The organism is Vibrio sp. FE10 (assembly GCF_030297155.1).
Taxonomy (GTDB): Bacteria; Pseudomonadota; Gammaproteobacteria; order Enterobacterales; family Vibrionaceae; genus Vibrio; species Vibrio apostichopi.
The window spans coordinates 980,415-1,038,085 of the sequence record NZ_AP028067.1; the positions used below are offsets into that span (position 1 = coordinate 980,415).

Here is a 57,671-nt window from a genome sequence, read left to right on the forward strand (position 1 = left end):
GAGTAGCAAGCTCAATAAAGTCGAATCAGTTCGGGTAGATTTTTCACGCCCTGAACACCTTCGTTTGCTTAAAAATGACATCTACTTAAGTGATCTCCCACGATCGTGGGCGCATCACACGCTAACGTTAGAACCTCTTAATCCGCCAATTCTGGTTGTTCAAATAGAATTAACCAGTCATGAATGGGTGTACATTGCCGCGTTGTTACCAGCGCCATATGTGAAACTCGACGATACGATTCTTGGCAGAGAACAGGTGATCTTCTTAGTTTCTTCAACGCTCATTCTACTGGTGCTGACTTACTTGATGATTCGTCGCCAAGTTAGACCTCTTAAAAAGCTGGCAAGAGCGGCTAATGAAATGAGCATGGATATTCAGCAGCCTCAATTGAAAGAAGAGGGGGCAACTGAACTGGTCACCGCAACCCGAGCCTTTAATCGCATGCAACAGCGCATCCGTCGTTATGTTGCTGACCGAGAGCATTTGTTCTCTGCGATCTCTCATGACTTGAAGACACCGATCACACGTCTTAGGTTACGAGCTGAGTTGTTGGAAAGTGAAGTCAAGAAAGACAAATTCAACAAAGATCTTGATGAGCTTGAGATGATGGTGAAGGGCGCATTACAAGCAGTAAGAGACACCGACCTTCATGAGAACAATGCCATTATCGATCTCAACGAGATGATGCTCTCTGTGATTGAACTGCACAACCAATACCAAACTCAGGTCGAGTTTGAACCTGCTGTGATTGAGCCTTTGGTTGCCAAACCGCTAGCTATTAAACGCGTGCTTACTAACCTTATCGACAATGCTGTGAAATATGGACAATCCGCCGAGGTAGATATCAGCAGTGATTCAGTGTGGGTCATTGTGACGATTCAGGATCACGGCAAAGGTATCCCTGAAGACAAGTTAGAGTTGGTTTTCGAACCCTACTTTAGGCTTGCAACCGACGACCAAGGACACGGTTTAGGGCTCGGGATCTGTCGAAACATTCTGCATGGACATGGCGGAGATCTCATTATTCGCAACTCCTCTCAAGGTGGCCTAGAAGCCAAAGTCTATATACCAAGAGGCTTAGAAGTGTAATGTAACAATTGTGTTACATAAGTCTTACCTTTTGTTTCAATCCTAAAAATCAAAATAAGTAGACTCTTTATTGAACCGGACGTCGAGTCCGCTAAACATGGAAGATTATAATGAAAATCAATAAAACCCTACTTACTCTATCTCTTCTTGCTGCCTCAACATTTTCTCAAGCTGGTGAAGTGGAAGTGCTTCACTGGTGGACTGCCGGTGGCGAAGCGAAATCCGCTGCGGTATTGAAAGAGATGATTGAAGAACAAGGCCATACGTGGAAAGACTTTGCAGTGGCTGGTGGTGGCGGTGAAAGTGCGATGACCGTTTTAAAAACGCGAGCAGTATCAGGCAACCCACCATCTGCAGCGCAGATCAAAGGTCATGATATTCAGGAGTGGGGTGGTTTAGGTTTTCTAACGTCTCTCGATGCAACTGCGAAACAAGAACAGTGGGATGAACTATTACCAGAAGTAGTGACTAAAGTGATGAAGTGGGATGGCGAATATGTGGCAGTTCCTGTCAATGTTCACCGTGTTAACTGGCTTTGGGCTAACCCTGTTGTTTTAGAAAAGTCAGGCGTTACGGTTCCAACTACATTAGATGAGTTCTTTGTTGCTGCCGACAAGATTAAAGCGGCTGGCTTTATTCCATTGGCTCATGGTGGGCAACCTTGGCAAGACGCGACGGTATTCGAAGCCGTGGCTCTCGACGTACTAGGCAGTGAAGATTACAACAAAGCGTTCGTAGAACTTGATATGGACGTGTTATCTGGCGACAAAATGGTGGAAGTGTTCACCAAGTTCAAAAAGATGCGTGACTACATCGACAGTAACTCTCCAGGTCGTGATTGGAACGTCGCAACGTCAATGGTTATCAATGGCGAAGCAGCGATGCAGATCATGGGTGACTGGGCGAAAGGTGAATTTACGGCGGCAGGCAAAGTGCCGGGTAAAGATTACATCTGTGCACCAGCTCCGGGCACTGACGGCCAATTTACCTTCAATATCGATAGCTTTGCGTTCTTTGAGTTAAGCGACAAAGAGAACCAAAAAGCGCAGCAAGATCTAGCGAAAACCATTCTTACCAAAGATTTCCAAGAAGTCTTCAACCTTAACAAGGGTTCTATCCCTGTACGTCTAGATATGGATATGTCTAAGTTCGACCAATGTGCGTTGGATTCAATGGCAACCTTCAAAGCGAGTGCTGAATCTGGCGATCTTGTTCCGAGTATGGCTCACGGCCTAGCGACGACAAGCTACGCTCAAGGTGCTATCTATGACGTAGTGACTAACTTCTTCAATGAGAAAGATGCCGATCCAAAACAAGCGGCAGCTAAGTTAGCAAAAGCAGTGAAAGCGGCTATCTAATCTAACTTGGTCTAACACCAAACCCCCAGGGTGGGTAGGCTCGTAGGGAGCCTATCTACTCTTCATTCCCAATTCTGATATGCGTGATGCTGATGTGGTGCCGAAAGGTAAGCCATCGGCTCGATTGTGCAACAAGGATAAGTTATGGAGCATGTTTTGACTGAGTCGACTCCAAAATCCACAAGGAGCCAGCCTGCGCCAAAACCGAGTTTTGCTGACAGGTTGCAACATTGGTTACCTAAAATTGTATTGGCGCCCACCGCGTTAGTGACCGTGGTGTGTATCTACGGCTATATATTTTGGACGGCAGCGCTGTCGTTCACCAACTCTCGATTTCTGCCGAGCTTTAACTTCGTTGGTTTAACCCAATATGAAAAGCTGATGGATAACGATCGCTGGATCACCTCAATCACCAACCTCGGTGTGTTTGGTTTTCTATTTATGGCGATTGCTATCTTGCTAGGTGTTGGTTTAGCGGTATTGCTTGACCAGAATATCCGTCAAGAAGGCGCGATTCGTACTATCTATTTATACCCAATGGCGTTGTCGTTCATCGTGACGGGTACCGCTTGGAAATGGATTCTTAATCCAGGTCTTGGCATTGAAAAGCTGATGCAAGACTGGGGCTTTACTGACTTCAAATTTGATTGGCTAGTCGACTCCGAAATGTCGGTGTATACCTTGGTTATCGCGGCACTTTGGCAGTCTTCTGGATTCGTGATGGCGATGTTCTTAGCAGGTCTGCGTGGCATCGATTCTTCAATCATCAAAGCGGCTCAAATCGATGGGGCAAGCTTACCCACTATCTATCTCAAAATCATTTTACCTTGCTTGCGCCCTGTGGTTTTCAGTGCAGTGATCATCACCTCACACATTGCGATTAAGAGCTTTGATCTTGTGACCGCAATGACGGCAGGTGGCCCGGGTTATTCATCGGATCTTCCTGCGCTATTCATGTACGCACACTCCTTTACTCGTGGGCAAATCGGCCTTGGTGCTGCCAGTGCCATGATGATGCTTGCCGGTATCTTAGCGATTCTTGTGCCTTATCTTTACTCTGAACTTAGGGAGAAAAAGTCATGATGAATAACATCAATTTTGCTCGAATCTTTATTTATTCAGCACTGCTTTTCTTCTGCTTGGTGTATTTAATGCCACTGTTCGTAATGGCGCTCACTTCATTTAAAACTCTGCCAGACATCAAGGCGGGTAATTTAATGAGCTTGCCTAAAGAGTGGGTGTTCGATGCTTGGTATAAAGCGTGGGATACCGCCTGTACGGGCGTGAAATGTGAAGGCATCAAAGGCTATTTCTGGAACTCGTTCCAAATGGTTATTCCTGCGGTTGCGATTTCAACATTGTTGGGTGCATTCAATGGCTATGTCGTGACGAAATGGCAATTCAGAGGTTCAAACTTGTTCTTTAGCTTGTTGTTATTCGGCTGCTTCATCCCATTCCAAGTGGTGTTGTTACCAATGGCGACCATGCTCGGCAAGATGGGTTTAGCGAATACAACCATCGGTTTGGTGATTGTGCACGTTATCTACGGCATGGCATTTACCACTCTGTTTTTCCGTAACTTCTACATCTCGATTCCCGATGAACTGATCAAAGCGGCTAAGTTGGATGGTGCTGGCTTCTTTACGATTTTCTTCAAGATTTTATTACCGATCTCAACGCCAATCATCATGGTGACGGTGATCTGGCAGTTCACCGCGATTTGGAATGACTTCTTGTTCGGAGTGGTCTACTCCGGCTCAGATACTCAGCCGATTACCGTGGCATTAAACAACCTAGTCAACACCAGCACTGGCGTTAAAGAATATAACGTCGACATGGCTGCCGCGATCATCGCCGCACTGCCAACGTTGTTGGTGTATGTCTTCGCAGGAAAATATTTTGTTCGTGGCCTAACGGCAGGATCAGTAAAAGGATAATTACCCATGGCAACATTAGATTTAAAACAGATCCGTAAAACCTATCGCAACGCGGACAACGAAACGTTAAAGGGCATCGACATCAGTATCGATTCGGGGGAATTTTTGATACTTGTCGGCCCTTCGGGGTGTGGAAAATCCACCCTAATGAACACCATAGCTGGGCTAGAAAATATTAGCTCGGGTGAAATCGTGATTGATGGTGTAGATGTAGCGCAGGTTGAACCTAAAGATCGCGACATTGCGATGGTATTCCAGTCGTACGCGCTTTACCCAAACATGACGGTACGCGGCAATATCGCTTTCGGTTTGAAGATTCGCAAGATGCCGCAACAAGAGATTGATGCTGAGGTTAATCGAGTGGCAGAAATGCTGCAAATCGAACAGTTACTGGATCGTAAACCGTCGCAACTTTCTGGAGGCCAGCGTCAACGTGTCGCGATGGGCCGTGCTTTGGCTCGTCGTCCGAAGCTTTATCTATTTGATGAGCCGCTTTCTAACTTGGATGCCAAGCTGCGTGTTGAGATGCGCCATCAGATTAAACGTCTGCACCAAAAGCTGAATACTACGATTGTTTATGTAACCCATGATCAAATTGAAGCAATGACACTCGCTGACCGTATAGCAGTAATGAAAGATGGTGAACTGCAGCAGTTAGGCACACCACAAGAGATCTACACCAAGCCAAATAATATGTTCGTGGCGGGCTTTATGGGGTCACCATCCATGAACTTCATTAAGACCATGGTGGATTTGGATGAGGAACAGAATCCGATCATCAAAGTAACTGGCACGGCGGAGCAAGAACACCACATTCGATTGCCACAGAGTATGCGTGACCAAGATGGCAAGGAATTGGTCATTGGATTGCGTCCTGAGCATATTACCGAGCAAGAAGGTGATGATGTGTCGGCAACCACAAAGCTAGATCTGCAATTAGAAGTGTTGGAGCCAACAGGGCCAGATACGATTGCGATGGTTAAAGTGAACGATCAAGAAGTCGCGTGTCGTTTATCGCCAGAATTTGAAGTGTCCGTTGGACAAATGGCACCGCTTCATTTTGACTTATCGAAAGCTGTATTCTTCGATGCTCAAACCGAAGCGAGAATCGACTTCTAACTTCTAGTTGCTGAGTTAGTTTAACAATCAAAGTTCATGTCTAAATCAAAGGCAGTATCACCAACTAGTAATAAGTAATGTGATGCTGTCTTTTTCGTTGTCTATACTTGCTTTTTATTCCTTATAAAAACAGAGGGATAAAGGATATATATGCTTCTACAGCAATAATATCGTGATTTAGTCTCCCTTAGCTCTATAAAGCTGACGTAGAAACGCGTAGGATCACAATACTTTGGATCAAATACTAGGTTGCACTTTGGTGCATAAACAGAATAAAACATGAAACTAACAGCAAAACCAGCGGCGAATAACGCTTTACTTATTTCTATTACGACACCTGATTTTAAAGGTGACGAAGCAAAAGAGTCTCTTGCCGAACTTGCTCGCTTAGTGTCAACCCTAGGGTTTAAAGTCGTCGGTACTCAATCGCAGCACCATAACTCATCTCAAAGACAGAATGTGTTGGGTGCAGGTAAGCTTGCCGAAATTGCACACCTAACCGGTTACCAAGGCTCTATTGAAGAAGCTGAAGATGAAGATTTTATTGATGAGTCGTTTGATTTTAGTTCTGAAATCGATGAGCTAGATTTTGATGATCTTCCAACGGGAAACTTCCAATACGGTGCCGCTGATGTTGTGGTATTTGACTGTGATTTAAGTCCATCTCAAATGCGTACTGTTGAGGCGAGTTTGGGTGTGGAAGTATTTGACCGCACTGGAATAATCATCGAAATTTTCAGCCGTCACGCTCGTACTCGTACTGCTCGTCTGCAAGTTGATATCGCTCGTCTAAACTACTTAGTGCCACGACTTCGTGAAACGGCTGAGGGTGATAAAGAGCGTCAAATGGGTCAGGGCGCAGGTGAAACTTCATTAGAGCTAGACCGTCGTAATGTACGTGACCAAATTGCTGCGCTTAAGCGTGAGCTAGTAAGCGTACAAGATGAAATGAAGACCCGACGCACAAGGCGTGCGGAGCTTTTCACTGTTGCTTTAGTTGGCTACACCAATGCCGGTAAGTCTTCGATGATGCGTGCAATGACCGCAACCGAAGTGGTCGGTGAAGATAAACTATTCGCAACCCTAGATACTACGGTTCGTGCACTTCAGCCGATTACTCAGCCGCGTATCTTGGTTTCAGATACCGTTGGTTTCATCAAGAAACTGCCACACGATCTGGTTGCTTCATTCCACTCAACGCTAGCAGAAGCGCACGATGCTTCATTGTTACTTTATGTGGTTGATGCTTCAGACGTTTCATTCCGAGCTCAGCTTGATGTGGTACACGACGTATTAGCACAAGTGGGCGTTGAAGGTAGCGAAAAACTATTAGTGCTGAACAAGTGCGATAGACTGAGTGAAGAAGATCAGTTAGCGCTGATTGAAGAATTCCCAGACGCGATGCTAACGTCGACTCGTGATCCGTTAGATATCACGAAACTGCATAAATACATCGTTGGTGTTGCAGAAGAAGGCATGATCGAAGAAGAGATCACCATCCCTTATTCTGGACAAGGCATCATCGGTGAGATTCGCTCAAACATGAGTGTGGTTAAAGAAGAGTACGATTACGAGTGTATTAAGTTGACCGTTCGCTCTAGTGAAATTGACTTAGCACGTTTGAAAAAGCGTATGCAGAACTCTTAATCGTCTATCTAATTTAGATAAGAACGTCCAAAGAAAAAGCGACCTAAGTGGTCGCTTTTTTTATTGGTTGAGCTTAGCAAATCTAAGTTTAGCTAAGTCATGAGTTAATTACGCCATTCTTTGAGTTGGCTTCCAACGTGCTAGTTCTGGGTCAAGCTTGATACCTTGCGAAGTCAGCAGGTTAACACGTGCTAAGTAAGCCGCACCGTGCATCAGGTGCTTAGCAAGATCAACGGCATTACGCTGCTGGTAATCATCTAGATAGCTGTCTTTTGCCCATGCGTTGAATGCGCCAAGTGCAGGGCCAGCCCATACTTGGTAATCCATTTCACGACCTTGTTCACCTGTGTTTGACCAACGACTAGAAAGCCCCAAGTACCAACGGAAGATCAACGCCATCTTACGCTTCGGGTTGCCTTCAGCACGTTCGATCTGTTTAGGATCTCGCTCGTTAAAGTGCGCCACAGTACCCGCCCAAATGTCATCCAGTGTTGAACGGAATACCTGCTTCTCAAGCTTCAGGCGTTCTTCTACTGGAATTGCTTCAATCGAGTCGTAACGTGTGTATAGCTCATACAGTTTGTTGGCACGCATTGGGAATAAAGTGCCGCGTTTAACCACTTGCAGTTTCACACCCATTTCGAACATGTCTGCCGCCGGGGCCATTGTCACGTCAGCCATTTCGGTTGTCGAAAGCAGCTTACGTGTGTGTTCGCTCGCGCCAGACTCGACACACGCTTGGTTGATTGAACCGGTAACAATGTAAGCAGCGCCCATGTTAAACGTCGCTAGAGCAGCGTCAGGCGTACCTACGCCGCCGCCACAACCGACACGTAGCGGAGTTTTGAATTGGTACTGAGCTTGGATTTGCTCTTTCAGTGCAAGAATCGTTGGTAACAGTGTGACAAGTGGGCGGTTATCGGTGTGACCACCAGAATCGGCTTCTGCGGTAATGTCATCAGCCATAGGAACCAGCTGTGCCAGTTCCATCTGTTCTGCTGTGATTCGGCCTTCTTCAACCAAAGCTTGCAGCATTTTCACAGGAGCAGGCTGCATGAACTTACTTGCAACTTCAGTACGGCTTACCTTAGCAATAACCTTGTTGCCAATCTGAATCTCACCTTGTGCATCACGGCTAAGGCCAGCGGCACGGTAGTGAACGATTTGCGGTGTTAAACCTAAGAATGCTGAAGCCTCAACGGTTTTTACTTTGTGCTTCAAAAACAGTTCAACACTGCCGCGTTCTAGAGCGGGTTCGCTTGGGCTGTGAATCAGGTTAAATGCGTAAGGACCGTTTGGCAGTGCTGCTTGAATACGGTTGATCGCTTGTTCAACGCGAGACGGGATTAAGCCCGCTGCGCCAAATGAACAAAGAATGCCGGCTTGACCAAGCGCAATCACCAACTCTTCAGATGAGATGCCGTTTGCCATTGCGCCCGCGTAGTAAGCGTATTTCACGCCGTGGCAGCGACGAAAATCTTCGTCGCCTAAGCTTTGTGTACCAAGAGCCGGAGCAAATGCGCTAACCGGTTGGCTGTTCGCCGAGCTTGCTGAATCGCCTGATGCAATCTCAGCTTGTTGGCTTACGCCTAAGCCTTTTTCTGGGTGGTTCACTACGTAACAAGCAAGGCTTAAATCTTTCAAGATTGTCGACATTGCTGCGTTATCGAAATGGGTAGTGCTCCCTTCAATCTGCCAAGGCCACGGAGATAGCTTTTCGTTATTAATTGTAGTTTGAGTTGTCATAATTAATTCTTTCCTAGTTCTCTGTCTCTGTCACTAATGGCGGCTTATGCTTTATCGATAGAAGGAGCTTCTTCTATACAAATCGCAATGTCTTTCACTTCGTAAATACGCAGACCATCTTTGCTCAGGTTTGCATCGCCAACGATGATACGTTTGCCGTCTTCGTCTTTAATCGCAGTGATGTGTACATCAAGAGACATTTGCTTGTTCAGAGGGTTAATCTGACCACGGTATTTCCATTTTACTTCAGATTGGATTTGACCAAACTTCGGATTGCGGAAGCCAGCGCCAAGGTCTTTGTTTAGCGCATAGGTTTGCATCAGTTCGATGATCGCTTCGACACCTAGAGAACCTGGCATTACCGGATCTTGATGGAAGTGGAACTGGAAGAACCAATCGCTCGGGTCAATCGTACGCTCTGCGTATAGGTAACCTAGGCCATCTTTACCACCATCGCTGGTGATCTGCACAGTATCGATAAAGTTCAAGCGGCCGCCAGCCAGTTGGTAGTGCTCTTGCACTTCACCAGTAGCAGAAATAGGTGCATTGAAGTAACGCGTCGTTTTGTCTAGCAGGTTGATGTTTACATCCGGCGTGCGGTTGTTATCAACGTGCCAAGGGTGAGTCACTTTACCGTTGTCCAAACCAAGTTGGTCTTTCAGTGCTGCGCCTTTGAAGTAACCAAATACCGCTGTACCTTGGTAGAAAGGCACGCCGTCAGTACTCAGTTCGAAGCTGAAGCTCTGTACGATGTTGGTGCCCATCATTACGGTTGAAAGCAGGCGAGAATCGTTGGTGATCGTTTTGCCACGCAAGTCGACGTTACGCAGAATTTTGCCGCTACCATCTAGGTTACGGAAAAACAGTTCTTCACCTGGGAAGCCCAGTGTTGTACCCATGTAGCCTGAGATGAAGCCGTTTGGCTGCAGTGAAATCTCCATCAATACCGAGTAAGGCATTAGGGTCTGGTGGCTGTTTTCATCAAAGTACCATGCGTTTTCTGGCACTTCGTATTCTGCAATACACGATGAAGGCTTCTTGAAGTCGCCACGCTTACCGTCGATCTCAACCACACGAGTGGTTAGCTGTAAGTCGCCACACGGAGTACGTGGTGGAATCATGCCACGGTAGATAGAGAAATCAGGACCGAAACATTTCTCGATATCGCCGGTTGCGAATTCGAACATGTGGTAAGGCGTGAATGGAACTGTATCGGGTGTGCGGTTCGGGTAATCAGGCGTTACCGGAGCTTCAACGTGTTGAAGAGGAACCACACCTTTGTTTGGTGCTGTTGCTAGGTCTTCAATTTGCGCCATGAGTGGTGCATTCGCTGAAGCTTGCTGATTAACGGCTGGTGTATGGTCCAAGTTTTCGATAACAGGGGTCGCGACAGCTGTTTCTAAAGAAGGTAGGTAACGAGTACATTCGTCATCTTCTTTGATCATTACACCCAAGTTTTGGAAATCAACAATCACTTTGCCGTTCAGCAAAATATCGATGTTGGCTTTCGCGTATGGACGAGGGCTTAGACCAATCTCGGTCACTTCCATGCGGTAAGTTAGTTCTGCCGATTGCGGGAGAACTTGGCCACGACAACGTACTTGTTGAGGGGCATTTTCAAGCGGTTGGAAACGACCATTTTGAACAAGCGTGTGCATGCCAAGGTGCATCATGAAGAACTGAAGCAGTTGACCACAACCTTCTGCCATCAAAGATCCAGCCATTACTGAGTCATCTTTGAAGTGACAAGGGAAGTACCAGTGCTCAGGCTCTAGCTGCTTGTGACCTTCAATTAAGCCAAGTCCCCATGTGCCGCCTTGCGGTTCAACACGGCTAACCTTTTCGATCATCATGAACTTCTCTGAGCTGAAGCACAAAGAAGGCTGGTGGCGATTAGATTGGTGAGTCGGGCCAAAACACTCTGCGATGTTTGCAGTCAGCAGGTGGCGCAGTTCTTGGTGGTTAAACTGAGTTTTAGGGCAGTGCAACATAGGGTCGAAGCGCTGCTTAGTCGCCAGCTTACGCGCCTTGATTTCATCTTCAGTGTGAATCACACCTTTGCCGTCTGCTAGCTCTTCGTCGGTGAAGAAGCCTGCACAACCGTTATCCATTTTCAGGATCATCTTGTCGCCAACGAAACACTCGTACGAGAAGAAGAACAGCAGCGTGTCGCCATTGCGAGCAAAGTTGTTGATTGAGATATCGTAACGCAGCGTATCGCCACCACGAGGCAAGTCGCCAAGGAAAGTCAGCGTACAATCAAGTAAGCGATAAACACGCTCGCCTTTGTTTTCAAAATCGATACCTAAATAGCTGATTAGCATTAGGTCACATTGACCAGATTCAACCGCCACTGCCCAAGGGATCTGACCATCAACAAGATACGGCGCATCAACAGGGATGTCGTATTCGGTGGTCATGGTGCTTGGTTTGTACTCGTTCACTGTCGCGTTGAGCTTGGTTACACGAGATACCAATAGGTAGTCAGTGGTTGGTAAGCGAACGCGGCGCGAGTAGCTATCGATGATCGCGTAATCAGGGCCAAATACGTTGGCGATGTCGCCTTCAGCGTATTCAACCAGATCATCGTAATCCCAGATACATGGTTTACGGATAGGTTTTACTGGTGCAGGCGTCGCAAGTACGTTTACTGGCACTGACTGAACCTGAGCCGGTTGAGCTTGAACAGGCTGAGCTGGCGTTTGTTGACCATTCGTTTGTTGAGAAATGGCATTGCTATCTAAACCAGATGTCACTGCGTTTAGCTGTGCTTTTAATAGCGCATCAGCCATTTGCATGCCTTGGGCGCGAGTGTGCAGGAATGCTTTGTGTACTTGCTGAGCTGCTTGCTGATTTTGAGCAAAAGCTTGGTTGTATGGTGTTACAGACGGCTGTGATGCTGCATCCGTATTAGCGTCGATATTCGATACGCCATTTTTAGCGGATAGGACATGAGTCATATTGCTGTGGTTACCTGTTAGCTGACTGTGGCGAGTTGGCGCCAGAGTAGGGGATACTGATGTAGGAGTTTCGATTATTGGCTCTATCGCGTTCTGCGTTAGTGCTTTCTTCTCTAACTCTTTTTGCGCAAGGGTTGCTTGAATGCTTGCTGTCGTTGGAACCGACGCCACTCTTGCTGCTTGTTTACCAGAAGCTTTCTGTTGAATCGTTGCTAAGTTAGTCACTGGGGTTTGGGCAATATGTTGATAGATATCACGACCACCAAGAGTCACTTGCTTAACCAATTGACGTTTAGCATCGCTCGCCAGTTCATTGCTTAAACGAACGGAAAGTGATTGAGATTCAACACTCGATTGGCTTAGTAGTAGCTGTGAACATTGTCCTTCGCTGATGTTGGCAACAATCACGCTCTTAGAACTGACATTCGGATTCAGAGGTGCAAGGTTCAGGTTGAGCAGGCCGTGTAGCAGGCTTGCCATGCCAGAGGCTGCAGAGCAGTGACCAACACGTTGACTCGCTTGAATTGTCTTAGTGCTGCTTCCTAGATTGATAGGTGTTTGCTCTTGTGACAAAGACTCTGATGCATGGTTAAGCTCAAGCAGAGAAACATCGTTCGAGCTCATACCGACTTGAGTCAGTAACTCATCAGCAACGGCGTTGTTATTCTCGCTTGAACCAAAGGCCAATGCGTTGATGCTGCCGTAAGCCGTATCTTGGTTGCTCGCTATTCGACTCTCTTCAACAAGAACAATCGCACCTGCGCCTTCGCCGACATTCCAACTGCCGTCTTGCTGTTGTCCGAATTTTGGAGCAAGCGACACTGGGCTCACGCTGTTCTTCAGAATCACATGTTCTGCACTGCCACTAAGGTCAACGGCTGCAATCACGACTGCATCCATGGATTCTTGCGACATTAGGTTTTGCGCCACGTCGATACAACGAGCAACCGACTGTTCAGCGGCTGAAATCGTAAAGGCAGGGCCGTTAAAGTCCCACAATGAAGAGATACGCGAAGCCATGATGTTACCGATGAAACTGGTGTATTGGTTCAGCTTGGCTGCGTCCATCACACTGTCCATCGCGATGGTTTCTAGCGATTGGTATTCATCTTGTGTTAGCTCAATACCCATGTTGGCAAAGCTGTCGGCCAATTGGCTATGCAGGTTTACGCGTCCACGGAATTGGTGCATCTCAAGCTCTGTTTCCATCGCAACGAGTACTGCAACTTTTTGGCCTGCTACAAGCTTGGCGTCTTTGATCGCTTCGTCTGCAACTTTCATCAGTAGCAACTGCTGAGAGATCAAACGGTCATCTTCATTAGGCGGCACTTTGAAGCGTAGGAAATCGAGATCGAATTGATCGATGTACGCTCCATTTGGAATACCGTGTAAACCAAACTGATTCAGTAGTTCTGGATGTTGGTCTAAGCCTTTCCAGCGTTTCTTAGGCAAAGCAATGAAAGCATCGTTGTTGGTCTCAATCGCAGTGCTTAGCGCATTGATGCTTTGCAGAGAACCGAAGTGAGACGCTAGACCAGTAATGTTTAAATTAGACGGCTGTAGGCTTGGAGAAACCGATTCTTGAGTCTGGTTTAGATGACTGGTGTCTGAATACGCTTCAAGCAGTAAGTGAGCATTACAACCACCGAAACCAAATACAGAAACACCCGCACAGCGCTCTTGATTGCCCGCTTTACTTGGCCAAGGTTGAACCTGCGTTGGCAGAGTCTGTGATCCAAATAAACCTTCAGGCGATGATAGTGGCTTGTTCAAATTAATACTTGGCGGAAGCACGCCTTCTTTCATCGCAAAGATCATCTTCATGATCCCCGGCATACCCGCCGCAGTCAGTAAGTGACCGAGGTTTGACTTCGCAGAGCCAATCAATGGTGGGTTAGAGCCATTCAATTTGTCAGCAAAGAAACGCTCCATTGAGGTTAACTCGACCTTGTCACCTAATGGCGTGCCGGTTGCGTGACACTCAATCACTTCAATGCTGTCTGGTGTTAGGTTTGATGCCTCGTAAGCGCGTTCAAAGGCTTGTACTTGTCCTTTGCTATTTGGGCTTAATACGAACTGGCCACGGCCATCGTTCGACAAGCCAATACCGCTGACAACTGCGTAAATATTATCGCCATCACGCTCTGCATCAGCTAAACGTTTTAGCACTAAAACACCGGCACCTTCGCCAGCAAACAGACCTTTACTGTTGCTATCAAACGGAACCGACACACCGTGGTCTGGGTAAGCGTGGAAGATTGAGAAACCCATGTTGATGAAGAATGGGTCAGCACCGGATACCGCGCCCGCCAACATCATGTCGGCTTTGCCCGTGTTCAAGTAATCACACGCTAACTTCAATGAATACACTGAGCTTGCACATGCCGCGTCTAGGCTAAGTTGCACGTTGCCTAGACCCAATGCATCAGCCACTAACTTAGAGGCATTATGTGCTGCAGCACCATTGATAGGGTTGAGGTCTTGAGCGGTTTCATTGGTTGGTAGCAGTGAAAACTGGTCATTAGCCAATTTATCTTTAAGTGCTTTCTCGACCACTGAATGATACATCGGTAGAAACAGGTCGTTTGAACGTGTGGTTGGGAACGAAAGGGCACCCATGATCACGCCTGTACGCTCTAAAATATCGGCATTTAAATGAATGCCTGCGTCGACTAACGCCTTACGACTGGTATCCAAAGCCCATAGGAAACTCTGGTCAACACCGTTGAACGATTCTGCTGTTAAGCGGTAGCCATTGCTATCGAAATTGAAGTTTTCGATGTAGCCGCCTTTGTCACAGTAAAAGCGGTCTGATTCGCCTTGCACGCCCTGATAGCTTTCAGGTTTAGCACCTAATTTTTCAGCGCTTAATGTGGTTCGAGAATCTTTTTTGTTTAGCAAGTTTTGCCAAAAATCTTTTGGCGTATCCGCTTCTGGGTATTGATTAGCAATACCGACAATCGCGATCTTATTGCACTTCACTTGCTGCTTGTTTTGAGCCTGATATTTATATCGAGATGGTTTCGATTGAGAACTCATACTAGCTCTCCTTGATGATTCACTGCGCTGCCTTGAGATACACCACTTAATTGCTTAGCGGCGGTGATCTGTTGTTCTAGCCCTTGAATTAGTGGCTCGACAGACAATGGAATTTGATGAGTAATGAGCTGACCAATGCACTTGATGAACGTGACAACATCGTCACCGCCTTTGGCATTGGAAGCGATTGTGCAGTACTGGTCGGCTACGTTGTCGCTACGATTGATCTTGTCGATCAATGTGCTGGTTTGACGATCGGCACCTACTTCGACAAACAGGCGAGCACCTTGCTGACGCGCACTTTGGATCAACGCGGTGAAATCCAGCGTTGAACAGAAAGTGTCGGCAATCGAAAGGGCGATGCTGTCGCTGTCGATATTGATTGGTGTGCCAGTCGGTAGACCTGCTGCGCTGATAAAGCGGATATGCTTTGGCAATTCGTCGAACAGTGGTTGAGTGTAAAACTCACGCACTTGGCTATGTTGACTCAATGCTGGTGTGGTGTGCATTGCGGTAACACGGTTCGCGGCAATGCCACGTTTACCTAGTTTTTTGAGTAGTGCACGACATGTGCTTTCACAACCAGCCAGTACGCAGGTGTCACCTTGGATGATGGCGAGATAAGCGCGTGGGAATTCTGGTAACAGAGCCTCAATCGCTTGTGCATCACTGCGAACCACAAAGCTATTCCATTGGATGCTTTCGTTGCTGTTTAGCTGCCAATCTTGACGCACCGCTGTCAGTTCACCAGAAATAGCCGTGGTGAAAATCGGGCTGGTTTGAGTCATCTCAATCAGCGCATGTGGGTTTTTCCAAACATTCAAGCTGGCCCACATGGAAGCTTCACCTTTGGAGTAACCCAAAGCGAAGTCTGGCTGTACTTTGAATTCATCACATAGCAGTTGTGTTAACAGATAACTACTGCCGACACCTGCTATGGCCAATTCACTGAGCGACATTTCTTGCGAGTCTTCAGCGTAGGTTTTGTCAGCCTGCAGCATCTCTTTCAAGTTACCTTCACGTTCTAAACGAGCAAATAACTGTGGGAAATGGTGGTGAAAATCGCGCAACATGCCGGGATAAACCGTGCCAACACCAGGGTAAACAAATGCAACGCCACCTTTGCTTTGAGGCTTTGGAGAGAAACAACTGCCCGCTGGCGTTTTGTATTGGCTGTTATCAGACATTACTTTTGGCAACGCATTTTCTAGCGCTGTGATCTCTTGTATTACTGCCTCAATTGAAGCCGCTTGAATCACGATGTTCGCGCCAAGGTCAACATTGTGTTGAGCGCTTTGGAAGTGGCTTAGGTTTGAATGCATCAAGGTGGCGATAGCAAGCTCGCTGTCCGCCGAATCGCTAACGCATTTAAGCTCTGCTCTTAGTGAGACTAGCTTAGAAACTAATTCAGCTTGGTTATTGCCAGAAACCACAAACATCAAACGCTCGCTCGATAGCAATGGCTTTGGTTCTTGCAAACCGGTCGCTTGAGTCAAGATCACGCTGGTGGCTTTTTGGCTATCGTCACTGAAAGTTAACGCAGCAACACGAGCTTTGTTCGGTTCAGTGAACCAGTAATGGTTAGGTAATGAATAGCTCGGCAATGAACGGCTCGATATCGCATTAACCATATTCAACAACTCATTAAACTGCTGCGAAGCAGATAGGGTTGAGTATTGTTGTTGATGGCTTAAATCTGAAGCGGGGCGGCGTGACATCTTTAGAGCAAGCTGAACGCTATCTCCATTATCTAGATCGAGAGTTTCGACAAAACCCGCTAAATTCGCGTGTGGGTGAATCTTATTCTGAGCAGCATTCAGCGCACTTAACATCAACAATGATGGTGAGTGAGGATCCAAACAGAGTTTAACAGCAGTGCCTTGATTTACAGTCTCAATCGCACGGCTAAGTGCTTGATTAAAATTGCCATCAACCACAACAGTTATCATACCTGGGAACGAGGGGAATAAGTCGGCAGAAAGCTCAGCCGCGTTTGCTGGCTGAGTTAAAAGAGCGATGCGCAATGGCATCGCTTTATTAGTAGGAACAGTCACTATGACAATTGCTCCTTTTCTGGGTTCTTAGTCGTCTCTTTCTTCGATACTGCTGAGCTAGACTTCGGCAAAAATGCGTCATTTAAGCTCTTGCTGATGGTGACTTTTGCACCTTTCATTACCGCGCTTAAACGACCATCTTGGTGGTAAAGCGAGATATCAGCTTGCAGTGAACGAGCCGTGCTTTTTATCACGCTCAGCTCTAGCCAACCTTGGTCACCATCGTGCATCGGTGCGTAACAAATAAACTCACCGATTGCAGACGGTAGGCTTGCCGCGCCGTATTTCAATCGAGCCCATACCAACATGGCTTGCAACAGATAATCTTCAGCAAATGGCTGGCTATCGCCAAAGCCTTGCTTAGGAATAAATGCTCCGCAGTCGCTGTTTTCAATCTGAGGCAACTGGCATTGAGCCAATAAACCTAAGTCGTCAAAGCGTTCGACTGAGGTAATACCTTGCAATCTTGGTCCGTGAAACAGAGTGCCGTCACTGTATAGAGCTTGTGCCGTTGTTACAGGTGCTGAAGTGTTGGCCTCAAAGCGTTTTACTGACGCTTGTTGAACATCTTCAGACACTTGCACAGAGGCAACTTGCAACTGAGCTTGATACTGTGGTCGCCCTTGGCAACTGATCACCGCTTTTAGCTGATCTTTTGATTTAGCATCAGAAGAAAGAACCAGTTTCAGCTCTTGCACTTCATCGGTATCAAAAATCACACCTTTCAGCAGTTTGTAGTTGTGAACGCTAACGTTCACCCCTAATAGTTGCTCAGCGACTTCACGCATCCATTGGATGGCACACACTGTCGGTAACACTGGGTTACCGGCAATGCAGTGATCTTGAATGAAAGGCAATGCCTTTGGATCAAGATGACGTGTCACAGTAATGCTTGTATTCAGCGGACTCTCTGCAAGATGCACAGACTCCGCATTAAGCTTTTTTACAGCAGCTTCCTTGTTGTCAGAACCTTGCATGCTCGTACCAACCAGCAGTTGAATGCCAGTTTCGTTTAGCAGTTGAGAACTAAACAGCTCTGCACCTGCCTGAAGAGGAATCACGTACACACCGCGCTCTGTGAACATACGTTTCAATGCTGCGTTGACCATACCACCGTCCCACGGTCCCCAGTTGAAGCTCATCACTTTCGCTTGAGGGTTACGAGCAGACAATTGCAGAGCCGCTTTGTTTAGGATTTCGTTAGACATCGAGTAGTCACTTTGGCCTGTGTTTCCGTAGAAACCCGCCGCCGAAGAGAACATCGCAATCAGTTTTAGTTTGCTGCTATCAAGACCACCAAGAACCGCTTCTAGTCCGCCCACTTTCGTGCCGTAAACCATGTTCAGTTCATCAAGTGTTTTATCTTGAATGTGCTTGTCAGCCAGTACGCCTGCACCGTGGATAAGACCTGTGATGCCTTCGAAATTCGCCAGCGTTTTCGCTACTGACTCATGGTTCGATACATCTAGGCTTAGGTATTCAGCGCTCGCGCCAATCTCGTTGAAAGCGGCAAGTGCTGCGTTGATTTCAAGGCTGCTCAATACCGGTTTTAGCAAGGCATCAACTTTTTTCGGCGTTGGCTTATCACCCGTCGCTTGTAGGTGCGCAATTGCAGCAGGTTTTAGCTCTTTCTCTTGCTTGCCTTGTGCCCACTGAGGTAGCTCAGCTGAAGTAATATGTTTACTACGACCTGCAAGAATGAAATGAGATTTACATTGCTTAGCAAGCGTCAGTGCACATTCAAACGTCACGCCTTTAGCGCCACCCGTCACCAGAACTTTGTCGTTCTTGGTTAGTTGAGCGCCTGCGTTTTTAGTTTGTGCAGCACCTGGTGTTGCAGCAATCAATGTTGCACGACCAGATTCACCGTTTTCCGCATGGCTAAGGCCGATTTCAACCGTGTTGGTATCGATATCGAACAGTTCGCCTGTAATAGCTTCAGCTAGGTGACGAGCATCAACAGAAGCGTCAACATCCAATGCACGGCAGAACACGTTTGACCATTCATGGCTCAGTGTCTTAGTGAGACCAGACAACGCGGCTTGGTTAAGTTCTGCATTCGCTAATTGCTTAGTATCTAGGTAACCAAAGCCACCATCGATACGGCTTAGCGTGAAGAACACGCTGCGACCTGAAACGGCATTCAGCTGACCATTTAGGTGCTTAGCGAATAAGAACGCTGTCGTCAGTGAAGCTCTTGAGTCTGCATTCAAGTTAACCGCTTGCTCGTTGCTTTGTTTAGCATCAACGATAGCTTGTAGGTGAATGAAGCCAGCAATCACTTTGTTCGACGTTTTAAGGTCTGCTTCGATGTCGTTAATAACCGCAGTCACACCCGCATCATCGACGCTGTTGAGTGTGTAGCTTGCGATTTCACTGTTTAAAGGTGACGCGGCAGAAAGAGCACTACGCACTACAGCAACTTGAATGCCGTTAGCGGTCAACTTTTCTGCTAGAACACCGGCGTTGTGACCATCATCTGTGATCACGACACAAGCGTCTTTTGAGAAACAATCGACGAGTTTATCTGCCGCTGGTAGCTTTTTTAGCGCTACCTCATTGTGTGGAGGAAGTTCCGCTGTCGCTGTTTCTGCGATAGGCGTTACTGATTCAGCTTTTGGAGTCACTACAGGTGCAGCAGCGGATAGCTTGCTTTGCATGTAGGTAACAATTTCACCAAGCGTACGACATTCAGCTAAGTCTTCAGGGTTTAGCTCTGGCAGCGTTGGTAGCTGGTCTTGAACCGTACCTAGAATCTCAACACGTTTGATTGAGTCGATACCAAGGTCTGCTTCCATGTCCATTGCTAAGTCGAGCATTTCTGCTGGGTAACCTGTTTTGTCGGCAACCACTTCCATCATTGTTGATTGAACGTGAGCAGGGTTTAGGTCGTTGCTCGTGCTTTCTACTGCGGCGGTAGCTGCTTCTGGAGCTACTGTCGCAGCTTCTGAAATAGGAGCTAACTTGCTGTTCATGCTTTTAGTATTCATGTAAGCAACGATTTCACCCAGAGTACGACACTCAGCCAAGTCTTCAGGGTTCAGCTCTGGCAATGTTGGTAGCTGGTCTTGAACCGTACCAAGGATCTCAACACGTTTGATTGAGTCGATGCCAAGGTCAGCTTCCATGTCCATTGCTAGGTCTAGCATTTCTGTTGGGTAGCCCGTTTTATCCGCTACTACGCTCAACATTGTGCTTTGAACTTGTTCTGCGTTTAAACCGTTTGATACTGTTGGCGCAGATGCTTGAGCTGCTACTGGAGCAGAAGCTGGAAGCTTGCTGTTCATGTAGGCTACGATTTCGCCTAGAGTGCGACATTCAGCTAAGTCTTCAGGGTTCAGTTCTGGAAGAGTCGGTAGTTCATCTTGAACCGTACCAAGAATCTCAACACGCTTGATTGAATCGATACCAAGGTCAGCTTCCATATCCATTGCTAGATCTAGCATTTCAGTCGGGTAGCCCGTCTTCTCTGCTACCACTTCTAACATCGTCTTCTGAACAACAGCTGCATCTAGTCCGTTGTTAGCTGCTGCTGGCGCCACTACTTCCGTTTGTGCTGCAACTGGTGCAGAAGTCGGAAGTTTACTGTTCATGTAGTCAACGATTTCGCCAAGAGTGCGACACTCAGCTAAATCTTCAGGGTTTAGCTCTGGAAGAGTAGGTAGTTCATCTTGAACTGTACCAAGAATCTCAACACGCTTGATTGAGTCGATACCAAGGTCTGCTTCCATATCCATTTCTAGATCAAGCATTTCCGTTGGGTAACCTGTCTTCTCAGCAACTACTTCTAGCATGGTTTGTTGAACGACTTTTGCATCAAGACCATTAACTACAGCAGCTGCTTGAACTGGTGCTGCTTCATTAGTTGAAACTCCAGAAGGCATCTTGCTGTTCATGTAAGTAACGATTTCACCAAGAGTACGACACTCAGCTAAATCTTCAGGGTTCAGCTCAGGTAGGTTTGGCATTTCGTCTTGAACGGTACCAAGGATCTCTACGCGCTTGATTGAGTCGATACCAAGGTCTGCTTCCATGTCCATTTCTAGATCAAGCATTTCCGTTGGGTAACCCGTTTTCTCAGCGACCACTTCTAGCATCACTTTTTCAGCATCAGCTGATTGTACTGCTACTGGTGCAGCCACAGGAGCCGGTTGTGCTTTAACTGGCACAGGCTGAGCTGCAACAGGCGCTGCCGCTTGAGCCGCTACTTGTGGTGCAGGAGCTGCTTTCTGTACTGGCGTAACTTGAACAGACTGAGCTTGAACTGGCGCGGCTTGTACAGGAGTCGCTTGTACTTGAGCTACAGGCTGTTGAACGATAGCTGCTGGAGTAGTTGGAGCTTGAATCGCTGGCTGAGCATTTACAGAAGTAACGAAGGTTGGTTGTGCTGTTTCGACTGAACCTTGCGTCAGCATGTTCAGTGCTGAGTTGTTGCTGTGCGCTTGCATTTCTAGGTAATGAGCGTGCGCTTTTAGCGTCTCAGCTTGGTGCTGGTGGAACATCTCCATAGAACGCTGTAGGTTCTCAGGAATTGCTACGCCTGCTGTTGCCATTTTCGCTTGCTCAGACATTAGGGTGTTGAACGTGTCACCGTATTGCTGAGGAATCGCAAGGAACTGCTGATGTACTTCTGCTGCTTGTTGTTGAGCATTGAAGAACGATTGCAGTGAAGACTCATCAACCGTTACTGAAGCTGTTGGCTGAATAGTCGCTGGTGCAGGTTGTGCTACTTGAGGCTGCTGAGTTGCTGTTGCTACTTGTACACTTGGTGCTGCAACTGATTGTTGTACATTTGAAGCTTGAGGAGCAGCCACAGGTACTTCAACGATTTCTGTTTTAATCACTTCTTTTTCCACGATTTTCTCGACTTCAACTTTCACTTCAACAATCTCAGTCTTTTCGGTGACGTTGCCCGAAGCCAATGATTGATCCATTTTCTTACGAGTAGCAGGGCTGATGTAGTTGGTTGCATTCAGTTTGATGTTCATTGGTGATGCCTTTGCAGGTTCAGCAATGTCAGCTTGGTAAGGGTCAATGTTGTCTAATGAAATACCTGCCACGCACAGTTGAACCGCAGCTAAACGAAGCTGTTGGTCACTGTCGCCTTTAGGGCTTGGGTTGATGCTGATTGCGTAAAGCTCTTCGTTCTTATCAGCCAATGTTTTCTCAACCAGCTTTTGAAGAATGTTTTTCGGACCGAACTCTACGAATACGCGTGCACCGGCTTCATACATCGCTTCAATTTGCTCGCTAAAACGAACCGATTGCAGCATGTGTTGCTTGAACGCTTTCTTGATCGCTTTAGCGTCTTTGCTGTGCAGCTTGCCTGTTGCATTTGAGTAAAGCGGCAGTGTTGGAGCGCTGAATGAAGCTTTATCAATTGCAGCAGCAAATGGTTTTTGAGCGTGAGCAACAAGCGGTGTATGGAAAGCACCAGATACTGGCAGAGCAATTGCTTTGAAGCCTTGTTCAGTTAGCGCTTGTGCTGCTTGTTGAACCGTCGCTGTTGGACCTGCAATAACCAGTTGAGTCGGAGCGTTGTAGTTAGCAATACTCACGCCTTCAAATTGGCTGATGCAGCTTTCAACTGCTGGAAGTTTGTCTGCGTCTAGGATGACCGCAAACATAGTACCGCTGTCGCCTTGTTCAGGTGTCGCAGCCATTGCATCGCCACGAGCGAAAGCTAGCTGGTAGTAATCGTCTTGCGAGATAACACCCGATGCACATAATGCGCTTAGCTCACCAAAGCTATGACCTGCAACCATGTCTGCTTTGAAGCCCGCTTGAGTCATGATGTCGAACTGACCCATGGACACAGTACCAATCGCACTTTGCGCATTGGCCGTGTTGGTTAACACCGCTTCTTGAGCTTTGGTTGCTTTCGGTGTGAAGGTTGGAATTGGGAACAGAATTTGCGACAGAGCCGTTTTCTTGTGCTGACCAAATACTTGATCCGCTTGAGCAAGCTGTTGGCGCATCTCAGGGTAATGACAAGCAAGCTCGCGACCCATGTTTAGGTATTGCGAACCTTGACCTGCAAATAGCGCTGCCACTTTACCTGCACCATTTTCAGCAATCAGCGCCGACTCACGGTAGCTAGTACCGTTTGGCATCTGCCAATGTGTTTTGGTTTGGCTCTCAAGCATAGAAACCGCTTGAGTCAGTTGCGCTTGAAGGTCTGCTTGGTCAGTCACGACTAGACCAATACGAGCATGCTTAGCGTCAACTTCGCGTAGAGCGTGGTGCTCAGCAAGCGCTTCTAGTTTGAACGCAGCATCTGCAGTTTGAGTTGAAACCTGTTTAAGTTCATTGATCAGTGCTTGACGAGATTCTGCGCTGAATAACAGAGTTTGCGGCACTTGGCGCTGACGGTATTTGTCACCGCGAGCGTGCTCTGGCGTGTACTCTTCTAATACAACGTGGAAGTTAGTGCCACCAAAACCAAATGAGCTGATACCTGCACGGCGTGGTGTGCCGTCGACACGTTTCATCCAAGGACGCGTTTGTGTGTTTAGGTAGAACGGTGAGTTCTCGATATCCAACTTAGGATTCGGAGCCGATACGTTGATCGTTGGCGGCAGTACTTTGTGGTGCAGTGCTAATGCAGCTTTAATTAGACCTGCAGTACCCGCAGTTGATTTAGTGTGACCAATTTGAGATTTCACAGAGCCTAACGCAATGTGTTGCTTCTCTTCGTTGTTCTCACTAAATACCGAATTTAGACCACCGAATTCAGCAACATCACCTGCTGCTGTACCTGTGCCGTGCGCTTCTAAAAGGCCAAGTGTGTGCGGTGCGAAACCAGCATCATCGTAAGCACGTTTTAGTGCTTTTGCTTGTCCTTCAGGGCGAGGGGCGTAAATACTCTTGAACTTACCATCCGAAGAAGAACCGACACCTTTAATCACTGAGTAGATTCTGTCGCCGTCGCGCTCTGCATCTTCAAGACGCTTAAGAGCAACCATGCCGATACCTTCACCAATCATCATGCCTTTTGAGTCGATGTCGAAAGGTTGAATGGTTTCATTGGTGGTAAATGCAGGCGTTTTAGAGAAGCTCATGTACATGGTTGGCGAGTTATCAGTACACACACCACCTGTGATCATCATTTCACTGCGGCCTTCAACCAGCTCACTTAGAGCCATGCGCATTGCGGCTAGAGAACCTGCACAAGCAGCGTCTACTACACAGTTGATGCCACCAAGGTCAAAGCGGTTAGCGATACGACCTGAAATTACGTTACCCAATGAACCAGGGAATGAGTTCTCTTCCCAGTGGATATATTGGTCTTGGAATTTTTTGATCAGCATTTCGCTGTCTTCGTCGTTGATGCCACTGCTCTTGAAGACTTTTTTCAAAACAGGGTATTGCAGACGAGCATTCAGACTTTGAGCGATCTTCTGACCACCACCAACACCTAGCGTGATACCGATCTTATCGCGATCGTAGCCTTCAGGCAGCTTGGCATCTTCAAGTACTTCTTTTGCCACGATCAGAGAAAGTAGCTGTGACGTATCTGTCAGTTCTAGGATGTTTGGCGGAAGACCGAACTCCATAGGGTTGAAGTCCACTTCAGGGATGAAACCACCGCGTTTACAGTAAGACTTGTCTGGCGTAGTACGATCTGAATCGTAGTAATCTTCTGGACGCCAGTGCGTATCGGGTACTTCAGTAATCGCATCGATCTTTTCGCTGATAAGGTCCCAAAATTTATTCAGGTAACGAGAGTTTGCAAACATGCTCGCCATACCAACGATAGCGACAGGCATATCTTTAAGGCGTTTATTCAGTCGAGAATCGTCGACTGATTCCGGTGTATTTGTCTCGGGTTGGCTCATTATGAGTCTCCACTAGAAATCACAGAAAGTGATGTCGTGTTTTGAGGCTGCGCTTTTAAAGCTATAGAAAGAAAATCTGAAACAGATTTAGGGAAGCGCAGCTGAAAATTCAGGTTGCTGAGTGGCGGCAACCAGATAGAAATTAGGCTTTCGAAGTGCGTTGACTTACGAGAGTAGGGGAGGTGTTTCATGCGCGACGGTGGCATTCAAATGTTGAGGCGATGTCCATTAAAATCCTGTTCAAAGTCTGACTAAATGACAAATCGGTATCCGCAAAGAAAACGTGTGAATTTGTTTAATGGTTGAGCAGGCTACCCGAGGTGAGTTGTCGATACAATGCTCCCAGAGGCCACTATGATCTGTTCAGACCAGATGAATTTGGCATGGTTTTGATTTTTGTATTTTTAATTTAATTAACTTATTGATAATTAATGGGTATGAGTTGTTTTTTAGTGTTTTTACTCTATATTTTGACTTGGTGAGATCTATGTCATATTTTTGTAAGTAACATTTAATGGGTGCCTCTTATGTAAGGCTAAGTGTGATCTGTGTTTTAATTTGTTATTATTTGAAAAATTAGTTTTAAGTACGTATATGAAGGGTGTTTCCCTCCCGTATTCTCTAGGTTTCGCTTAAATCATAGATGAGTTAAATTTGTTCGATTTGGTTGTTCCAATCGTGTTTTGAAGAGCGGTTTATAGAAGTGAGTTCGAGTTAAATGAAAACTCCTGTTGTTGATTTGTGGCTATGTTCTCTGAGTAACTTGAATGACCAGCCAGACATTGTATCTCAGCTCAAAAAGAGACTGACAACCGACGAGATAGTCAAAGTTGAGCGTTATCGAATGCCTTCAGCTCAGACTCAAGCTTTGTATGTGCGAAGTTATCTGAGAGCGATCTTATCTCGCTACTCTTGTTTGTCGGCTGAAGAGTGGCGTTTTGAATATGGTGAGAAAGGAAAGCCAAGCTTAATTGAGAAACAACAAATAGAAACTGGCCTGAATTTCAATATCAGTCATAGCAAAGAACATTTGTTAATCGCGGTTTACCAGAGAGAAGGGAAGCAAGTTCAACTGGGTGTTGATATTGAACATGCAAGAAGCTCGACCAATATCGACTCGATCATGAAGCACTATTTTTCAGAGACAGAATTGACGGATTTACTTGAGCTCAACAAAGAAGAACAGAGAGAGCGTTTTTTCGATCTGTGGGCATTGAAAGAGTCGTACATCAAAGCGACGGGCAAGGGGCTAGCGACATCGTTGCGAAGCTTTTCGTTTGATTTCTCTAACCTGACTGAACAAACACTGTCACTTCACGCCTCGGACTTTCAACCAAACTTGCAAGATGAAATTAGATTGTATGGCGGAATCAGTGTATATGCCGAAGTTGAGTTGAGTGATGCTGAACAAGTCGATGTTTCTACAAATTGGCAATGTAGCTTGGGTAGATTGGATGACCAGTACCGATTTGCGGTTACGCTTGGTGGGGCGAACCTTCCAATGCAATTAGAGATGAGAACCTTTTCGTCGTCTCATCTCTTTTAAGCTGGTTTGGTGAGACGAAGTTAGCTCGTTTCGCCAAGCATCGCTTTTAATACTTCAGCAGGCACAGGCTGCAGTTGTTTGTCTTTATCTAAACAGACCATTTCGATATCCCCAATCACAGCAGGCTTAGTCGCATCTTTGCGCCACACTTCTTGTCGCCATAGCGTTTTGTATTTGCCATCGAGTTCAAAAGAGGTTCGGATGTCACAGATCTCAGCGAACTCAACACCATCTTGAAAAGTCATGTTGGCTTTATAGACCGCAAAACCTAATCCGTGTTCATTCCACAATGTTGCCAGTTTATCGCTACCCAACACATGTTCGCGTGCACGTTCAAAGTACTTTAGAAAATTAGGGTGATAAACCACACCTGAGTGATCGGTATCTTCATAATAAATTTGTACTGGGTGATGGTAGATCTGACTCATTGATATCAACTCTTATTAAGTAGTGGGGGTGTAAATCTGGCTAAGTTGTGCAGCACTCTACAGGATAGGTTGAAATTACTTCAAGGCATCATCGACTATCGAGCTTTTGGTCAGACCTCATTCGGCCTTATTCATTACTAATACGTTGGTCAACTCCCACCCATTTACAAATATTCTATGTGTCATTTTCCACCCATTAATATTTGCATCAGTTAGTCGATTAGAGCTTATCGATCTTAAGAAGCCTTACGGTTAAAGGCTTGTTAATGTTTTGTTTCAATGTGGCGCGCTAATTGCCTTAGTGAAAGCACGCAGTTCCCATTGATGGGCTGCTTTGTTTACTAAGGAGAATAATAATGTTTAAGCCTCTTACCCTGCTGTCTGTATCTGCTCTGGCACTCACTAGCTTCAATGCTGCCGCTAACTGTGATCCAGGTGAAATTGTGATTAAGTTCAGTCACGTAACCAATACTGATAAGCACCCGAAAGGCATTGCTGCTTCTTTACTAGAAGAGCGAGTAAACACGGAAATGAACGGCAAAGCTTGTATGCAAGTTTTCCCTAACTCAACGCTTTACGATGATAATAAGGTACTGGAAGCCCTGTTAAATGGTGATGTTCAAATGGCGGCGCCATCGCTGTCTAAATTTGAGAAGTTCACTAAGAAATACCGCATTTTTGACCTTCCTTTCCTATTTGAAGATGTAGAAGCTGTTGACCGTTTCCAAAACTCAGAGTCTGGCGAAAAGCTGAAAAATGCGATGAAGCGTCGTGGTCTACAAGGCCTAGCGTTTTGGCACAATGGCATGAAACAGATGTCGGCAAACAAACCTCTTATCAATCCTGAAGACGCGGAAGGTTTGAAATTCCGTGTTCAAGCATCAGACGTATTAGTCGCTCAGTTTGAACAACTCGGTGCTAACCCACAGAAGATGTCTTTCAAAGAAGTATACGGTGGCCTGCAAACCAAGGTTATCGATGGCCAAGAGAACACATGGTCAAACATCTACGGTAAGAAGTTCTTTGAAGTACAAGACGGCGTGACAGAAACTAACCACGGTATCCTTGATTACCTTGTAGTAACGTCGAACGACTTCTGGAAAGACCTACCTGAAGATGTACGTACGCAACTTGGCACTATCGTTCAGGAAGTGTCTGAGACACGTAATGCTGAATCTTCAAAAGTTAACCTAGCGAACAAAAACAACATCATCGAAGCTGGTGGTGAGGTTCGTACTTTGACGCCTGAACAGCGTGAAGCATGGGTAACTGCACTTCAACCAGTATGGAAGAAGTTTGAAAAAGACATCGGTTCAGATCTTATCAATGCAGCGTTAGCTTCAAACCAATAACACCGCTAAGGAGTAGCGAGCATGGTTCGCTACTCCTCATTAAAACAATTATAAGCGGAGTCAATTATGGATAATCCTCAAATGGAACAACCAAATTCTAACGAAGCAGCATTAGAGCCTTCATTTTTTTCTAAAGTCGGAAAAGTTACTGATGTGATTGAAGAGTCTTTGATTGCATTTTTCCTTGGCGCAATGACGCTACTTACCTTTGCCAATGTGGTCTTTCGATACGCATTCAACGACAACATTTTGTGGGCATTGGAACTGACGGTATTCATGTTTGCATGGATGGTGTTGGTCGGCGCTTCTTATGGCGTAAAAAAACATTTTCATATCGGCGTCGATGTCATTATTAACCTCGCGCCAGAAAAGCTAAGAAAGATCTACGCGCTGATTGCCGTGACTTGTTGTTTAGCCTTTTCAATCTTACTTCTTATCGGTTCTTGGAATTATTGGTACCCGTTCGCGACTGAGCGTGCATGGTATGAAACCGATGATATTCCAATGCCTGAAATGCTGCAATTTATGGCGGATTGGCTTAACGAAGGCGAACGATACGAAAAACTGCCTCGCTTTATTCCTTACATGGCACTGCCGATTGGTATGGCGCTACTGACTTTCCGTTTTGCTCAAGTCGCGTTCCAAATCTTAACTGGAAAACTGGATCGCATGATTGCAGGACATGAAGCAGAAGAAGAGCTGGATGCATTAAAAGCTGATGTACTAGCGGGTTCTGAGGAAGACGCGACAGCGGTATTGGACTCGAACACGTCAAATAAGACGAGCGAATCGAATACAAAATCTAACGGTAAGGAAGACTAATCATGGCAATGTTATTTCTATTTTTGATGGTAATTGCGTTCATGTTGGTTGGTGTACCAATCGCGATTTCCTTGGGTTTATCGAGCGTTCTATTTTTGCTGATGCACTCTGATGCTTCTCTGGCATCCGTTGCACAAACGTTGTTTAACGCATTTGCTGGCCATTACACATTATTAGCAATCCCATTCTTTATTTTGGCCTCTAGCTTCATGTCTACGGGTGGCGTTGCAAAGCGTATTATCCGTTTTGCTATCGCGATGGTGGGCTGGTTCCGCGGCGGTTTGGCGATGGCATCGGTTGTGGCATGTATGATGTTCGCTGCGCTGTCAGGTTCTTCACCGGCTACGGTAGTGGCGATCGGTAGTATCGTTATCGCGGGCATGATCAAAAACGGTTACTCAAAAGAGTTCGCGGCAGGCGTTATCTGTAACGCGGGTACGTTAGGTATCTTGATTCCACCGTCAATCGTTATGGTGGTTTACGCAGCGGCTACCGATGTATCTGTTGGTCGTATGTTCTTAGGTGGCGTTATTCCTGGCCTGCTGGCGGGTGTGATGTTGATGATTGCTATCTACATTGCAGCACGTATTAAGAAGATTCCGGCACAGCCATTTGTAGGCTGGGGTGAGATGTTCGCAGCAGCGAAAGACGCGAGTTGGGGTTTGCTGCTGATTGTTATCATTCTAGGTGGTATCTACGGCGGTATCTTTACTCCGACAGAAGCAGCGGCAGTTGCCGCGGTTTATGCGTTCTTCATTGCCAACTTTATCTACAAAGATATGGGGCCGTTTGCCGACAAAGAGAACAAGAAACCAGCCTTGGTCAAAATCGTTCAAACCTTCGTTCATAAAGACACCAAAGACACGCTTTATGATGCAGGTAAGCTGACTATCATGCTGCTGTTTATCATTGCCAATGCTCTGATTCTTAAACATGTGCTAACAGAGGAACGTATTCCTCAAATGATCACAGAATCTATGCTCTCTGCGGGCTTAGGGCCGATTACCTTCTTGATCGTGGTGAACGTTCTGTTATTGATTGGCGGACAGTTCATGGAGCCGTCAGGCTTGTTGATCATCGTTGCTCCGCTAGTATTCCCAATCGCAATTGCTCTCGGTATCGACCCAATTCACCTTGGTATCATGATGGTGGTGAACATGGAGATAGGGATGATAACCCCACCTGTGGGGCTCAACTTGTTTGTGACTGCCGGGGTCGCCAAGATGTCGATGATGAATGTGGTAAAAGCCGCACTGCCGTGGGTTGGCGTGATGTTCTTATTCTTGATTATCGTAACTTACGTGCCTTGGGTATCAACATGGTTACCAACCACCTTGATGGGGCCAGAGATAATAACCAAATAGCTGTCTGTTCTATGTGATTAGAACTGAAAAAGTCTTATTGGAATAAAAAATGAGGAGGTCACTAGACCTCCTCATCTATATTTCTACCGCGATTCGAATGAGGATTAATCTGCTCATACAGCGCTCGCTTCGCTTCTAATTCTGGTGTGTTTAAGTCGACATGCTGATCGGTGTAGTAGATACCGTCTATCTCAAACGTGTCAGTAATCGATGGTACTCTCGTTTTCTCACCCATACCTATTTCCTTATCCTATTTATTGCATAACATCCTGTTATCAAAATAAGTATAGGTGATCTTGCTCCCAAATCTAATCTAGTTTTGTTCTACCTTATAAGACTCTTTCGTGAGCTGGTGTTTTTGCATCTTGTCGTAGAGTGTTTTTCGGGGAAGTTGTAGCCTTTCCATGGTCTCTTTTATGCTGCCGTTACACTCAATAAGTGCTTGCTTTAACGTGTTTTTTTCGAAATCAGAGACCAGTTCATTGAGCGACATTTCATGGCTGGAGTCGGTGCTGTTGTCTGATAGGTTAGAAAGCTTACCTAACAACACAAAACGTTCTGCAGTATTACGTAACTCACGCACATTTCCCGGCCAATCATGGGCTAGAAGCTCATGTAGCTGCTTTTGTGGAAGCGCAGGGGCTGTTTTCCCATAGCGAGCCGCAGCGACTAGTAAGAAGTGATGGAAGAGGGCAGGGATGTCTTCTTGGCGACTTCTTAGAGGCGGTAAATCCAAGGTGACGACATTGAGTCGGTAATAAAGATCTTGTCGAAACGTCCCTTCTTCAGCCGCTTTTTTTAGGTCGACTTTGGTGGCGGCAATCACACGAATATCGAGAGGCACCAAGCTATTGGAGCCAACTCTCTCAATCACGCGTTCCTGCAAGACACGCAGTAGACGTATTTGTGCCTGCATCGGCATGGATTCAATTTCATCTAAGAACAGGGTGCCGCCCTGAGCAAACTCGAATTTACCAACGCGTTTGCTTTCAGCGCCAGTAAACGCGCCTTTCTCATGACCATACAGTTCGCTTTCAATCAGGTTCTCAGGAACGGCACCGCAATTGACGGCAACAAAGTTGTGTTCTCGACGACTGCTCTGTTCATGCAGAGAGCGTGCGACCAACTCTTTGCCCGTACCGGTTTCACCGAAAAGCAAAATATCAGCGTTGGTGTCTGCAACATGAGTGATGACCGAACGGAGCTCAGTCATGGATTGTGTATCACCAATGATTCTCGGACCAAGCGCTTGGCTCGCTTTGAGAGAGCGTTTTAGTTCGAGGTTTTCGAGGGTCAGTTGACGTTTTTCAATTGCTCGTTTGGTCGTCTCTATTAGGCGTTCATTGGCGAACGGCTTCTCAATAAAATCATAGGCGCCGTCTTGGATGGCTTGCACTGCCATGGAGATGTCACCGTGACCAGTGATCATGATGACCGGGAGTTCTTTATCTTTGTGCATCAGGGTATTGAGCAGGTCATGCCCTGATATACCTGGCAAGCAAATGTCAGTGATGATGACATGAGGAAGGCCATCCGCTTGGATAGCGAGCAAAGCGGATTCTGCATCTGGAAAGAACTCAGCATCGATATCGGCGAGTTCGAAACTCTGCTCGATGGCCATTCTTAAATCGGATTCATCATCAATGAAATAGACGTGACACATAGTTATTCCTTTAATCTTTTATTCTTATTATTAGTGAGCGTGTAATGGTTTACTTAGCGACTAATCTGATTCTTTTGTTGGAACGATGGGTAGCTCGATACTAAATCGAGCGCCGCCTTGTGGGCTGACTCCGGTTAACAGCTTTCCGTTAATTCCGCTGATTATTTGTTGAGAAATCGACAGCCCTAACCCAAGTCCATTCTTCTTCGTGGTATGGAAAGGTTCGAAAAAATCACCGTTCGAAGGTGAAGAAAACCCCGGACCATTGTCGTCGATATGAATAAGCAGTGTACTCGTTGTGTCTGTGCTTGGTGGTCGTATCTCCAGCAAGATAGACAATTGCTTATCGTGTTGCTGATCCATTGCTTGAATGGCATTGGTCAGCAAGTTAATAACGACTTGTTCCAGTTGGATAGCATTGGCGACCACACGAACATCAAAGGCATCGGGTAGCTCATTGATTTTAACCCTCTCGCTCTTGAGTTGAGGTTTCATCAGTTCTTTTGAGGAATGAAGAACCGGTAAAATTTGTAACGTGTGTAGCTCTTCTGCGGTCGATTTCTTGGCAAAGGAGCGAAGTTGGTGACTGATTTTAGCCATTCGATCGGTGAGGGCAGAAATTCGAGATAAGTTATCATCAACGCGGTCGGTCTTTTCTTTGGCGAGAAAAAGTCGGCCGTTGTCTGCATAACTACGAATGGCCGCCAATGGGTTATTAAGTTCATGGCTGATGCTCGCTGACATCTGCCCCAGAACGGCCAATTTTGCGGCTTGTATGAGTTCGTCTTGAGTTTGTCTGAGCACGCGCTCTGTTTCGATACGTTGCTTGATCTCTATATGAAGTTCAGAGGTTCTTTCGAGCACTTGAAATTCAAGTTTCTGGTTCGCTTCAGACTGTAACCTGTCGATCTGAGCACGCCTTTGTTGACGATGCGTATTGAGTTGTATCGCCAGATAAATAATGGCGAACACTAAGCTCAATACCACGAGGTAGGCGATCAAATCCCACCAGACTAAGTGGGTAGGGGAAAAGACTCTGACGGTCAATCTAGGATCGGATAAGAAGCGCGAAGAGGTGAAGAACTGCTCCTTGACCAATTGATGAGGTGACTTAATGCTGCTGGTGGCGCTTTCTAAATCGCCTGAAAAATGCAGACTCTCGATGTTGGTATCTAGGTATTGCTGGCTTTCTTTAATGCGAGAACGTTGTTCTTCGTCCAAAGGCTGAAGGCTTTTGAACAGCCATTCCGGATTACTCGACATGAAAACAATTTGGTCTTTATCGTCAGCGACAAAAAAGCTCTGCTTGCCTTTCCAACTGGCTTCAATCAGAGATAGATCCATCTTTACGACGATAACCCCAATAATTTCAGCGGCATAAGAGACAGGGTAAGAGTAATAGTAACCGCGCTTTCCGGAGGTTGAACCTAATGCAAAGTATTGGTTTTCATTACCCAGAATAGCCTGTTGGAAATAGGGGCGAAAAGCAAAATTACGTCCAACAAAAGAGCGCTGTTGATTCCAATTACTGGCCGCAATCGTGGTGCCGATGCTGTCGAGTAAATACGTGTCTGATGCTTGAATCACTGTGTTTACATGGCGTAGGTAGCGATTCGTGAGTTCAATTTGCGCAGAGTTGCGGGGTGAATGCAGGGCATCAATCAACTCTTTGTCTTTGGATAATAGCTCTGGAATGTGCGCGAATTTGTCGAGTTGGCTCGAAATATGGACTGAAAAGCGATCGAGTTTGGATTGATGATCATTTAACAAACTTTGATGGCTGGTGCTCCATACCCAGTGGCCACCGACTATCATCAACAAGCTATAAGTGATCAATAATAAAACAGGCACTCTTAAAGCTTGAAACATGGTGGATCTCCGCAAACCTGGTCAAAATCAACAAGCCTGCATTCTTTGGTTTATGACCGTAAATAATGGTTATTTGTACGGAAATTTAAGAGTTAGCAGCTCAGAATAGGTTAAGGCCTTGTAATGGAGATTGTTGAAAAAGTTATCGACTCTGAGGGGTAAAACAAGAGCAAGATCTCTTTTTAAGGTTTTTAGCAAAAAAAGCCCTCCATTCCCTTGAAAAAGTCGCTATTGTCCCCATTTCTGATGTGCTAAGTGATGATTTGATCGTTTTTGTATCATTTAGTTGGACGAATTTAGAGCATTCATCATCAACCAGAGGTGAACGGCTCGACAGAGATTAAACAGATCGCTAGAATGTCGCGTCTAAAATTTCTGTCCTGAGGCTAATCGGAGATACCTTTCTTGTTTCTGAAAACAAGCTTTATTGCGTTTTAATCGACGCGTGAAGAACGAAGATATCGCTGATTAGTCTGGTGTTTGGTTGAATAATCAATTCAGACATCAATGCTCAATTTTAAATTAGGTGTTCGGATAGAGCACTACACAAGGATGCAGCCAACAACGTCGGCTTTGAATAAAAGCTAAGTTACGGCTCATATGCTCAGATTACTGAGCCAGTTTTGAGGTTTATATAATGCAAGTTACTGTTGAAACGCTAGAAGGCCTAGAGCGCCGTCTTAATATTACTGTTCCTGCTGCTAACATCGAAGATGCAGTTACAGCTGAACTACGCAACATCGCGAAAAACCGTCGTTTCGATGGTTTCCGTAAAGGCAAAGTGCCAATGAAGATGGTTGCTAAAATGTACGGCCAAGCAGTACGTCAAGACGTGATGGGCGAAGTAATGCAACGTCACTTCATCGAAGCGATCGTTAAAGAGAAAATCAACCCAGCTGGCGCACCTACTTTTGCACCAGTTGAAAACAACGAAGGCGCTGACCTAGTATTCAACGCAACTTTTGAAGTTTACCCAGAAGTTGAGCTGAAAGGTCTAGAAAACATCACTGTTGAGAAACCAGCAGTAGAAGTTAAAGAAGCTGACGTTGAAGAGATGATCGAAACTCTACGTAAGCAACAAGCAACTTGGACTGAAGTTGAAACTGCAGCTGACGCTGGTTCTCGTGCAACTATCGACTTCGTTGGTTCTATCGACGGTGAAGAGTTCGAGGGCGGTAAAGCTGAGAACTTCCCACTAGAGATGGGTGCTGGTCGCATGATCCCTGGTTTTGAAGACGGTATCGTTGGTAAAACAACAGGTATGGAATTTGAAATCGAAGTAAACTTCCCAGAAGATTACCACGCAGAAAACCTAAAAGGTAAAGCTGCTAAGTTCGCAATCAAGATCAACAAAGTTGAAGCTCGTGAACTTCCAGAACTAAACGAAGAATTCGTTTCTAAGTTTGGCGCTGCTGACGGTGTTGAAGGTCTTAAAGCTGAAGTTCGTAAGAACATGGAGCGTGAGCTTAAGCAAGCTGTTAAGAACCGCATCAAAGAGCAAGCAATCGACGGTCTAGTTAACGAAAACAACATCGACGTACCTTCTGCTCTTATCGATCAAGAGATCGGTGTTCTTCGTCAACAAGCTGCTCAACGTTTTGGTGGCAACACTGAAGCTGCTGACCAACTTCCACGTGAGCTGTTCGAAGAGCAAGCTAAACGTCGCGTAGTTGTAGGTCTTCTTCTTGGTGAAGTAATCAAGACTGAAGAACTAAAAGCTGACGACGAGAAAGTTAAAGCTATCATCCAAGAGATGGCTACAGCATACGAAGATCCAACTGAAGTTATTGCTTACTACGAGCAAAACGAGCAAATGATGAACAACATGCGCAATGTTGCTCTAGAAGAGCAAGCTATTGATGCAATCATCGCTAAAGCTCAAGTTTCTGATAAAGAAGTTAGCTTCAACGAGCTAATGAATCAGCAACCTGCTTAATATAGTAATATCTGACGTAGAAGGTTGACGTACGGTCAACAATTCTGCTAACAATGGTCCGTATGATTTAATCATTCGGGCCATTTATTTTAGGGACATAAGAATATGAGCTACCAAGAAAAAAATACAATGCCATCGATTATGGACGCACTAGTTCCTATGGTGGTTGAACAGACTTCCCGTGGTGAACGTTCTTACGATATTTATTCTCGTCTATTAAAAGAACGTATCATTTTCTTAACAGGTCAAGTGGAAGACCACATGGCAAATCTTGTCGTGGCTCAACTGCTTTTCTTGGAATCAGAAAACCCAGACAAAGATATCTATCTTTACATCAACTCACCTGGCGGTAGCGTAACAGCAGGCATGTCTATCTACGACACCATGCAGTTCATTAAGCCAAACGTGAGCACAGTATGTATGGGTCAAGCTTGCTCTATGGGTGCATTCTTACTAGCGGGTGGTACTCCAGGTAAGCGTCACGTGCTTCCAAACTCACGTGTAATGATTCACCAGCCACTTGGCGGCTTCCAAGGCCAAGCGTCTGATATTCAAATTCACGCGCAAGAGATCCTAACGATCAAGCAAAAGCTAAACAAACTATTGGCAGAGCATACAGGTCAGCCTCTAGAAGTTGTTGAGCGTGATACAGATCGTGACAATTTCATGTCTGCTGATCAAGCAGTAGAATACGGCTTAGTGGATTCAGTTCTTAATCACCGTGGTCAATAATTGCACGGCAATTGTTTAACGCAAAGTGATTCAAATTGATATACACTCAAGCATAGAGAGTAAAGGCTAAGAGGTTAGCGAATGACAGATAAAAGCAAAGAGGGTGGTAGCGGTAAACTGCTTTACTGCTCTTTCTGTGGCAAAAGCCAACACGAAGTTCGCAAGTTAATCGCAGGTCCTTCTGTTTACATTTGTGATGAATGTGTCGATCTTTGTAACGACATTATTCGTGAAGAAATTAAAGATGTTCTTCCTAAGAAAGAATCGGAATCGCTGCCAACGCCGCGTGAGATTCGTGAGCATCTTGACGACTATGTAATCGGTCAAGAATACGCGAAAAAAGTGCTAGCAGTTGCGGTATACAACCACTACAAGCGTTTGCGTAATGGTGACACGACAGCTGAAGGCGTAGAGCTAGGTAAGAGTAACATTCTTCTTATCGGTCCTACTGGTAGTGGTAAAACGCTACTGGCTGAAACACTGGCTCGTTTCCTAGACGTTCCATTCACAATGGCAGATGCAACAACACTAACCGAAGCCGGTTACGTGGGCGAAGATGTTGAAAACATCATCCAGAAGTTGCTTCAGAAATGTGATTATGACGTAGCGAAAGCGGAACGCGGCATTGTTTACATCGATGAAATCGATAAGATTTCTCGTAAAGCTGAAAACCCATCAATCACGCGTGACGTGTCTGGTGAAGGTGTACAGCAAGCTCTACTAAAACTTGTTGAAGGTACAGTTGCTTCAGTTCCACCTCAAGGTGGTCGTAAGCATCCACAGCAAGAGTTCTTGCAAGTGGACACGTCTAAGATCCTATTTATTTGTGGCGGAGCGTTCTCTGGCCTAGATAAAGTGATTGAACAACGTGTAGAAAAAGGTTCGAGCATTGGTTTTGGCGCAGAAGTGCGTTCAAAAGACGAAGCAAAAACTGTGGGTGAACTGTTCACTCAAGTTGAACCTGAAGATCTTGTGAAGTACGGTCTAATTCCGGAGTTCATTGGTCGTCTACCCGTGACAACGACATTGACAGAACTTGACGAAGAAGCTCTAGTTCAAATTCTTTGTGAACCGAAGAATGCGCTTACTAAGCAGTACGCAGCATTATTTGAAATCGAAGATACTGAATTAGAATTCCGCGAAGATGCTCTACGTGCGATTGCGAAGAAAGCAATGGAACGTAAAACGGGTGCTCGTGGTCTGCGTTCTATCTTGGAGGGTGTTCTACTAGAAACTATGTATGAACTGCCATCTTCGACAGATGTAAGCAAGGTTGTGATTGATGAGTCGGTAATTAATGGTGAGTCAGAACCACTATTGATTTACAGCAACTCAGAAAATCAAACAGCGGTTGCAGAGTAGGTCTTTTTTAGACAAGTCACTCAAATTGAAAAAGGAGGTAAGCAATTACCTCCTTTTTTTTATTCTTCCATTGAATCCAGTCGTTTAAGCCCCATATACTGCTTTATAAGTTAAAGCGGAAGAGAGAAATATATGAACTTGGAACGTTCCGAGCGTATCGAAATCCCCGTGCTACCTCTACGTGATGTAGTGGTTTACCCACACATGGTTATTCCATTGTTTGTCGGTCGTGAAAAATCGATTACTTGCCTTGAATCGGCAATGGAAGCTAACAAACAAGTACTACTTGTAGCGCAGAAAGAAGCGGACACTGATGAGCCTTCAATCGAAGACCTATTTAATGTAGGTACCGTTGCTACCATTCTTCAGTTACTTAAGCTCCCTGACGGTACTGTAAAAGTACTTGTTGAAGGTCAGCAGCGTGCAAAAATTCACCAATTTAAAGAAAGTGAATTTTTCCTAGCGGATGCCGAATACGTTGTAACCTCAGAACTTGACGAAAAAGAACAAGAAGTGGTTGTTCGCAGCGCGATCAATCAATTCGAAGGCTTTATTAAGCTAAACAAAAAAATCCCACCAGAAGTTCTCACTTCTCTGAACGGTATTGATGAGGCTGCACGCCTAGCCGATACAATTGCAGCGCACATGCCACTTAAATTGGTAGATAAGCAGCACGTTCTAGAAATTGCAGATGTGACTGAACGTCTGGAATTCTTAATGGGCCAAATGGAGTCAGAAATTGACATCCTGCAAGTTGAAAAACGCATTCGTGGCCGCGTTAAGAAGCAGATGGAAAAATCTCAGCGCGAGTACTACCTGAATGAGCAAATGAAAGCGATTCAGAAAGAACTGGGCGAGATGGATGACGCACCTGATGAATTCGAGACTCTGAAGAAGAAGATCGAAGATTCAAAAATGCCTCAAGAAGCTCGTGAAAAAACCGAGCAAGAACTGCAAAAACTGAAAATGATGTCGCCAATGTCTGCTGAAGCAACAGTAGTACGTAGCTACATCGATTGGATGGTTGGTGTTCCTTGGGCTAAGCGTTCAAAAGTTAAGAAGAATTTAGCGAAAGCGGAAGAGGTCTTGAATGAAGACCACTACGGCTTAGAGCGTGTTAAAGAACGTATCCTTGAATATTTGGCAGTACAAAACCGAATTAACAAGCTAAAAGGTCCAATCCTTTGTCTTGTTGGTCCTCCTGGTGTAGGTAAAACCTCTCTAGGTCGCTCGATTGCTGCGGCAACAGGCCGTAAGTACACTCGTATGGCTCTAGGTGGCGTACGTGACGAAGCGGAAATCCGCGGTCACCGTCGTACTTACATCGGTTCACTTCCGGGTAAACTGATCCAGAAGATGTCTAAAGTTGGTGTTAAGAACCCACTGTTCCTATTAGATGAAATCGATAAGATGTCGTCTGATATGCGTGGCGACCCATCTTCAGCGCTTCTAGAAGTACTAGATCCAGAGCAAAACGTTGCATTCAACGATCACTACTTAGAAGTCGATTACGATCTGTCAGATGTGATGTTTGTTGCAACATCTAACTCAATGGACATTCCTGGCCCGTTATTAGACCGTATGGAAGTGATTCGTCTGTCGGGTTACACCGAAGATGAAAAGCTGAACATTGCTAAGAGCCACTTACTGGACAAACAAGTTCAACGTAACGGTCTTAAGCCTCACGAGATTAATATCGAAGATTCAGCAATCGTCGGCATTATTCGTTATTACACGCGTGAAGCGGGTGTACGTAACCTAGAACGTGAAATCTCTAAGATCTGCCGTAAAGCAGTTAAGAATATCCTGCTAGACAGTAGCCTTAAGTCTGTAACGGTTAACATTGATAACCTGAAAGAGTACTTGGGTGTTCAACGTCATGACTTCGGTAAGGCGGATGAGAGTAACCGTATCGGTCAAGTGACTGGTTTAGCGTGGACTCAAGTTGGTGGCGATCTACTGACTATCGAAACTGAATCAATGCCAGGTAAAGGTAAGCTAACGCAAACCGGTTCTCTTGGTGATGTGATGAAAGAATCGATTCAAGCGGCAATGACTGTGGTTCGTTCTCGTGCGGAAAATCTGGGTATTAATTCAGATTTCTACGAGAAGCGTGATATTCACGTTCACGTACCTGAAGGTGCAACACCAAAAGATGGCCCAAGCGCGGGTATCGCAATGTGTACTGCACTTGTTTCTAGCTTAACGGGTAACCCTGTGAAAGCTGAAGTGGGTATGACAGGTGAAATTACCCTACGTGGTGAAGTTTTACCTATCGGTGGCTTGAAAGAAAAACTGCTCGCTGCACACCGTGGTGGCATCAAAACTGTCTTGATTCCAAAAGACAATGAGCGTGATTTGGAAGAGATTCCAGACAATGTTATTGCTGACTTACAAGTGATCCCAGTCCAGTGGATTGATGAAGTACTTAAAGTCGCGCTAGAACGAGATCCGTCAGGGGTCGAGTTTGACGTGAAAAAATAGTGATGCGTAGCAAAAACTAGTAAAGAATTACGCTGATAGGCTCGAAAAGGCTTGTCAGCGTTTTTTTTGGACGCTAAGTTATTCCACTAAAGCGGCAATCCCTTTTGTAATAAGGCTTGCGGCTAAATTAAAACCAAAATGGAACGTACAGTCATCGAGAAGTAGTCACAGATGACACATAGGGGAAAAACAGTGAATAAAACACAACTAGTAGAATCAATCGCAGAAAACGCAGACATCTCTAAAGCTTCAGCTGGCCGCGCTCTAGACGCTTTCATCGAAGCAGTTGGCACAACGCTACAATCAGGTGACCAAGTGGCACTTGTAGGCTTTGGTACTTTCAGTGTTCGTACTCGTGCTGCTCGTACAGGTCGTAACCCAAAAACTGGTGAAGAGATCCAAATCGCAGAAGCTAAAGTACCAGGCTTCAAAGCGGGTAAAGCACTTAAAGACGCATGTAACTAATTTTTGTTGCTGAAACCTCGAATTTTGTGAGGGGAAAGCAGTAATATGCGTTTACTGTTTGAAAAATGATGTTTCATTCTTAGACAGTATGTGTGCAAAGCACATTGAACTTATTTAAATTATGCGCATCCTACTGATGCGCATTTCTTTTTCTGATAATATCGCGTGAATAGATTTTTATTTTGAAGCCAATGCTTCATATCCGGAGAGCACTTAAATTATGATGGATCGATTACGCGAAGGCGTGAATAGCATCGCGGTAAAAATTATCCTTGGGTTGATTATCCTGTCATTCGTATTCGCAGGTGTAGGCAGCTACATCACCGGTGGCGGTAACAACGCAGCAGCTAAAGTTGGCAATACAGAAATCGCTCGTGGTGAGTTCGAACAGGCTTACCAAAACGAACGTAATCGCATGCAGTCTCAACTAGGCGATTACTTTGCTCAAATGCTTGCAGACCCTGCATACGTAGAGTCTTTCCGTAAATCAGTTCTTGATCGCATGATCAATGACGTTCTACTTGAGCAACAAGCTGAGTCTCTAGGTCTACGAATCAGTGACACTCAAATCCGTACCATGATTCTAGAAATGCCTCAATTCCAAACGGCTGGTCAATTCGACCAAGAAGTTTACCAATCGGCATTACGTCGTGCAGGTTTCAGTGCAGAAAGCTTCGCTGAATACATGCGTCGTGATCTAATGCGCAACCAGCTTGTTACTGCTCTACAAGGCAGCGAATTCGTTCTTCAAGGCGAGATCGATACGCAAAGCAAGCTTATTGCCCAAACTCGTGACATTCGCACTGTAACTCTTTCTGTTGCTGACTTAGCGAAAGACATCGAGCTAACTGACGAACAGATCGAACAGTACTACACTGAGAACCCAGCAGCTTACACTCGTCCAGAGCAAGCTAAGGTGTCTTACATCGAGCTTTCTGCTGAAGCACTTAAGTCTCAGCTTGAAGTTAGCGATGAAGAAGCTCAGAAATACTACCAAGAGCACCTAGACAAGTACTCAACTGAAGAGCAACGTAAAGTTAGCCACATCCTAGTTCAAGGCGATGACGAGGCGAAAGCTCAGTCTATCCTAGACGAACTAAATGCAGGCGCTGATTTTGCTACGCTAGCGGAAGAGAAATCTGACGATTTCGGTAGTGCAGATGTTGGCGGTGACCTAGGTTGGATTGAACGTGATGTTATGGACCCAGCATTCGAAGACGCGGCTTTCGCTCTTGAGAATATTGGCGATACTACTGGGCTAGTTAAATCTGATTTCGGCTACCACATCATCAAGCTAGACGAACTAAAAGCATCTCAAGCTCAATCTTACACTGAAGTAGCGGAAGAGATTAAGACAGAGCTTCTAGACCAACATGCAGTTGATCAGTTCTACGAGCAACAAACTGAACTTGAAAAAGTAGCGTTTGAATTCCCAGATTCTCTAGACGATTCTGCAGAAGCTATCAACGCGAAAATCACGACGACTGATTTCATTTCTCAAGCTGATGCGCCAGAAGTTCTGATGACGCCTGCAGTAATGCAAGCTATCTTGAGCCCTGAAGTGAAAGAAGACGGTCTGAACTCTGAAGTTATCGAAGTTGCACCTGAGCACGTGATTGTTGTTCGTGTAGAAGAGACTCGTGACGAAACAGTTCTTCCGCTAGCTGAAGTGAAAGATCAAGTTGTCGCTGCACTGTCTGCGGTACAAGCTGAGCAACAAGCGGTTGAGCTTGGTGTATCTCTTGTTAACGAACTTAAGCAAGGTAACGAAGCGGTACTTTCAGACAACTACCTTGAGTTCACTGAACTTGAAACGATTGACCGTAACTCTCCACTTGCAGCTTCTGTGTTCGCATTATCGAAACCAGAAGAAGGCCAAGCGGTATTTGGTCAATCTAAAGACCAAGACGGTAACATCGTAGTTGTTGAGCTTTCTAAAGTGACGGCTGAAATCAACCCAGCTTACAGCACTCAAATCGGTGCTCAGTTAGAGCGTGTTGGTAACCAACAAGATCTAACTAACGTATTAAACGTACTGCGCAAAAATGCAGACGTTGAATACTACGTAGTGGATCAAGGTCAGTAAGCTCAGGTTAGCTTGAGTTAGATTAGCTCGGTAGTTAAGCCTGTTTGGTGACTGACTACCGAGAATCAACATGCGATGGTTGTTGTTTTGCCAATTAGGTTTATTCGATAAATCAGATTTGCGAGACAACAAACAAGCTGATGAAAACAAGATGTATAACAAAGCGGGTCACTTCGGTGACCCGCTTTATTTTTATCTGGCGTTTGTGTTATCTGCAGCGGCAAATGCATAAGTTACCTTTTTTGTACAAAGGAACGGTTTATGCGCGCGATATATTCAACACTACTTCTCTCATTTCTTATTACCCTGAGCTCTGCAGTGTTTGCTGATAGCCCAACTAAAGCTGAGCTATATGATGGCATTGAGATCACGGTAAACATCAACACAGCGACAGCAGAAGAGCTATCAGCCCTATTAGTGGGCGTGGGCGATAAGAAAGCAAAAGAGATTGTTGATTACAGAGAGAAGAACGGTGAGTTTGCTACTGCAGATAGTTTGGTGAACGTGAAAGGAATTGGTGAGGCCACGGTCGAAAAGAACCGCGAAAGAATTCAGCTTTGATTCGTTTTTCTATCCGTTATAAATAACACGACAGCCATGAAGCCTCCAGCCAGTGCACCTGCTAGGTGGGCTTCAATGGCGACACGAGCATTAATCAGTTCGCCAGTCGTGCTAGAAGGGCCAACAAGCTGCTCCCACGCTATCTTAGCGATTAATCCTAACACCAACAGCCAACTAGAATTCCTGCCGTTTAACGCTTCTCTGAGTGCGAATAAACCAAATAGCCCATGTAAAGTTCCCGATAAGCCAACATAGATTTGAATACTCGACAGCAACAGAGCGAATCCAGTGACTAAACTAATGAAAAGCAATGCGCTGATCAGTTGTTTTTTATTGGGTTGAAACAGATAACTGATGATCCATAAGCCGGCTAGATTCATCAGCAGGTGTGAGTAGTTGGTATGTGAAAAGTTTCCTGTTAGGATCCGCCACCATTGCCCATCGGCGATCGCATTTTTATCCCAAACTACCCAAGCCTGCACAGGCTCTAGTTGGAATAAGACGCATAAAAGTGAAGTGAAAATTAAAACAGGGTACACATTAAATCCATGTCTCGTTATTGCCGCCAATGCAGCAAGGCTTTGAAAGCTTGTATATGTCAGTGGGTTACGCCACTAGAATCGAACGTTGAGCTTATCATTCTTCAGCATCCATCAGAAGAGCATCGCCCAATGGGAACTGCGCGTATTCTCTCTTTATCCCTAAAAAACAGCGTGACGCTTGTGGGTGAAGATTTTTCAGAGAATACACAACTTAATGAGTTGCTGGCTGATGAGCAGTATCAACATGTGATTTTGTACCCCAGCGAACATTCTGTTTCTGTTGAGTCTGCAACATGCCCAAGTAAAAAGCTGCGTGTGATTTTAATAGATGGAACATGGAAGAAGGCATTCAAAATGTGGCAGGTATCGAGTAACTTGCACGCGCTACAAACGGTTCACTTACCCAAAGAGCTCAAAGGTAATTACCGAATCCGTAAAGCGCCAAGTGAAAACAGCCTTTCGACTGTAGAGGCGGGCTATCACCTGTTGAGCTTGTTAGAAAATGACCGAGATTTCAGCCCTTTGCTAACGGCATTTGACCAGATGATTCAGTTTCAAATCAATCAAATGCCGCCGGGCGTGTTTGAGAAAAACTACTTAGATTAAGATTAAGCCGTTTCACTAGCACGAGTCAGAAATTAAAACTCAGTATGAGCCGAGAACAATTGCTGATGCATTTTTTGCGCAAGATCATCGGTCATTGATGAGATGTAATCGGCTATCACGCGCATCTTTCTCGATTCATCGTCATGCAGTAGCCACTGCTTCTTGATTGGTAGTGGTAACAAACGTTCAGGATCGGCGCTGAATGCTTCAAACATATCCATGATGATCTGCTGACCTTTATATTCGATCACTTGAACCTGTGGAACTTGGATCACAAACTCGCTGACAAAGCGCTTAAGCCTATCCAATGTGGCATCCATACTCGGCTCAAGAAAAGCGTTATAAGTCAGCAGCACGTTCTCAAATTCTGTATCAACGGGCTTGATAGAGATACTGGTGAGTAGCGCGTTAACTATCCCACCTATCGCATCTTTTCTACGATATTGCTCACCCGAAAACAGCATTTCAGTAATCGAATCTAAATGCTCACAAATCCAAGGATCTGCCATCTCTTTCAATTGAGGATAAGCAGATTCAACCCATTGCGCTTTAGTCACTGAGCCAAGCACAATCGCATCTTCTAAATCGTGTACGCCATAAGCGATGTCATCAGCCAGTTCCATGATCGAACAGTCGAGTGATTTGTACTTAGTTTTGTTGTGCTCAAGTGGTTCGGTATGCGACTTTCTTTTCTGCTTTAGAAGTCGTTGGTCGTTGTCTGAAAGCGGCTCAAGTACCCAGTTGAACAACTCTTCATCATGATCGTAGATCCCTTTCGCTGGCATCCAATCCTTCGCACGCAGTTGTCGCTGGTGCTTAACGGGTTGATGTCGAGATTGGGAGTGGACCTCGCTCAGTAGCGATGGGTATTTGATCAAACCGAGTAGGGTGCGTCTTGATAGGTTCATTCCATGATGTTCAGTATAGGGTTCTAGCTGAGTGACGATTCGGAACGTCTGAGCATTGCCTTCAAAACCACCATGGTCGCGCATCATATAGTTCAACGCGACTTCACCACCATGTCCATAAGGTGGGTGGCCAATGTCGTGAGCCAGGCACAGTGAATCAATCAAACTGTCTGACGGCAACAAATCACGAAATTCGGGTTGTTTTTTCTTTAACTGAGCGACAATCCCCGTACCAAGTTGAGCTGCTTCTAGTGAGTGCGTTAAGCGGGTACGGTGAAAGTCATTGACTGTGGTGCCATGCACTTGCGTTTTCGCTTGTAGACGACGAAACGCAGCTGAGTGAAGTACGCGAGCACGATCGCGTTGATATGGGCTACGGTGATCGTCTCTTCTGATCTTATGCTCGTCGTTGTTTCGATCTTGCCATTCTTGCTCGAGTACAAATGGTGTTTCGATTGGAGAAGTCAAAATAGCACCTATCAAATTGATTTTATTTAGATAATTACACTCAACTTATACCTAGCTAGCTGATTTCGTCTAGTGATAATTCGAAACTGGGTGCAAATGTCGTCAGAAAGTAATCCATTTCCGGACTTTTGCGTTGTGATAGCGTCTCTTCAAGCCTACGTTTGGCCTGTTCGTATTCGTGGTTTCCAGCGCTGAGTTCTTCCAAGCATTTGAGGTAAGCACAGATCGTATCGGCTTGTTTGACGATGCTTTGTTCTTCTTTGTTTGCTGTTCCGGATATTAAGAAGGGCGCGAAATCGTCTTGGAACTCTTCCGGCAACATAGAGAGTAATCTTTGTTCTGCTGCGGCCTCGATTTTTTTATATTCCAGAGCAATGTCTGGGTTGTAGTATTTAACCGGAGTTGGCAAATCACCAGTCAGTACCTCGCTAGTATCGTGGTACATGCCAAGCAGGGCAATGTGCTCAGGGTTGAGTTTGCCATCAAACTTCTTGTTTTTGATAAGCGCCAAGGCGTGCGCGACGAAAGCCACTTGTAGGCTGTGTTCTGAAATGTTTTCGCTTGAGATTGAACGCATCAGCGGCCAACGTTGGATAAGCTTCATACGTGCTAGATGGGCAAAGAAATGGCTCTGTTTCATAATCGTCCTTTCTAAACTGTGCTCCACTCGTACCTTGTGTTTGCCACAAACTGCGCGAGACAGCGGATACAAAAAAGGCTCCCAAACAGGAGCCTTTTAAGCATAGAAGTGATTGATTACAAGTTAAAGTCTTTTAAAACAGCAAATTGTAGTCATAACTCTTGGTGTTAATTAAGCATCGGTGAGGTCGTCTTGGCTGTAAGTCTGCAAGAAGCGTTCAAGACGGCCAATGGCAACTTCAAGGTCTTCAATATGTGGCAAAGTCACAATACGGAAGTGATCCGGTTTCGGCCAGTTGAAGCCAGTACCTTGAACCAATAGCACCTTTTCTTGCTTAAGGAAGTCGAGCACAAACTTCTGATCGTCTTTGATGTTGTACATGTTGGTGTCAATCTTAGGGAACAGATACATAGCGCCCTTAGGTTTCACGCAAGAGACACCTGGAATCTTGTTGATCAGTTCCCATGCTCGGTCACGTTGCTCAAGTAAGCGACCGCCGGGCAGCAACAGTTCGTTGATACTTTGATAGCCACCCAGTGCAGTTTGGATTGCATGCTGCATAGGTACATTGGCACACAAACGCATCGAGGCGAGCATCTCTAGTCCTTCGACATAGCCTTTAGCAATATGTTTTGGACCGGTTAAGAACATCCAACCACCGCGGAAGCCACATACACGGTAAGCTTTAGACAGACCGTTGAATGTCACCATGAGTACATCTTCAGCAAGCGTTGCAACTGAAGTGTGTACCGCACCGTCGTAAAGCACCTTGTCGTAGATCTCATCGGCAAAAATGATCAGGTCATTCTCACGAGCGATCTCAACCACTTTAAGTAGGAAGTCGCGACTATAAACAGCGCCCGTTGGGTTGTTTGGGTTGATCAGTACAATGCCGCGCGTCTTTGGTGAAATCTTTGCGCGCATGTCGTCAAGATCTGGATACCAATCAGCATCTTCATCACACATGTAGTGAACCGGTGTGCCACCAGAAAGCGCAACAGACGCAGTCCACAATGGGTAGTCTGGAGCGGGAACTAAGATTTCATCACCGTTATCCAGTAGCGCTTGCATAGACATAACGATAAGCTCTGATGCGCCGTTACCAATGTAAACGTCTTCTACATCAAGGTTACGCAGACCTTTTTTCTGGTAGTGCTGAACAACCGCTTTACGGGCTGAATAGATGCCTTTTGAGTCACAGTAACCTTGAGATGTCGGTAGGTTACGGATTACGTCAACAAGGATTTCATCAGGGGCGTCAAAACCAAATGGGGCGGGGTTACCGATATTAAGCTTCAGTATTTTATGCCCTTCTTCTTCCATGCGCTTAGCATGTTTGAGTACAGGTCCCCTGATTTCGTAGCATACGCTGTTGAGTTTTGACGACATCCCGATATTTTGCATTGCCGATTTCCTGAAATTAATTTAAATACTTTATTAAAGTACCGCAAAACGGCGTTTGATAGAATAAAAATCTGATGAATGTCGCATTTCAGTGTCACGTTTGGTCTTTTTGTTGTCACTCTTTTCTAAATTTTAATTAATCGCTTTCTTTGTTATTAGCTAAGATGAATAAAGAGGCTGGATCGCTTAAAATCACACGAATGTTCAAAAGATATAGTACATTCTTGATCTAAGTGGGTGCTGCCCATAAAGTATCAAACTAATATAATAATAATTTAGATGTGAACGAGGTCGATTTGTCACATTTCCAGCAAACTATCTCCGCTTTGATTGAGCGAGTACAAAATGCCCAAGCAAGTGAAGTTCGTTGTGTTGAAGTTCTAACGCAAAAACCATCGTTTGCATTTATAGAATGGCTTCATGCTCAACCGCTCTTTCCAAAGTTCTACTGGCAGTCACGCGACACTCGTGAAGAAGTGGTCGCGCTCGGTCAACTGCATACTTTCTCCGATCCTGCTCCCGCGTATGCCATTCTTGGTGAAGACCAACGAATTTGGGGTGGACGTTCATTTGACGGACATACCGCAAAGAACCGCCGTTGCATGGAATCGTTTTTCTTTCTTCCTCAGGTTGAATTAATTCGCTTTGACGACACTTGGTCGCTGGCGGTTAATTTGTCTCCTGATCGCGTTGCTTCCATTAATGCTTTGAATAAGCTTTCTGTAGAAGCGGCGATATTGGCTCCTTTGTCGGCGCACATTGAGCAGATTAACCATGTTCCAGAACGAGAACAGTGGGGCAACTTGGTCGATAAAGTACTTCAGGGCATCAGCGACGAAGAATATAAGAAAGTCGTATTAGCTCGTAGAACCACATTGCAATTGGATGCGCCAATCTGTGCGGCTCAGTTGCTTAAGGCCAGCTACCTGCAAAATCATCACAGCTTTCACTTTTTGTTGGTATTGGATTCCAAACACAGCTTTATTGGCTCAACGCCAGAACGTTTGTACAGTCGATATGGCACTGAGCTTGATACTGAAGCGCTAGCGGGAACCATTGGTCGCGGAGAAAACGCGACAGAAGATATGGAGTTAGCCAACTGGCTTTCTCAAGACAGTAAAAACCTCAATGAAAACCAATATGTGGTTGACGACATCATTGAGCGCCTCACTCCTCATTCTCAAACGGTACACGTTGAAAAAGAGGCGCGGCTTGTGCGTTTGCGTAAGGTGCAGCACCTCAAGCGTAATATTCACGCTCAACTCAATACAGGCGTTAACGGTGTCCAGTTGCTTGCGTCATTACAACCAACAGCTGCCGTTGCGGGATTACCGCGTAAAGAAGCGATGGATTTCATTCTTGAACATGAACCGTTTGCAAGAGGTTGGTATGCAGGCTCTGTTGGTTATATTAGCCATCAACGCGCTGAATTCTGTGTCGCGATTCGTAGTGCCTTGGTTGTAAACGATCAAGTACAACTGTTTGCGGGTGCCGGGATCGTGCCGGGATCCGTTGCTGAACATGAGTGGCAAGAGTTGAACAAGAAGATGTCGACTCTGCTCAGCCTAATTTCAGATCACCCACCTTTGGGTGTGGCGTCATGAACCACGACCAAGCCGTATTAAACAGAGTTTGGTGTCACACATTACTTGAAGAGTTAGCACGCAGTGGCGTTGAACATGTTTGTGTTGCACCGGGCTCGCGCTCAACACCATTAACACTTGAAGCCGAAGCCAATCCAAAACTGACACTGCATACGCACTTTGATGAGCGTGGGCTTGGCTTTCTTGCGTTAGGCTTGGCAAAAGCCAGCGATAAGCCAGTTGCCGTGATTGTGACCTCTGGTACTGCTGTCGCAAACCTGCTTCCTGCGACGGCCGAATCTGGGTTGACACGAGAAAAACTGATCTTGCTGACCTCTGATAGACCTATCGACTTGGTCGACTGTGGTGCCAATCAAGCGATTCAGCAGCATGGTATCTTTTCTTCCCATGTTGAAAGTGCTTTAAACCTACCAAGCCCGAGTACACAAGTTTCTTTGAACTGGCTTTTGACGTCAGTTGATAACGTGCTGGCGAAACAACGTAATGTTGGTGGTGCGATTCATATCAACTGTCCGTTCCCAGAACCTCTATATTCTGCGAATAGCACGGAAATGTATGCGGAATACACCTCCAGTGTCGCTGGGTGGAAATCGGGAATAGGTTGTTACAGCCAAACGTTTTTACCTAATCAAGTGAATACACAACCTATTGCTCCAGGTGAGTATCTTGGACGTAAGGGGGTGGTTATTCTCGGTTCGCTAGATATTGAACAAGCGACAAAAGCTCAGCAGTTTGCCGCAGCATTAGGTTGGCCAGTTTTTTGCGATCCTCAATCAGGTGTCACCAGTGATTGTAAACATTATGATCTGTGGATGCAGAGTGACGTAGCGAAAGAGCAACTTAACCAATGTGATTTCATCCTTCAGTTCGGTGAGCGCATTGTTTCTAAGCGCCTTAATCATTGGATAAAGTCACAAGCATCATCATTCTGCTCATCACAATACATTGTTGTGTCACCGGATTCGCACCGAATCAACCAAGATCATCTGCCTCAAACCCATATCGTTGCTGATATCGAGCTATGGGTGTCAGAGCAGCATTTACCTACCTTGTTAGGTCAGCATGCAGGTTGGGCGGCACCTTTGGTCGAAATCGCGAATACGGTTCAACAATTAGCGTTGGCGCAAATATCCAATAATGACCAGCTAACCGAGTTGAGCGTTGCAGTTGACTTGTCGACTAGACTTAAAGACAGAGAGCTATTTGTGGGAAATAGTTTGATGGTAAGGCTGGTGGATATGCTGTCATCAATATCTGCGAATCAAGTTTACAGTAATCGTGGCGCATCAGGCATTGATGGCTTGGTGGCGACGGCTGCGGGCGTGGTAAAAGCCAACCAGAACCCCTTGATTATGTTGATTGGCGATACCTCTTTGTTGTATGACCTCAACTCTCTGGCTCTGCTTACCCACAATGTAACGCCGATGGTTATTGTTGTGACTAACAATGATGGCGGTGCAATTTTTGACTTGTTGCCCGTTCCTGAGCAACAAAAACAATCTCTATATCAAATGCCCCATGGTTTCGGTTTTGAACATGCCGCTGCGCAATTCCAGCTTGGTTATGCGGCGCCAGAAACTTTGAATTGCTATCAAACGATTATCGAACAACATTTCGAACAGGGTCAGGGTACCTTGCTCGTTGAAGTTAAGACGCCTCCCGAACAAGCGTCTACTTTGCTGAAACAATTCAGTTCAATGCTCACCGAGGCATTAGCCTAAGGACTTTACATGCTTTACTCCAATTATTACCCAGCTGTACAAGAATCTTCTGACAAACCTTTGCTTGTTTTTCTACATGGTTTACTCGGAAGCGGGGATGATTGGAGCGCATGTCATCCATATCTAGAGGATTTTCCTCGTCTTTGCATAGATTTGCCTGGACACGGACAAAGTCGCTTTATCGATCCGGTAGGCTTTGATCATTGCTGCAAGAAAATCGTTCAGTGCATCACTTCTCAACTTGCTCTTAATGATCTCCCTGCAGATTATCCTATCGTGGTGATTGGCTACTCTATGGGAGGCAGGCTCGCCATGTATGGGGTGACAAGCCCTTGCTTCGAAACACTCAATCTTGAGAAAGTCATTATTGAAGGTGGCAACTTTGGTCTTGAGCGTGATGAAGAACGAGCACAAAGGTTAGTACATGATACGCAGTGGGCTGTCCGCTTTGCACAGCAGTCGATTGAAGATGTTTTAGACGATTGGTATCAACAAAGCGTCTTTTCTTCACTAAATCATGAGCAAAGACAAACTTTGGTCATAAAGCGTAGTGGTAACCTTGGAGTATCCGTAGCAAATATGTTGTTATCTACTTCGTTAGCTAAGCAACCGGATTTACGTGCCACATTGAAATCTCATGAGCATCAATTGCATTATGTGTGTGGTGAAAAAGATCGTAAATTCATGGAGCTAGCTGAGAATAGTGGCTTTGAATATAGTCAGGTTGATTACGCTGGTCATAATGTTCATTTCGAACAACCAGAGCTGTTTTCAAACCTGATCATCCAATGTATCGCCAGTCGTCGCTAAACTGACTGAGCGGTTCTCTCGTATCAAGCACTATCAAAAGCAGAGCAACACCGTCACGACTATTCGTTAGTCGTGGTCTCTAATAGAACAATGGGAATCACCATGGCTAAAACAGTAGGCATCACAGAAGAAGAACTTTACGCAGCAGTTAACTGGCGCGATGAAAGCAGTCAATTTGAGGATATTCAGTACCACAAGTCTGACGACGGTATTGCGAAAATCACGATTGCTCGTCCTCAAGTCCACAATGCGTTCCGTCCACAAACCGTAAAAGAGATGATCAATGCACTGGCTGATGCTCGTTATGACGAGAAGGTTGGCGTAATCATTTTGACGGGTCTTGGTGAGAAGGCGTTCTGTTCTGGTGGTGACCAAAGTATTCGTGGTGACTACGGCGGCTATCAAGATGATTCAGGTACACACCACCTGAACGTACTTGATTTCCAACGTCAAATTCGTACTTGTCCAAAACCAGTTATCGCAGCGGTATCGGGTTGGGCAGTCGGTGGTGGTCATGTTCTTCACATGATGGCAGACCTTACAATCGCAGCTGAAAACGCACAGTTTGGTCAGACGGGTCCTAAAGTAGGCTCATTCGACGGCGGTTGGGGTGCTTCTTACATGGCTCGTATCGTTGGCCAAAAGAAAGCGCGTGAAATCTGGTTCTTGTGTCGTTTCTACGATGCTCAAGAAGCATTGGACATGGGCTTAGTAAACACAGTGGTACCTGTTGCTGATCTAGAAAAAGAAACTGTTCGTTGGTGTCGTGAAGTGCTTCAACACAGCCCAATGGCGCTGCGTTGCTTGAAAGCGGCACTCAATGCTGACTGTGATGGCCAAGCCGGTCTTCAAGAGTTGGCGGGTAACGCCACTATGATGTTCTACATGACAGAGGAAGGCCAAGAAGGTCGCAATGCGTTTAACGAGAAACGTCGACCTGATTTCGATAAATTCCCGCGTAATCCATAGCCTTTTCCTCTCCAGAATGAGTCGCTAAATAGCGGCTCGTTTTGTTTTGATGTTCCCATTTTTAGGACACCTTATGAACTCAGTGAATTCTCAGCGTCACGCGAAACTCTACCGTTATCAATTACCTATGGATAGTGGTGTAGTACTTCGTGATAATAAGTTGAGCGAACGAATTGGTTACATTATCCAACTTGAGTGTGATGGTAAAACTGGTTTTGGTGACGTTGCGCCTCTACCTGGTTTTAGCCTAGAAGATGCCGAGCAAGCCGGTATTCAACTGCAACACGAACTAGAGCTTTGGAGCCACAATAACCCTCAAACGCCTTTTGATGAGTTATATCCTTCTGTTGCCTTCGGTTTTTCGATGGCGATGATGGAACTACGCGGCGATCTTAACGCAGAAGGTAACTACCAAGCTGCGCCTTTGTGTACAGGCGACCCTGATGAGTTGATCCCTGTGCTCAATGAGATGAAAGGCGAGAAGGTTGCTAAGGTAAAAGTTGGCCTTTATGAAGCGATCCGTGATGGCATGCTGGTGAGCTTATTCCTTGAATCGATTCCTGATTTAACCTTAAGGCTTGATGCTAACCGTGCATGGAAGCCAGAAAAGGCTAAGCAGTTCATCAAGTACATTGCGCCTTCACTGCGTCAACGTATTAGCTTTATTGAAGAACCTTGTCAGAAGCCAGAAGACAGCTTGGCATTTGCCATTGACCATGGCGTTGCGATTGCATGGGATGAGACACTACAAGAAGCGGTAAGAAGCCCTGAGTTTAATCTCAGCGACCTTACGGGTGTTAAAGCGGTAGTGATTAAACCAACTCTAATTGGTTCGGTAGAACGTTGTGTCGCTATCATTGAACGCGCGCAGCAACTTGGTATCAAACCAGTACTAAGTTCAAGCATAGAGTCGAGCCTTGGCTTAACTCAGATTGCTCGATTGGCACAACAATACTTGCCTAATGAAGTCCCAGGACTTGATACAATTGGCTTGTATCAGCAACAGCTAGAAGTCTCTTGGCCGGGTTGTAAGCTTCCTGTTTCTACTCTTGAACAGCAGCAATTGATTTGGTCTTCTTAGGCTGATTGTTCGCTTGGCTTAGACCGTTCTCAATCTATAACTTGGTTATTTTATGATGCGCCCACAATCTATTCATCACCCGCTCTGGGTACAGTGGGCGCAGAAGAACCCACATCAAACAGCGTTAGTGACTCCTGACTGGGCTTACACTTGGCTGCAAGTCTCAGTGTTAGTGAGTGAGTACCAACAACAGTTATCCCATCAAGGTTTATGTGAAGGTGATGTACTGACGATTGTCGGTAAGAACCAAGCTGAAGTGATTCCAGTGTATCTTGCGGCCTTAAATTTAGGTGTGGTTTGTGCGTTTACCATGCCTCAGCCGAAAGCTCGTTTAACGCAGAAGCTTGAATCCCTTTATGGCCAGCCAGACAGACGTTACCTTTGGCTATTAGATAGCTGTGGGTTAGATCCTTATGATGCTGTTGACCTCAAGACTATATTGGTGACGTTACCTTGCTTGAACGAAGTTAAGGTCGATGGTGATAACAGGCCAGTAGCAACATCGGAAAACCCTAACTTTAATCCTCAATTTTTAGCGAGCATCGTATTCACGTCTGGTTCTACCGGAAACCCGAAAGCGGTGGCGCACACGTTGCAGCAACACTTATGTTCAGCTCAGGGTTTACTCGATGTTTTTTGCTTTGAACAAGCTGACACTTGGCTACTTAGCTTGCCGATGTACCACGTATCGGGATTAGCGATTGTCCATCGTTGGTTAGTTGCTGGTGGCTGTATCAAAATAGGTCAAGGTAAGCTCGAAACCGATATCGAAGGTTGCAGTCATGCCTCTTTAGTGGCTACTCAACTGCATAGGTTATTACAGAGTAAGCAAGCACTTACTTTAACTCATGTGCTTTTAGGTGGTAGTCATATTCCAGAAGTGCTAGGGCTTGAAGCTCAACAAATGGGTATCGAAACTTGGCTTGGATATGGCATGACAGAAGCGGCTTCGACGGTGACCGCGAAGCCCGTCGATGGCACCAAAACGGCAGGCTTTGTTCTCGACCAGCGCCAATTGAAGATTGAAGATCAGCGCATCTATATTGGCGGTAATACACTTGCTTCTGGTTATTACTATCAAGGAGACTTAACGCCTCTGGTGGATGAGCAAGGTTGGTTCGACAGTAAAGACCTCGGTGAATGGGATGGCGAACAAGTGTCGATTATTGGCCGAGCGGATAACCAGTTTATTTCCGGCGGTGAAAACATCCACTGTGAAGAAATTGAGCGAGCACTCAATCAATTACCTGAAGTTAAACAAGCCTTTGTGGTTCCTGTTGAAGACAGTGAATTTGGCTTTAGACCGATTGCGATTGTCGACTGCGATGAACTACCTACCAAAGAGTGGTTTGCAGAACAGTTACAAGGGAGCCTAGAGCGATTCAAATTTCCTATCGAGTATTATCAGATGCCTGAGCAAGAACAGCAGGGGATCAAAGTCTCGAGAGTAGGTTTGGCAGCTTGGTTGTTTCAGCATAGAAACTAAAAGCCGAAGAACACTGGAAGATGTGTGTCGTTTGCTAGATTGGAAGACGGTTAGTTAATTTAGCAATTAGATAGTTCAAAACAGAATTTATTATCTTTATAACCATCCATCATAATAAGCCCTATAAATAACGGATTATAGAATAAGGTCTTATTATGAAAATTGCCCTCATCATTGCGGTTTTACTGCAGATAGGCCAAGCAGTTACTTCGTCTGGGCTGACGCGATCGTTGGCTGAACTCACTGCATTTGTATTGGTTGTGGTACTTGTTTTGATGAAAAGGGAGAGTCAAAAGAGTGATAAGCCTGTGTTTGACTAGTGACTGTTGTAACAATGAATATATACGATAAAGGCAAAGCCCATTTGAGCTTTGCCTTTTTATTTTGTTATTCGCTAACCTGTTTGTCTGGTTAACACATGAACCAATCTACAGGGCAGCTTCGCGTATTAGGCGTATTAGGCGTATTAGGTGTATTAGGTGTATTAGGTGTATTATGCGAGAGTTAACCACGCTAATGAGCCTGTCGAAATCATCGTCCACATTGTAATACCAAACATCAGTGGCTTCGGCCCTGCAGCTTTAAGCTTTTCAACTGAAATACCGCAACCAATCAAGAACAAACAAACTACTAGCGCACGCTTAGACACATCAAAGATACCTTGGTAGACCATTTCAAATTGTGGCAGCAAGTCACTAATAGCAATAGCAGCACAGTAGAAGAAAATGAAGTAAGGAATCGTAATCTTCTTTTGATCGTTCTTGAAGATCATTGCACTGACTAACGCGATTGGGATAATCCACAGTGCGCGTGCTAGCTTCAATGTGGTTGCTGTGGTTAGTGCTTCTTCGCCGTACGCTGATGCTGCACCAACAACCGAAGATGTATCATGAATCGCGATTGCAGCCCATGTACCGAAAGTTTGTTGGCTTAGCTCTAGCGCATGGCCAATCATCGGGAACAAGAAAAGGGCAACTGAGTTCAACACAAACACTGTAGCTAACGCTAAACCAATCTGTTCATCGTCTGCTTTAATCGCTGGGGCTACGGCGGCAATGGCGCTACCACCACAAATTGCGGTACCAGAAGAGATAAGGTAACCCGTGGTGCGATCCAGCCCCATTCGTTTCGCTAAGAACCAACCAATCACCAGCGTGCCAATGATGGTCGTAACAATCAGACCGATACCGTCGCCTGTTACTGCCAGTGCTTTTTCAAACTGAATGCCAAAACCTAAGCCGACAATTGAGTAGGCCAACAGTTTCTTGGTGAGTTTGCCTACTTCTAGGTGCTCAGGGACTAAACCTAAACTCGCAAGCAGGAAACCGATCACGAGTGCCGTCGGTGAACTCACCCATGGGGTCAAACAAAATAGAGCAGCAAGATAAAATGGAACAGACTTTTTTAGATTCATTATATTTAGGTCGTCGCGTCTAGTATTGGCAGCGTAGTGGAAGACTATACGCGTAACACAATGGTAAGTAAGTCTAAATGAATTGAACAAACGTTAAGTAAAACTGAACGCTTGTTCTTATACTCTAATATTTAGCTAAAGAGTTGTCTGGGGTGGCTCTGCTTAGCGCAATGATCCACGAAGCTCTGCAACCGACTGGCGTAATGTTTCACAAGAAGTATCTTTCGGCAAAATCGGTTTCCCTGCTTCGATCTCGATCTTTGTCCAGAATCGATTGGGTAAACCTTTACATGCACTGCCTTTAAAACGACTAAAGTAGCTTCCCCATAAACCTTTGAGTGCCATCGGGATAACAGGTACCGGTGAACGTCGTATGATCAGCTCCATTCCACGCATGAACTCTGCAACTTCGCCATCTGAGGTCAGCTTTCCTTCTGGGAAAATACACACGATGTGCCCTTCATGTAGTGCGCGTTCTACTTCTTTGAAAGCATTACGAATCGAACTGCGGTTCGTTGCCGAGATTGGAATCACCCCAGCTCTTTTCAAGAAACGTCGCA

41 protein-coding genes and 1 pseudogene (2 of these 42 cut by a window edge) are annotated in these 57,671 nt (G+C 45.6%); 27 read left to right on the plus strand and 15 right to left on the minus strand.

Annotated features, from left to right (window positions below):
* The 6 genes from QUF19_RS04485 to hflX form a co-directional block, all read left to right on the plus strand.
* Positions 1 to 1,090 carry the 3' portion of an ATP-binding protein gene (locus QUF19_RS04485; RefSeq protein ID WP_017110101.1) on the plus strand. 356 nt of this gene lie to the left of the window's left edge, so the window shows 1,090 of its 1,446 coding nt (coding positions 357-1,446); its start codon lies off the left edge, out of view; the stop codon is at positions 1,088 to 1,090.
* Positions 1,091 to 1,200: 110 nt separating this feature from the next.
* Entirely contained in the window at positions 1,201 to 2,448 is a 1,248-nt protein-coding gene (locus QUF19_RS04490; protein WP_054548180.1) for an ABC transporter substrate-binding protein, read from the plus strand.
* 144 nt (positions 2,449 to 2,592) lie between these two features.
* Positions 2,593 to 3,531 (plus strand): carbohydrate ABC transporter permease, encoded by a 939-nt coding sequence (locus QUF19_RS04495; RefSeq protein ID WP_086970583.1) that lies wholly within the window; start codon positions 2,593 to 2,595, stop codon positions 3,529 to 3,531.
* Positions 3,528 to 4,385, plus strand: coding sequence for a carbohydrate ABC transporter permease (locus tag QUF19_RS04500; RefSeq protein WP_004736059.1), 858 nt, complete (start codon positions 3,528 to 3,530; stop codon positions 4,383 to 4,385). Before QUF19_RS04495 ends, QUF19_RS04500 begins: the two co-directional genes overlap by 4 nt.
* A gap of 6 nt (positions 4,386 to 4,391) precedes the next feature.
* Positions 4,392 to 5,504 (plus strand): ABC transporter ATP-binding protein, encoded by a 1,113-nt coding sequence (locus QUF19_RS04505; protein ID WP_065113367.1) that lies wholly within the window; start codon positions 4,392 to 4,394, stop codon positions 5,502 to 5,504.
* 279 nt (positions 5,505 to 5,783) lie between these two features.
* Positions 5,784 to 7,151 (plus strand): GTPase HflX, encoded by a 1,368-nt coding sequence (gene hflX / locus QUF19_RS04510; protein WP_171311960.1) that lies wholly within the window; start codon positions 5,784 to 5,786, stop codon positions 7,149 to 7,151.
* Between the two features lie 108 nt (positions 7,152 to 7,259).
* Here the strand turns inward: hflX and pfaD are convergent, their stop codons facing one another.
* Genes pfaD through QUF19_RS26425 form a run of 5 tightly spaced genes read right to left on the minus strand, consistent with a single transcriptional unit; the run spans position 7,260 to position 24,979 of the window.
* Positions 7,260 to 8,897, minus strand: coding sequence for an eicosapentaenoate synthase subunit PfaD (gene pfaD, locus QUF19_RS04515; protein WP_286296604.1), 1,638 nt, complete (start codon positions 8,895 to 8,897; stop codon positions 7,260 to 7,262).
* Between the two features lie 44 nt (positions 8,898 to 8,941).
* Positions 8,942 to 14,896, minus strand: coding sequence for a beta-ketoacyl synthase N-terminal-like domain-containing protein (locus tag QUF19_RS04520; RefSeq protein WP_286296606.1), 5,955 nt, complete (start codon positions 14,894 to 14,896; stop codon positions 8,942 to 8,944).
* Positions 14,893 to 16,950 (minus strand): PfaB family protein, encoded by a 2,058-nt coding sequence (locus QUF19_RS04525; RefSeq protein WP_286296607.1) that lies wholly within the window; start codon positions 16,948 to 16,950, stop codon positions 14,893 to 14,895. Before QUF19_RS04525 ends, QUF19_RS04520 begins: the two co-directional genes overlap by 4 nt.
* Positions 16,950 to 24,788: a type I polyketide synthase gene (locus QUF19_RS04530; RefSeq protein ID WP_286296608.1), complete on the minus strand. Its 7,839-nt coding sequence runs from the start codon at positions 24,786 to 24,788 to the stop codon at positions 16,950 to 16,952. The genes QUF19_RS04525 and QUF19_RS04530 overlap by 1 nt, the downstream gene beginning before the upstream one ends.
* The gene (locus QUF19_RS26425) at positions 24,788 to 24,979 is read right to left on the minus strand and encodes a hypothetical protein (protein WP_020628682.1); all 192 of its coding nucleotides are present in this window, start codon (positions 24,977 to 24,979) and stop codon (positions 24,788 to 24,790) included. The genes QUF19_RS04530 and QUF19_RS26425 overlap by 1 nt, the downstream gene beginning before the upstream one ends.
* A 527-nt stretch (positions 24,980 to 25,506) precedes the next feature.
* Between QUF19_RS26425 and QUF19_RS04535 the strand changes: the two genes are divergently transcribed.
* Positions 25,507 to 26,334 (plus strand): 4'-phosphopantetheinyl transferase family protein, encoded by an 828-nt coding sequence (locus tag QUF19_RS04535; protein WP_286296609.1) that lies wholly within the window; start codon positions 25,507 to 25,509, stop codon positions 26,332 to 26,334.
* A gap of 20 nt (positions 26,335 to 26,354) precedes the next feature.
* Here QUF19_RS04535 and QUF19_RS04540 read toward each other — a convergent pair whose 3' ends face one another.
* Positions 26,355 to 26,762, minus strand: coding sequence for a thioesterase family protein (locus tag QUF19_RS04540; protein ID WP_009847292.1), 408 nt, complete (start codon positions 26,760 to 26,762; stop codon positions 26,355 to 26,357).
* Between the two features lie 356 nt (positions 26,763 to 27,118).
* On the opposite strand from QUF19_RS04540, the gene QUF19_RS04545 reads away from it, so the two are divergent.
* The 3 genes from QUF19_RS04545 to QUF19_RS04555 all read left to right on the plus strand — a co-directional run bounded on the left by QUF19_RS04545 (position 27,119) and on the right by QUF19_RS04555 (position 30,300).
* Entirely contained in the window at positions 27,119 to 28,114 is a 996-nt protein-coding gene (locus QUF19_RS04545) for a TRAP transporter substrate-binding protein (RefSeq protein WP_102435319.1), read from the plus strand.
* A 66-nt stretch (positions 28,115 to 28,180) separates the two neighbouring features.
* Positions 28,181 to 28,936 carry a TRAP transporter small permease gene (locus QUF19_RS04550; RefSeq protein ID WP_286296611.1) on the plus strand — a complete coding sequence of 252 codons (756 nt, stop codon included), beginning with the start codon at positions 28,181 to 28,183 and terminating at the stop codon, positions 28,934 to 28,936.
* 2 nt (positions 28,937 to 28,938) lie between these two features.
* On the plus strand, positions 28,939 to 30,300 hold the full coding sequence (locus QUF19_RS04555) for a TRAP transporter large permease (RefSeq protein ID WP_102350267.1): 1,362 nt from the start codon (positions 28,939 to 28,941) through the stop codon (positions 30,298 to 30,300).
* 61 nt (positions 30,301 to 30,361) lie between these two features.
* Here the strand turns inward: QUF19_RS04555 and QUF19_RS04560 are convergent, their stop codons facing one another.
* From QUF19_RS04560 to QUF19_RS04570, 3 genes are all read right to left on the minus strand, one after another.
* Complete coding sequence (locus QUF19_RS04560; RefSeq protein WP_198595847.1) at positions 30,362 to 30,535, minus strand: hypothetical protein; 174 nt, start codon at positions 30,533 to 30,535, stop codon at positions 30,362 to 30,364.
* 78 nt (positions 30,536 to 30,613) lie between these two features.
* Entirely contained in the window at positions 30,614 to 31,963 is a 1,350-nt protein-coding gene (locus QUF19_RS04565) for a sigma-54-dependent transcriptional regulator (protein WP_286296619.1), read from the minus strand.
* Between the two features lie 60 nt (positions 31,964 to 32,023).
* On the minus strand, positions 32,024 to 33,832 hold the full coding sequence (locus tag QUF19_RS04570; protein ID WP_286296621.1) for a sensor histidine kinase: 1,809 nt from the start codon (positions 33,830 to 33,832) through the stop codon (positions 32,024 to 32,026).
* A 161-nt stretch (positions 33,833 to 33,993) separates the two neighbouring features.
* On the opposite strand from QUF19_RS04570, the pseudogene QUF19_RS26430 reads away from it, so the two are divergent.
* From QUF19_RS26430 to QUF19_RS04610, 9 genes and pseudogenes are all read left to right on the plus strand, one after another.
* Positions 33,994 to 34,176 (plus strand): annotated as a pseudogene (locus QUF19_RS26430) (hypothetical protein); the annotation flags it as partial.
* A gap of 293 nt (positions 34,177 to 34,469) precedes the next feature.
* Positions 34,470 to 35,768 (plus strand): trigger factor, encoded by a 1,299-nt coding sequence (tig, locus tag QUF19_RS04575; RefSeq protein WP_102435323.1) that lies wholly within the window; start codon positions 34,470 to 34,472, stop codon positions 35,766 to 35,768.
* A 105-nt stretch (positions 35,769 to 35,873) separates the two neighbouring features.
* Positions 35,874 to 36,500 carry an ATP-dependent Clp endopeptidase proteolytic subunit ClpP gene (gene clpP, locus QUF19_RS04580; RefSeq protein WP_004736080.1) on the plus strand — a complete coding sequence of 209 codons (627 nt, stop codon included), beginning with the start codon at positions 35,874 to 35,876 and terminating at the stop codon, positions 36,498 to 36,500.
* 81 nt (positions 36,501 to 36,581) lie between these two features.
* Complete coding sequence (gene clpX / locus QUF19_RS04585; RefSeq protein ID WP_286296662.1) at positions 36,582 to 37,862, plus strand: ATP-dependent protease ATP-binding subunit ClpX; 1,281 nt, start codon at positions 36,582 to 36,584, stop codon at positions 37,860 to 37,862.
* A 132-nt stretch (positions 37,863 to 37,994) separates the two neighbouring features.
* The gene (gene lon / locus QUF19_RS04590) at positions 37,995 to 40,346 is read left to right on the plus strand and encodes an endopeptidase La (protein WP_017110085.1); all 2,352 of its coding nucleotides are present in this window, start codon (positions 37,995 to 37,997) and stop codon (positions 40,344 to 40,346) included.
* Positions 40,347 to 40,538: 192 nt separating this feature from the next.
* The gene (locus QUF19_RS04595; protein ID WP_004736083.1) at positions 40,539 to 40,811 is read left to right on the plus strand and encodes an HU family DNA-binding protein; all 273 of its coding nucleotides are present in this window, start codon (positions 40,539 to 40,541) and stop codon (positions 40,809 to 40,811) included.
* A gap of 220 nt (positions 40,812 to 41,031) precedes the next feature.
* On the plus strand, positions 41,032 to 42,897 hold the full coding sequence (ppiD, locus tag QUF19_RS04600; RefSeq protein ID WP_286296678.1) for a peptidylprolyl isomerase: 1,866 nt from the start codon (positions 41,032 to 41,034) through the stop codon (positions 42,895 to 42,897).
* A 70-nt stretch (positions 42,898 to 42,967) separates the two neighbouring features.
* Positions 42,968 to 43,129, plus strand: a complete 162-nt coding sequence (locus QUF19_RS04605; RefSeq protein ID WP_286296680.1) for a hypothetical protein — start codon at positions 42,968 to 42,970, stop codon at positions 43,127 to 43,129.
* Between the two features lie 29 nt (positions 43,130 to 43,158).
* Entirely contained in the window at positions 43,159 to 43,458 is a 300-nt protein-coding gene (locus QUF19_RS04610) for a ComEA family DNA-binding protein (RefSeq protein ID WP_102351290.1), read from the plus strand.
* Here the strand turns inward: QUF19_RS04610 and rrtA are convergent.
* Positions 43,449 to 43,997 carry a rhombosortase gene (gene rrtA, locus QUF19_RS04615; RefSeq protein WP_286296692.1) on the minus strand — a complete coding sequence of 183 codons (549 nt, stop codon included), beginning with the start codon at positions 43,995 to 43,997 and terminating at the stop codon, positions 43,449 to 43,451. The genes QUF19_RS04610 and rrtA overlap by 10 nt on opposite strands.
* 9 nt (positions 43,998 to 44,006) lie before the next feature.
* Between rrtA and QUF19_RS04620 the strand changes: the two genes are divergently transcribed.
* Positions 44,007 to 44,606 (plus strand): tRNA-uridine aminocarboxypropyltransferase, encoded by a 600-nt coding sequence (locus QUF19_RS04620; RefSeq protein WP_286296697.1) that lies wholly within the window; start codon positions 44,007 to 44,009, stop codon positions 44,604 to 44,606.
* A 32-nt stretch (positions 44,607 to 44,638) separates the two neighbouring features.
* Here QUF19_RS04620 and QUF19_RS04625 read toward each other — a convergent pair whose 3' ends face one another.
* The 3 genes from QUF19_RS04625 to QUF19_RS04635 form a co-directional block, all read right to left on the minus strand.
* Positions 44,639 to 45,982, minus strand: coding sequence for an anti-phage deoxyguanosine triphosphatase (locus QUF19_RS04625; RefSeq protein WP_286296698.1), 1,344 nt, complete (start codon positions 45,980 to 45,982; stop codon positions 44,639 to 44,641).
* A gap of 55 nt (positions 45,983 to 46,037) precedes the next feature.
* Positions 46,038 to 46,622, minus strand: coding sequence for a 5'-deoxynucleotidase (yfbR, locus tag QUF19_RS04630; RefSeq protein ID WP_286296700.1), 585 nt, complete (start codon positions 46,620 to 46,622; stop codon positions 46,038 to 46,040).
* A gap of 171 nt (positions 46,623 to 46,793) precedes the next feature.
* Positions 46,794 to 48,026 carry a pyridoxal phosphate-dependent aminotransferase gene (locus QUF19_RS04635; protein WP_286296702.1) on the minus strand — a complete coding sequence of 411 codons (1,233 nt, stop codon included), beginning with the start codon at positions 48,024 to 48,026 and terminating at the stop codon, positions 46,794 to 46,796.
* 296 nt (positions 48,027 to 48,322) lie between these two features.
* On the opposite strand from QUF19_RS04635, the gene QUF19_RS04640 reads away from it, so the two are divergent.
* From QUF19_RS04640 to QUF19_RS04670, 7 genes are all read left to right on the plus strand, one after another.
* The gene (locus QUF19_RS04640) at positions 48,323 to 49,630 is read left to right on the plus strand and encodes an isochorismate synthase (protein WP_286296704.1); all 1,308 of its coding nucleotides are present in this window, start codon (positions 48,323 to 48,325) and stop codon (positions 49,628 to 49,630) included.
* Entirely contained in the window at positions 49,627 to 51,351 is a 1,725-nt protein-coding gene (menD, locus tag QUF19_RS04645; protein ID WP_286296706.1) for a 2-succinyl-5-enolpyruvyl-6-hydroxy-3-cyclohexene-1-carboxylic-acid synthase, read from the plus strand. The genes QUF19_RS04640 and menD overlap by 4 nt, the downstream gene beginning before the upstream one ends.
* Before the next feature lie 9 nt (positions 51,352 to 51,360).
* Positions 51,361 to 52,161 carry a 2-succinyl-6-hydroxy-2,4-cyclohexadiene-1-carboxylate synthase gene (menH, locus tag QUF19_RS04650; RefSeq protein ID WP_017110064.1) on the plus strand — a complete coding sequence of 267 codons (801 nt, stop codon included), beginning with the start codon at positions 51,361 to 51,363 and terminating at the stop codon, positions 52,159 to 52,161.
* Between the two features lie 102 nt (positions 52,162 to 52,263).
* Positions 52,264 to 53,130, plus strand: coding sequence for a 1,4-dihydroxy-2-naphthoyl-CoA synthase (gene menB / locus QUF19_RS04655; RefSeq protein ID WP_010439547.1), 867 nt, complete (start codon positions 52,264 to 52,266; stop codon positions 53,128 to 53,130).
* A 73-nt stretch (positions 53,131 to 53,203) separates the two neighbouring features.
* Positions 53,204 to 54,211 carry an o-succinylbenzoate synthase gene (gene menC / locus QUF19_RS04660; protein ID WP_286296717.1) on the plus strand — a complete coding sequence of 336 codons (1,008 nt, stop codon included), beginning with the start codon at positions 53,204 to 53,206 and terminating at the stop codon, positions 54,209 to 54,211.
* Between the two features lie 52 nt (positions 54,212 to 54,263).
* Entirely contained in the window at positions 54,264 to 55,697 is a 1,434-nt protein-coding gene (gene menE / locus QUF19_RS04665) for an o-succinylbenzoate--CoA ligase (RefSeq protein WP_286296718.1), read from the plus strand.
* Positions 55,698 to 55,852: 155 nt separating this feature from the next.
* The gene (locus QUF19_RS04670) at positions 55,853 to 56,017 is read left to right on the plus strand and encodes a hypothetical protein (protein ID WP_198592572.1); all 165 of its coding nucleotides are present in this window, start codon (positions 55,853 to 55,855) and stop codon (positions 56,015 to 56,017) included.
* 173 nt (positions 56,018 to 56,190) lie between these two features.
* Here the strand turns inward: QUF19_RS04670 and QUF19_RS04675 are convergent, their stop codons facing one another.
* Together QUF19_RS04675 and QUF19_RS04680 are read right to left on the minus strand one after the other, a co-directional pair.
* Positions 56,191 to 57,111, minus strand: a complete 921-nt coding sequence (locus tag QUF19_RS04675) for a YeiH family protein (RefSeq protein WP_102513107.1) — start codon at positions 57,109 to 57,111, stop codon at positions 56,191 to 56,193.
* Between the two features lie 162 nt (positions 57,112 to 57,273).
* Positions 57,274 to 57,671 carry the end of an MFS transporter gene (locus tag QUF19_RS04680; RefSeq protein ID WP_286296733.1) on the minus strand. 1,477 nt of this gene lie beyond the right edge of the window, so only the last 398 of its 1,875 coding nucleotides appear in the window; the start codon falls outside the window, past its right edge — the gene reads right to left on this strand; its stop codon occupies positions 57,274 to 57,276.

What these genes read in the sequence shown, in the direction of transcription:
- QUF19_RS04565 (WP_286296619.1), bottom strand. Translation starts at nt 31,963, where the DNA reads ATGTGTCACGTCTATTTCATTGATGATGAATCCGATTTAAGAATGGCC.
- QUF19_RS04500 (WP_004736059.1), top strand. Translation starts at nt 3,528, where the DNA reads ATGATGAATAACATCAATTTTGCTCGAATCTTTATTTATTCAGCACTG.
- QUF19_RS04610 (WP_102351290.1), top strand. Translation starts at nt 43,159, where the DNA reads ATGCGCGCGATATATTCAACACTACTTCTCTCATTTCTTATTACCCTG.
- QUF19_RS04550 (WP_286296611.1), top strand. Translation starts at nt 28,181, where the DNA reads ATGGATAATCCTCAAATGGAACAACCAAATTCTAACGAAGCAGCATTA.
- QUF19_RS04520 (WP_286296606.1), bottom strand. Translation starts at nt 14,896, where the DNA reads ATGAGTTCTCAATCGAAACCATCTCGATATAAATATCAGGCTCAAAAC.
- QUF19_RS04535 (WP_286296609.1), top strand. Translation starts at nt 25,507, where the DNA reads ATGAAAACTCCTGTTGTTGATTTGTGGCTATGTTCTCTGAGTAACTTG.
- menB (WP_010439547.1), top strand. Translation starts at nt 52,264, where the DNA reads ATGGCTAAAACAGTAGGCATCACAGAAGAAGAACTTTACGCAGCAGTT.
- QUF19_RS04560 (WP_198595847.1), bottom strand. Translation starts at nt 30,535, where the DNA reads ATGGGTGAGAAAACGAGAGTACCATCGATTACTGACACGTTTGAGATA.
- QUF19_RS04545 (WP_102435319.1), top strand. Translation starts at nt 27,119, where the DNA reads ATGTTTAAGCCTCTTACCCTGCTGTCTGTATCTGCTCTGGCACTCACT.
- hflX (WP_171311960.1), top strand. Translation starts at nt 5,784, where the DNA reads ATGAAACTAACAGCAAAACCAGCGGCGAATAACGCTTTACTTATTTCT.
- clpP (WP_004736080.1), top strand. Translation starts at nt 35,874, where the DNA reads ATGAGCTACCAAGAAAAAAATACAATGCCATCGATTATGGACGCACTA.
- QUF19_RS04555 (WP_102350267.1), top strand. Translation starts at nt 28,939, where the DNA reads ATGGCAATGTTATTTCTATTTTTGATGGTAATTGCGTTCATGTTGGTT.
- ppiD (WP_286296678.1), top strand. Translation starts at nt 41,032, where the DNA reads ATGATGGATCGATTACGCGAAGGCGTGAATAGCATCGCGGTAAAAATT.
- QUF19_RS04530 (WP_286296608.1), bottom strand. Translation starts at nt 24,788, where the DNA reads ATGAGCCAACCCGAGACAAATACACCGGAATCAGTCGACGATTCTCGA.
- QUF19_RS04505 (WP_065113367.1), top strand. Translation starts at nt 4,392, where the DNA reads ATGGCAACATTAGATTTAAAACAGATCCGTAAAACCTATCGCAACGCG.
- lon (WP_017110085.1), top strand. Translation starts at nt 37,995, where the DNA reads ATGAACTTGGAACGTTCCGAGCGTATCGAAATCCCCGTGCTACCTCTA.
- menE (WP_286296718.1), top strand. Translation starts at nt 54,264, where the DNA reads ATGATGCGCCCACAATCTATTCATCACCCGCTCTGGGTACAGTGGGCG.
- menC (WP_286296717.1), top strand. Translation starts at nt 53,204, where the DNA reads ATGAACTCAGTGAATTCTCAGCGTCACGCGAAACTCTACCGTTATCAA.
- menH (WP_017110064.1), top strand. Translation starts at nt 51,361, where the DNA reads ATGCTTTACTCCAATTATTACCCAGCTGTACAAGAATCTTCTGACAAA.
- QUF19_RS26425 (WP_020628682.1), bottom strand. Translation starts at nt 24,979, where the DNA reads ATGAAACACCTCCCCTACTCTCGTAAGTCAACGCACTTCGAAAGCCTA.
- QUF19_RS04495 (WP_086970583.1), top strand. Translation starts at nt 2,593, where the DNA reads ATGGAGCATGTTTTGACTGAGTCGACTCCAAAATCCACAAGGAGCCAG.
- QUF19_RS04605 (WP_286296680.1), top strand. Translation starts at nt 42,968, where the DNA reads ATGCGATGGTTGTTGTTTTGCCAATTAGGTTTATTCGATAAATCAGAT.
- pfaD (WP_286296604.1), bottom strand. Translation starts at nt 8,897, where the DNA reads ATGACAACTCAAACTACAATTAATAACGAAAAGCTATCTCCGTGGCCT.
- QUF19_RS04620 (WP_286296697.1), top strand. Translation starts at nt 44,007, where the DNA reads ATGTCTCGTTATTGCCGCCAATGCAGCAAGGCTTTGAAAGCTTGTATA.
- QUF19_RS04675 (WP_102513107.1), bottom strand. Translation starts at nt 57,111, where the DNA reads ATGAATCTAAAAAAGTCTGTTCCATTTTATCTTGCTGCTCTATTTTGT.
- menD (WP_286296706.1), top strand. Translation starts at nt 49,627, where the DNA reads ATGAACCACGACCAAGCCGTATTAAACAGAGTTTGGTGTCACACATTA.
- QUF19_RS04490 (WP_054548180.1), top strand. Translation starts at nt 1,201, where the DNA reads ATGAAAATCAATAAAACCCTACTTACTCTATCTCTTCTTGCTGCCTCA.
- QUF19_RS04570 (WP_286296621.1), bottom strand. Translation starts at nt 33,832, where the DNA reads ATGTTTCAAGCTTTAAGAGTGCCTGTTTTATTATTGATCACTTATAGC.
- yfbR (WP_286296700.1), bottom strand. Translation starts at nt 46,622, where the DNA reads ATGAAACAGAGCCATTTCTTTGCCCATCTAGCACGTATGAAGCTTATC.
- QUF19_RS04670 (WP_198592572.1), top strand. Translation starts at nt 55,853, where the DNA reads ATGAAAATTGCCCTCATCATTGCGGTTTTACTGCAGATAGGCCAAGCA.
- tig (WP_102435323.1), top strand. Translation starts at nt 34,470, where the DNA reads ATGCAAGTTACTGTTGAAACGCTAGAAGGCCTAGAGCGCCGTCTTAAT.
- QUF19_RS04635 (WP_286296702.1), bottom strand. Translation starts at nt 48,026, where the DNA reads ATGCAAAATATCGGGATGTCGTCAAAACTCAACAGCGTATGCTACGAA.
- QUF19_RS04540 (WP_009847292.1), bottom strand. Translation starts at nt 26,762, where the DNA reads ATGAGTCAGATCTACCATCACCCAGTACAAATTTATTATGAAGATACC.
- clpX (WP_286296662.1), top strand. Translation starts at nt 36,582, where the DNA reads ATGACAGATAAAAGCAAAGAGGGTGGTAGCGGTAAACTGCTTTACTGC.